The organism is Streptomyces sp. NPDC002888 (assembly GCF_042888465.1).
Lineage (GTDB): Bacteria > Actinomycetota > Actinomycetes > Streptomycetales > Streptomycetaceae > Streptomyces.
In genome coordinates, this window is sequence record NZ_JBIAPU010000008.1 from 1 (window position 1) to 56991 (window position 56991).

Genomic DNA, 56991 nt, shown 5'->3' on the forward strand with positions numbered 1-56991 from the left:
CCGCGCCTCCGCGATCAGGGCGGGCAGGTCCGGTTCGGTGGCCTCCTCCGGCGCCGGAGCCGAGGGGGCGGCCCCCCCCCCCCCCGCCCGCCGCCCCCCCCCCCCCCCCCCCCCCCCCCCCCCCCCCCCCCGCCGCCCCCGCCGTACGGGCGAGGCCGGGCGTCAGAGCCGTTCGAGGAGGAGATCCGCGAGGCGGTCCGGCTGCGTCATGAACGGGGAGTGCCCGCTGCGCAGTTCGACGACCTCACAGCCCGCCATGGCGGCCATCCGGCGCTGCCCGTCCGGCGCGATGGCACGGTCCTCGGTGCACACGATGTACGTGGAGGGCAGTTGCTGCCAGGCGGTCGCCCGCACCTCCTGCTGGAACGAGACGGCGGACTGCGGCGCGAGCTGGCTCTCGGCCTTGGCCGCGAGGTCCGGGGGGCAGTCGCTGTAGAACAGCTTCTCGCCCCAGCCCGCGGCGATGGTCATCAGCCCGTCGGCACGGTGGATCCACGGGGCGTTCCCACCCCCGGTCATCTTGACCATCGAGTCGCCGGGGCCGGGCAGGAAGGCGGAGAGGTAGATCAACCGAGTGACGTTGTCGAGTCCCTCGGCGCCCTCGGTGACCACCAGTCCGCCGTACGAGTGGCCCAGCAGCACCACGGGCCCGTCCACCTCCCGTACCGTGCGGCGCAGCAGCTCCACGTCGGAGCGCAGGTCGCCCACGGCGGCTCCCTGCGCGCCGTGGCTGGTCAGTTCGAGGGCGTGGGCGGGCACCCCGCGAGCGCGCAGCTCGGACTCGAACGCCGACCAGCACCAGGCGCCGTGCCACGCTCCGTGGACGAGGATGAGGGTGGGGGTGGGGGTGTGGGGACTGGGCACAGAACCTCCTGTTGCTCGGTACGGGTGATCGGTACGGGGGCCGAACACGCGGGACGGTACGGACGGGGAAGCCGTACTCAGCCGTAGAACCTGGTGACCGCGGCCTCGGCCCTGCGGACGTCCTCCGTGGTCAGCCGAGGGGCCGGGGTGGCGGCCTGGGCCGGCCGGCTGATCTCGATGAAGAACCGCTCGTGGCCGCCGGGGGTGTAGACGCGGATCATGCGGGCGGTCTCCGTGCCCCGGTTCTTCCAGATGTGCTTCGTGCCGCGCGGCACGAACGCGTAGTCGCCCGGCCCCAGGACGAACGACTTGCCGCCGGCCCGCACCTCGAACTCGCCGTCGAGCACGTAGAAGGACTCGTCCGCGTCGTGGTGCATGTGCTCCGGCGGGCCGTTCCCCGGCGGCACGACGGTGTCGACGACGGCCAGCGCGCCATCGGTGTTGTCCGCGGTCGCCAGGAACGTGTACGTGGACATCTCCGGGCCCTCCCCGTCGACCAGGTCGGCCGGCGGTTCCTCGGGCACCCACAGCGCGATTCCCTCCCCCTTCGGTACGTAGAGCACCTCCGGTTCGGTCTTCGGCCGGGAGTCGTTTTCGGAATTCATCGTCACCACCTCTGAAAGCAGCCGGGAGCGTCTTGGCCAGGGAATGTGTCGGCCTCCCCGCAGCCCCAAGCCTCGCGTGGCCCCGCGGCGCGGCACATCCCCGGTTCACGCGATATTCGTCGGCCCGCTCGGGCCGTCCGCCCGCCCATCACGTGAAGACGTGATGTCGCGTGACATCGGACACCGACACCCTTGAACGATCGTCGGACTGTGCGGTTGGACGGGGCTGCGAACAGCGCGTCCCGCGCGAACGGGGGGAGCTTGCGCGATGACACAAACCGAGTTCGATCGGGCGGGGACGGACCCCGCTGGGCACAGCAGGTGGGCGATCTTCTCGCTGCTGGTGGTGGCGCAGTTCATGGTCGTGCTCGACACCAGCGTCGTGTACGTGGCCCTGCCGTCGATCCAGAGCGACCTGGGTTTCTCGGCGGCGGGGCTGGCCTGGGTGATGGACGCCTACATGCTGGCCTTCGGCGGGCTCATGCTGCTGGGCGGCCGGGCGGCCGACCTGCTGGGCCGACGCCAGGTGCTGATCGCGGGACTGCTGCTGTTCGCGGTGGCCTCGCTCGCGTGCGGGCTGTCCCTCGACGCCTGGCAGCTCGTCGCCGCCCGCTCCGCCCAGGGACTCGGCGCCGCCGTGGTCTCCCCGGCGGCGATGGCCCTGGTCACCGACATCTTCGAAGAGGGCCCCGACCGGTTCAAGGCCCTCGGGATCTTCGGCGGCATCGGCGGCCTGGCGGGGGCCACCGGTGTGATGCTCGGCGGACTGCTGACCGCGGTCGCCTGGCAGCTGGCGTTCCTGATCAACGTACCGATCGTGCTGGCGCTGCTGATCGTCGGCCGGCGCATGCTGCCCGCGGGAGCTCCGACCGCCCAGGGCGGTGTCGACGTGCCGGGGGCGCTGGTGGGCACGGGGGGACTGTGCGCGCTGGTCTACGCGGTCGTGCACGGCGGCAGCGTCGGCTGGACGTCGGGCGGCACCCTCATGGCGTTCGCCTTCTCGGCGGTCCTGCTCGCCGTGTTCGTGGTCCGGCAGCTCAAGGCCGCGGCGCCGCTCGTGCCCCGGCTGCTGTTCCGGGCCCGCAACGTGGTGCTCGGCAACGCCGCCAACGCCGCGACCGGCGCGCTGATGTTCGGCATCTTCTTCCTGATCACCCTCTACCTCCAGCAGGTGCGCGACTACAGCCCCGTTCAGGCGGCGGTCCGCACGGTGCCGATCAGCGTGGCGATCTTCGCCGGCTCGCAGATCACCTTCCGGCTCTTCGGCCGGATCGGCCCGGTGAGCGCCCTGGCCGGTGCCGGGGGCGTCCAGGCCGCCGCGCTGGCCTGGTGGGCCGCGGCCCATGACGCCCAGGGCGGCATCCTGGTCACGTTCGTCCTGCCCGGCACCCTCTGGGGGCTCGGCATGGGCGGCGCGATCGTGGCGGCCTACGTGGTGTGCACGAGCGGCCTGCACGGCGCCGTCCAGGGAGCGGCCTCCGGCCTGGTCAACACCACCCTGCAGATCGGCGGCGCCGTCGGAGTGGCGGTGCTGGGGACGGTCGCCGACAGCCGCTCGGCCACCGCCGTCGCGGAGCACGCCGGGGACCCGGCGGGGGCCATGGCGTCCGGGCAGGCGTACGCGCTGGCCGTCGCGGCGGCGCTGGCCCTGGTGACGGTGCCCCTGATGCTGTGGCTGCGCGCCTCGTGGCGACCCGGCGCGGACCACTGAGCCCGGTTGCGTCATTCCACTACCAATTCGAGTAGTCCCCCCGTGACGGTCACTCAACTACGTTTGGGTGCGAAGGCAAAAGCGATATGCGCGCTCCTTCGGAGCTTGCCGTTCAACGGGGGGAATGACGGTGTTCAGTAAAACCGAACAGGAGACCGGACGTGAAAGCGCCAGGCGATTCGAATCCCGTATTTCGCGGAGTGAACTCGCCTACTGGAAGGCGATTCCGGCCGGACAACAGCCCGACTGGGGAGACGAATGGCTGATCGGCAACGTGCGTGCCGATCTCGCCGGACTGCCGCCGCTCGTGCGCTGGGACGAGGTCCAGGCACTGAGGACCGTGCTGGCCCGGGCGGCCGCGGGCGAACTGCACCTCGTCCAGGCGGGCGACTGCGCCGAGGACCCGGCCGAGTGCGTCCCGGACGCCCTGGACCGCAAGGTCGCCCTGCTCGCCCGGCTGGCCGACGCGATGCGCCTCGGCACGGGGAAGCCGGTGGCCACGGTCGGGCGCATCGCCGGCCAGTTCGCCAAACCGAGGTCACGGCCCACGGAACGGCACGGCGACATCGAACTCCCGGCGTTCCGAGGTCTGTTGGTGAACGGTCCGGAGCCCGACGCGGACAGCCGCCGTCCCGACCCGCTGCGGCTCCTGGCCTGCTACCGGGCCGCGCAGACGGCGACGGCCCACCTGCGCGACACCGCCGCGGCGGCGTCACCGGACGGGCCGGCCGTCTGGACCAGCCACGAGGCGCTGGTGCTCGACTACGAGGTGCCGTTGACGCGCCGCGACGGCCACGGGCGACTGCTGCTCACCTCCACCCACTGGCCGTGGATCGGTGAGCGCACCCGCGACCCCTACCAGGCCCACGTCAGCCTGCTCGCCGCCGTGAGCAACCCGGTGGCCTGCAAGGTGGGGCCCACGATCAGCGCGGACGAACTGCTGGCGCTGTGCGCGAGGCTGGACCCCGAGCGGGAGCCCGGCCGGCTCACACTCATCGCCCGCATCGGCGCGAACCTGACGGCCGAACGGCTTCCCCGTCTGGTGGCCGCCGTCCGGTCCGCCGGGCACCCGGTGCTGTGGATGTGCGACCCCATGCACGCCAACACCGAGACCACGGCGGACGGCCGCAAGACCCGGCTGCTGCGCACCGTCCTGCGGGAGGTACGCGACTTCCGGGCGGCCGTGACGGCGGAGGGCGGCGTGGCCGCGGGGCTGCATCTGGAGACGACACCGGACCCGGTCACCGAATGCGTGACCGACGAGTCCGAGTACGCGAGGGTCGGGGAGAACGGCTACACCACGCTGTGCGACCCGAGGCTCAACGCCGACCAGGCGCTGGCCGTGGCGGCCGCGTGGGGACGGTGACCCTCCGTCAGAAAACCCACCCGGTTGGCTTGTCGGCCACGCCCCCGCGAGCGCCGACCGGCGGTAGTCTCGGGGCCCGCCCCGACACCGCTTCGTCGGCCCAGGGGGCGGACCGCGGGAACACGGGGGAGCACAGGGAGTTGCCGTGCGGCTGACCGGCACCGAGTTGGTGGGCAGGGAGAGAAACCTGGCCACGCTGTCCGAGCTGCTCGACGTCACCGCCGAGGGCAGCGGAGCCTGCGCGGTCGTCGAGGGGCCGGCCGGGATCGGCAAGAGCCGGCTGCTGGCGGCGGTCGCCGAGGAGGCCCGGGCGCGCGCCATGGCCGTCGTGTCGGCGCGCCCCGCGGAACTCGACCGGATCGCCCCGCTCAGCGCCCTGCTGCGCGCGTTACGGGCGGGCGACCCGCCGGTCCTCGACGAGGCCGCCGTCGCCGAACTGGCCCGCCAGGAGAGCAGCCGGTTCTGGCTGCTGGACCGGCTGGGCGAGCTGATCGAGGCGTACGCCACCCGGCGACCGCTGGTGATCTCCCTCGACGACACCCAGTGGGCCGACGAACTCACCGCGCTCGCCCTGCGCACCCTGGTGCCCGCCCTGAGCGGTTCACCCGTGCTGTGGCTCATCGCCCGCCGCCCGGCGGCGTCCGCGACGCCCGCCCAGAACGCGGTCGACTGGCTCCTCGCGGAGGGCGCGCGACCCGTCCTCGTCGAGCCGCTGTCCGAGCCGGACGTCCGGCGGTTCTGCCGCACGGCGCTCGCCGCCTCGCCCGACGCGGCGGTGCTCGCGCTCGCCGAGCGCAGCGGGGGCAACCCGTTCCTCCTCGAACAACTGCTCACCACCCTGGTGGCGGAGGGGCGCGTGGTCGTGGAGGACGACACGGCCAGCGTCGTCGAGGGCGACCTGCCCGACCGTCTGCTGAACGCCGTCAACCGGCGGCTGCGCGACGTCACCCCCACCGCCCGCCGCCTGCTCGACGTCGCGTCGGTGTTCGTCCGCCCCTTCACCCTGCACGAGGCGGCCGGCGTGGCAGGGGTACCGGCGGTGCAACTCCTCGCCGCGGCCGACGAGATGGTACGGGCCGGTGTGCTCGTGGACTCCGGATCCGAGCTGGCCTTCGGCCACGACATCACCCGGGAAGCCGTCTACCAGGCGCTCTCCGGACCCGTACGGCACGCCCTGCACCGGGAGGCCGCGATCGTGCTCCAGCGCGAGGGCCGCCCGGCGGTGGACATCGCCGAGCATGTGCTGCGCAGCGCCCGCAAAGGCGACCAGCGAGCCGTGCAGGTGTTGCGCGAGGCGGCCGCGGCCATCGCGCAGAAGGCCCCGGACACCGCCGCGGACCTGCTGCTGCGCACCCTCGACCTGCTGCCCGACGAGGACCCGCAGCGCCCCCGGGTCCTCGCCGACGCGGTACGCCTGCTCGCGTCCGTGGGCCGCCTGGTCCAGGCCCGGGAGCTCGGTGACGCCGCCCTGCGGGACGGACTGGACGCCGAGACCGAGGCGGCGATCCTGCTCGGCCTGGCGGAGGCGCTGAAACACGCCGGTGAGGACTCGGCGGTGGTGGAGTCGACGGCGCGAGCGCTGGGCCGTCCCGGTGTCCCCGACGCCCGGCGCGCGCACCTGCTGGCGATCCGCGCGCACGGCCTGCTGTTCGTCGACGACATGGACGGCGCGGACCGGGCGGGCGAGGAGGCCGCCCGGCTGGGCGCCGCGGCCGGCGAGGACGCCGCCGTCGTCTTCGGCGACGTCGCCCGGAGCGTGGTGGCCCGCTCCCGCGGACAGCTGAGCCAGGCGGTCCGGCTGTGCCGGGAGGCCGTCCGCAGGGCCGAGGCGGCGGGCGGCGAGGCCCGCAGCCGCCACCCGGCGCTCTGGCTCGGACGGGCCCTCGTCGCGGCCGACCGGTTCACCGAGGCGGACGCCGTGTACGAGATCGGCGAGCGGGAGGCGGAGGACCTGGGCACCGCATGGTCGCAGCCGCTGTGGCACTACTACCGGGCGGAGCTCAGACTCGCCGCGGGTCGCCTGGACGACGCCGAGGCCGAGGCGGAGGCCGGTCTGTCGGTCACCGAGCGGCTCGCGGCACGGGCACTCGCCGTACCGCTGCTCGGCAAGGCCGCCGAGGTGGCGCTGTACCGCGACGACCTCCCCGGGGCCGTGGCCCACCTCGACCGGGCACGCGCCCTGCTGGCCGAGGGGATCGGCGCCATGCCGGAGGACCTCGACTGGGCGGCCGCCCTCGTGCACGACGCGGGCGGGGACGGCGAGGCCGCGCTCCGGGTGCTCAAAGGGCACTTCACCGCGCTGCCCGAGCGGATGGCGCTGCTGGTCCAGGAGCCCGCCGCCGCACCGCAGATGGTGCGCCTGGCCCTGCGGGGCGGCGCCCGGCACTGGGCGCGGGCCGCTGCCGGGGCGAGCGGGCTGCTGGCGGAGCGCAACTCCGGGGTGGCGTCGCTCGCCGGTGCCGCCGCGCACGCCGAAGGCCTCCTGAACGGCGACCGCGGCGCCCTGCGGCGAGCCGTGGACGCCTACCGCGCCGGCCCGCGACCACTGGCCCGGGCGTCGGCCCTGGAGGACACGGCACAGGCGGAGAAGGCCGCCGGACGGCGCAGTGACGCCGTGGCCCTCCTGGAGGAGGCACTGGAGGTCTACGAGCGGTGCGCGGCCCCACGCGACCGTGCCCGCGTGCTGCGCGCCCTGCGCGGCCTAGGGGTCCGCCGCCGGTCCCTGTCGCAGCAGACCCCGGCGAGGACCGGCTGGGAGAGCCTGACCGAGGCGGAGCTGAGGGTCGTGCGCCTGGTCGCCGAGGGCCTCACCAACCGCGCCACGGCCGCCCGACTGTTCCTCTCACCCCACACCGTCGACACCCACCTCCGGCACGCCTTCGCCAAGCTCGGGGTGTCCAGCAGGGTGGAACTCACCCGACGCGTACTGCGCGAGGGCGCGTAGCGCTCCGCGGGTGAGCCGGAAACGACGGCACGGCACCGGAAACGACGGCACGGCACGGGAAACGACGGCACGGCACGGGGAACGCGCAGCGCGAGGGCGGGGCACGGCTCAGTGGTGCGGCACGGCTCAGTGGTGGGGCACGCGGTGGGTGGTTGGGCGTGCGTTCAGGCTTCTGTGCGATCGGCTCGGTGGCTCGGCGTTCGGCTGGGCGGGGCGCGTTCGGCTCCGTGCGCGAACGCGGAGGCCCACCGGGCCGTTGTCGGCCGCGCTGACGCTGATGCGGGGCGCGGCCCGAGTGCCTCTCCCGGCGTCGCCCGCAGTATCACGCGAAGACGTGATGTCCGGGCACGGTGCGGGCTGACACGCTGCTGAGCGGACGGGTCACCGCCGGGCCCTGCGGGGCGGGCGGGTGGCCGGGGGCCGCGAGGGAGCGGGGGAACCCGCACGGGGGGCCGTAGATGAGTATCGAGACAGTGGACCGGGGTGGGTCCGAGGCGCCGGTGCTGGTGGTGGGGGCGGGGCCGGTGGGCTCCACCCTGGCCCTGGAACTGGCGCACCACGGCGTGGCGAGCATCGTCGTCGAACGCTCCCCGCGGGCGTCGCGCCACCCCAAGATGGACTTCGTCAACGCCCGCAGCATGGAACTGCTGCGCCGGCTCGGCCTCGCCGACGCCATCCGCGAGCTGGGCGTCCCGTCGGACCACGCCTTCAACTTCCTGTGGACGCAAGGCTTCGACGAGGCACCCGTCGCCGAGTGGACCTACCCCTCGGTCGACGAGCTGCGCGACCTGATGGCGCGGGTCAACGACGGCTCCATGCCCCGCGAGCCCTATCAGCGGGTGCTCGGCTCGCTGCTGGAGGAACTGGGACGCCGACGCTGCCGGGAACACGAACGCGTCGACCTGCGCGAGGGCTGGTCCTTCGAGTCACTCACGCAGGACGAGGCCGGGGTGAGCGCCCAGGTGGTGGAGACGGCCACCGGTCGTCGGGAACACGTCCGCGCCCGGTACCTGGTCGGCTGTGACGGCGCCGGCAGCGCGGTCGGCCGGGCCGCGGGCATCCCGGTGGACGAACTGGGGCCGCGGGCACAGCACTGCGACGTCTACTTCCGCAGCACCGACCCGGCGCTGCACCGGCACGGCCGGTTCTTCCTGGCCGTCTCCGCGCGGGGCCTGACCCTGGTGTCCCGGGACGGCTCCCGCACCTGGACCGGTACGTTCCCGCTCACCGGGGACGAGGGGCCGGACCTGGACCCGGTGGCGGTGATCCGCGAGCGGCTCGGGCTCGACTTCGAGGTCGACGAGGTCCTCACCGTCGCCCACTGGGAAGGCCGCCTCGCCGTCGCCCGCCGCTACGCCGAGGGCTCGGTGTTCCTCGCCGGCGACGCGGCGCACCAGTTCTTCCCGACGGGCGGGCACGGCGCCAACACGGGGCTCGGTGACGCCGTCGACCTCGGCTGGAAGCTCGCCGCCGTCCTCAACGGCTGGGGCGGCCCCGGTCTGCCGGCCAGCTACGAGGCCGAACGCAGGCCCGTCGCCCTGTTCAACCGGGAGATGTGCTTCAACCTGCTGGAGGTGTGGCGGCGCTTCCCGGCACTGCACGCCGGGGGCGCGGGCCGGGCCCAGCTGGCCGGCTTCCTGGAGCACGAGCGCTACCAGATCAGCAACATCGGGATCCACTTCGGCCACCGGTACGACGCCTCGCCGGTGGTCTGCCACGAGGACGGCCCACAACCCGCCTGGGAGTGGCGGCGGATCGTCCCGACCACCTGGCCGGGGGGCCGGCTGCCCAGCGTCCGCCTCGGGGACGGGACCGAACTCTTCGACCTGCTGGGACGCGAACTGACCCTGCTGGACGCCTCCGGCGCAGGCGCCGGCAAGCCGCTGGCCGACGAGGCGGCGAAGCGGGGCCTCCCGCTCACGCTGGTCAGCGTCGACGACGCCGACGTCCGGGCCGTCCTGGAGCGCGACCTCGTCCTCGTACGCCCCGACCACCACGTGGCGTGGCGCGGCGACAGCGCGCCGTCGGACTGCGCCTCGGTGCTCGGCCGGATCAGCGGACACCGGCCGGCGGTTGCACCGCACGCGACGACACCTCTCGGATGACGAACCTCTCGGACCACAAACCTCTCGCACGACAACCTCAGGAAGGGAACCCCCTATGACCACCGACCACCTGGTGATCGACAAGAACGCGCAGGACGTGCTGTTCCGTGAGGCACGCACCGCCAACGCCTTCACCGACGAGCCGGTGACCGACGAGCAGGTCCGCGCTCTGCACGACCTCGTCAAGTGGGGGCCGACCGCGTTCAACCAGCAGCCGCTGCGCGTGGTGCTGGTGCGCTCGGAGGAGGCACGAGGCCGCCTGGTGCCGCTGATGTGGGAGAACAACCAGGAGAAGACGCGCAACGCCCCGCTGGTGGCGATACTCGCCGCGGACACCGCGTTCCACGAGAACCTGCCCACCCTGTTCCCGGCGTTCCCGCAGGCCAAGGACGTCTTCTACGCGGACCCGGCGGTCCGGGAGGAGTCGGCCAGGCTCAACGCGGCCCTGCAGACCGCCTACTTCATCATCGGTGTGCGCGCCCTCGGCCTGGCCGCGGGCCCGATGAACGGATTCCGCACCGACGCCGTCGACAAGGAGTTCTTCCCCGGCGGCACCCACCGTTCCCTGGTCGTGGTGAACATCGGCAAGCCGGCGCCCGGCGCCTGGTGGGACCGGCTTCCGCGGCTCGAAATGGAGCAGGTGTTCACGACCGTCTGAACACCGCTCGGAAAATCATGGGGGAGCGCCCCGGCACACAGCCGGGGCGCATTTCTTGCTGGCATTTCACCACCCGCAGGACGGTTCCCGGAAAACGCCGCTCGAATGAGTAGTTGTTACCGGCGGAAAGACCCCCGATGATTATGGGAGAGGGCTTTCGATTCAAGCCCGACAGCTCATTCGTGGATCGGGGGAACCACATGAGTGTCGCATTGCTCGACCGTATCCTGGGGCCCGAGACCCCACCGTTCGCCCTGCTGCACCGGCCGGAGTCCGGCGCGGCCGGACGGGTGGAAGTGCTGCTGTGCGAGGCGACGGCGGTGGACCGCCTCGCCGACCTGCCGGTGAGCGCCACCCCGGCCACGGGGCGGCCACAGCCGGGGCACGAACTGCTCGTGGCCGTTCCGTACCGGCAGATCGCCGAACGGGGCTTCGACTGCCCCGACGACAAGACCCCGTTGGTCGCCCTGCGCGTGACCGAGCAGGCGCAGCTCGCGCTCGACGACTTCGTCCGCGCCGTTCCCGACGTGAGTGTCGCGCTGCGCGAGCCCGGCTTCGACATCGACGCCGAGGAGTACGCCGAACTCGTCCGCCGCGTACTGGCCGACGAGATCGGCAGCGGACAGGGCGCCAACTTCGTCCTCAAGCGTTCCTTCCTGGCGACCGTCGAGGGCTACACGACAGCCACCGCCCTGGCCGTGTTCCGCCGCCTGCTGCAGGAGGAACTCGGCGCCTACTGGACCTTCGTGGTCCACACCGGCGACCGTACGCTCGTCGGCGCCTCGCCCGAGCGCCACATCAGCGTGGCCGGCGGCACGGCGACGATGAACCCCATCAGCGGCACGTACCGCTACCCGGCGGAGGGCGTCTCGATCGACGGCGTGCTGGGCTTCCTCGGGGACCGCAAGGAGTCCGACGAGCTGTACATGGTGCTCGACGAGGAACTCAAGATGATGGGCCGGGTCTGCGAGCGGGGCGGGCGGGTCATCGGACCGAGGCTCAAGGCGATGTCCCGGCTCGCGCACACCGAGTACCTCATCGAGGGCCGCACCCGGCTCGACGCCCGCAGCATCCTGCGCGAGACCATGTTCGCGCCGACCGTGACCGGCAGCCCGCTGGAGAGCGCCTGCCGGGTGATCGCCCGCTACGAGCCCGCCGGCCGCGGCTACTACAGCGGCGCCCTCGCGCTCATCGGCCGGGACGCCGCGGGACGACAGACGCTCGACTCGGCCATCGTGATCAGGACCGCCGACATCGACCCCTCGGGACGGCTGAGGATCGACGTCGGCGCGACCCTGGTGCGCCACTCCGACCCCCGCTCGGAGGCCGAGGAGACCCGGGCCAAGGCGGAGGGTATGCTCGCGGCGTTCGGCTTCCGGCCGGCCGGCGAACGCGGCCGCGTCGCGACGCCGGCCGCCCGCACCGGCGAGGAGTGGGCAGCCGTCCCCGCCGTCCGCGACGCGCTCCACGCGCGCAACCACAAACTCGCCCGCTTCTGGCTGGACCCCGGGCGCGACCCCGCGGCCGGACCGGAAGCGGCCGCCGGCCGCCGGGCGCTCGTCATCGACTGCGAGGACACCTTCACCTCGATGCTCGCCCACCAACTCGGCTCACTCGGGCTCGAGGTGGAGGTCGTGCGCTTCGACGAGCAGCCCCGCACCCGCGGCCACGACCTGGTGGTGCTGGGCCCCGGACCGGGAGACCCCCAGGACCACGGGCACCCCAAGATCCGGGCGATGCGCCGACTGGCGGCGCGCGTACGGGAGGAAGGCACGGCGCTGCTGGCCGTGTGCCTCGGCCACCAGGTGCTGGCCTCCGTCCTGGGCATGGACGTCGTCCGGCGGCCGGTGCCCCACCAGGGCGTGCGGCTGCCGGTCGACCTGTTCGGGCGTACCGAGTGGTGCGGGTTCTACAACACCTTCGCCGCGAGGAGCGACCACGACCGGTGGGACGCCGGGGGCGGGTGGGGCACCGCGGAGGTCTCCCGCGACCCGCTGACGGGAGAGGTCCACGCGTTACGGGGCCGTGGATTCGCCTCGCTCCAGTTCCACCCCGAGTCGGTCCTCACCGAGAACGGCGTGCGGATCCTCGGGGAACTCGTCGACGCGCTGACGACCGCATCGTCGACCGATTCGGCGCTCCCGGTGTGAGGGACGGCCGTCGCAGGAAGGGCACCACGCGCGCAGTACACCAACGGGGGGAAACAGCAATGGAGTTCATGGATTCCGGAGGGACCGGAACGGACACGGGGACGGACGCCCTGCTGAACGCGGACGGGCGGACGGTGACGGTGTGGTCGGACCTGGGCTGCCCGTGGGCGACCCTGGCGCTGCACACCCTGCGGGAGCGTGCCCGGGAACGCGGGCGACGCGTGACGATCGACCACCGGGCCTTCCCGCTGGAGCTGTTCAACCGGATGCCCACACCCAAGGGCATCCTCGACGCCGAGATCGTCACCATCGCCGGACACCGCCCCGAACTCGGCTGGCGGCTGTGGCCCGGACCGGACTCGCACTACCCGGTCACCATGCTGCCGCCGATGGAGGCCGTCCAGGCCGCCAAGTCCCCCGACGTCGGAGGACTCATCGCCTCCGACGAGCTGGACGAGGCGCTGCGCAGGGCGTTCTACGTGGAAGGCCGGTGCGTCAGCATCCACGCGGTGATCCTCGACGTCGCCGAGCAGTGCGCGCACGTGGACACGGAGCAGCTCGCGGCGGCGCTCGCCCGAGGGGACGGACGAGCCGAGGTCTACCGGCAGTGGAAGGTCGCCGAGGGACCCGAGGTCCAGGGCAGCCCCCACCTCTTCGCGGCCGGCGGCTTCGCCGTGCACAACCCCGGCGCGACCTACCACTGGACGGCGGCACCCCCGTCCGGCTTCCCGCGGCTCGACGCCTACGACCCGAAGTGGGCGGACGACCTGCTGGACCTGCTCGACCGCTGACCCGTCCGCGCACGGGAATGCGCACACCGCCTCGCCACGGCTGTCGCAGCCATTCCCGTCGACCGTTTCCCTTTGACATTTCCGCGTTGGCATTTTCGCGCTGACATTCCAGTCGAGGAAAAGCAGATGCACATTCTGGTTCGCAAGTACGGGGGCACGTCGGTGGCCGACACCGACCGGGTCCGTGACGTCGCGCGGTCCCTGGCCGAGGTGTGCCGGGACCGGCCCACCGTCGTGGTGGTGTCCGCGCAGGGCGGCACCACCGACGAACTGCTGCGCAAGGCGGCCGACGTCGGCGGGAGCGCCGCGGGCCGCGAGATCGACCAACTGCTCGCCACCGGGGAGAGCGCCTCGGCCGCACTGCTGGCCCTGGCCCTGACGGCACTGGGCGTACCCGCGGTGTCCCTCACCGGCGGCCAGGCCGGCATCTCGGCGATCGGCCCCGCGGGGGAGGGCCGCATCGCCGAGGTGGCCACCGACCGCATCCGCCGGCTGCTGGAGCGGGGACAGGTCGTGGTGGTCGCGGGCTTCCAGGGCACCGACGCCGACGGCGACGTGCTCACCCTCGGCCGGGGCGGCTCGGACACCACCGCCGTCGCCCTGGCCGCCGCCCTCGGCGCGCCCGCCTGCGAGATCTACACCGACGTGGACGGCGTCTACAGCGCCGACCCCCGCATCGTCCCGACCGCGCGGCCCCTGCCGGAGGTCGCCATCGACGTGATGGTCGAGATGGCCTTCGCCGGCGCCACGGTCCTGCACTCGCGGGCGGTGGAGCTCGCCGCCGCCCGGGCCATCGAGGTGCGGGTGCGCAGCTCGTTCCACGACGGTCCCGAAACGGTCATCCCGAAAGGAAGTGGTTCACCCATGCTGGAGTCATGCGGCGTCCTCGCCGTCGCCCACGATCTCGACGTCACCAGGGTGCTGATCCGCTGCGACCGCACCCCGCAGGACCCCGCGGTCGCCGTGCTCGACGTCTTCGCCCGGCACCACGCCCCCGTCGACCTCGTGGCCCGGTCGGGCCCCTACGAGGACGAGTTCCGGATGGGCTTCACCATGCGCCGCAGTGACGTGGCGCGCGTCGCCGCCGACCTGCACCAGGTGGTCTCCGCGGCGGGCGGAACGGTCCGGCTCGACGAGGAGGTCGCCAAGGTCTCCCTGATCGGCACCGGCCTGCTCAACCGCCCGCAGTACACCGCGCAGATGCTCTCCGCCCTCGCCGACGCCGGGATCGCCACCAGCTGGGTCTCCACCTCCCAGCTGCGCACCTCGGTCACCGTGCCCGGACACCGCGCACAGGACGCCGTGCTCCTGCTGCACAAGGAGTTCGAACTCGACGGCGAGCGGCTCGCCGCCGACTCCATGACCCACGTCTGATCCTCACCACGGAAGGAGCACCCGGTGCAGGTCAACGGATCGTTCGCCCGCCAGGTGCGGCTGGGCCGGCTCTTCCGGCACAGCGACCAACGGCTCTTCGTCGTACCCCTCGACCACTCGGTCACCGACGGCCCGGTCACCGGCGGCCGTCGCGTCAACCAACTCATCGGACGCCTCGCCGGCAACGGCGTGGACGCGGTGGTGCTGCACAAGGGCAGCCTCCGCTACGTCGAACCACGCTGGTTCGCCGCCACGTCGCTGATCGTCCACCTCAGCGCGAGCACGGTGCACGCCCCCGACCCGGACGCCAAGTACCTGGTGGCCAGTGTCGAGGAGGCACTGCGGCTCGGCGCCGACGCGGTGAGCGTGCACGTGAACCTCGGCTCCCTCGACGAGGCCCGGCAGATCGCCGACCTGGCCAGGACCGCCGACGCCTGCGACCGCTGGAACATGCCGCTGCTGGCCATGGTGTATCCGCGAGGCCCGCGGATCGACAACCCGCGCCGGCCCGAACTGGTCGCCCACGCGGTCACCCTGGCGGCCGACCTGGGCGCCGACATCGTCAAGACGGTCTTCCTCGGCTCGGCCGACGAGATGGCCGCCGTCACCCGGGACTGCCCCGTGCCGCTCATCGTCGCCGGCGGTCCCCGCCGGGCCGGCACCGCCGACGTGCTCGCCCACGTCGACGAGGCCCTGCGGGGCGGCGCCGCGGGTGTCGCCATGGGCCGCAACATCTTCGAGGCGGACGACCCGGGCGGCCTGGCCCGACGGGTGTCCGAACTCATCCACGGCGACAGCGCGCTCGCCCCGGCGACGGCCCACCGGCTGGATTCGCTGGAGATCGCCGCGCTCTGAACGCCACACCAGGCACCCCACCCACACCACAGCGAAGAGAACAGGGAGAACACCATGAAGCTCTGCTGGCTGGACGTCCGGTCCACCGCCGCCGGTCTGCGTGAGGCCGTCGTCGAGGAGGCCGTGCACCAGCGCATCGACGGGATCGTGGCCGCCGACCCGGCGCAGCTGGAGGGACTGCCGCCCACCGTGCGCAAGGTCCTCCTGCCCCAGGGCGGCGACCTGCCCGGCGACTTCGGAGCGGCCGACATCGTCGTCGTCGACACCGCGCTGCACGGCAGCACCGCCGAGCTGAGCGCGCGTCACCCCGGCACCGAGTTCGGCCGGTTCGTCGAGATCGTCGACGCCGAGACCCTGGAAGCGGCCTGCGAGGCGGCCCGTACCGAGCGGTGGAGCGTCCTGCTGTTCCGCGACCCCACCAAGATCCCGCTGGAGATAGTGATCGCCGCCGCCGCCCGGGCGGAGGGCAACATCGTCACCATCGCCGGGGACGTGGAGGAGGCCGAGATCATCTTCGGCGTGCTGGAGCACGGCTCGGACGGCGTGATGCTCGCGCCGCGCTCGGTCGGGGACGCCACCGCGCTCAGGACGGCCGCCGAGGACAGGCCCGCCCCCCTCGAACTGGTCGAGCTGCGGGTCACCGGGACCAGTCACGTCGGCATGGGGGAGCGGGCCTGCGTGGACACCTGCACCTACTTCCGCGAGGACGAGGGCATCCTGGTCGGCTCCCACTCCAAGGGCATGATCCTCTGCGTCAGCGAGACCCACCCGCTGCCCTACATGCCCACCAGGCCGTTCCGGGTCAACGCCGGGGCGATCATGTCGTACACGATGTCCAAGAACGGACGCACCAACTACCTGAGCGAGCTCAGGGCGGGCAGCAAGGTCCTGGCCGTGGACGTCAAGGGACAGACCCGGGTGGCCACCGTCGGCCGCGTGAAGATCGAGACCCGTCCGCTGATCTCCGTCGACGCCGTCGCGCCCGACGGCAGGACGGTCAACCTGATCCTTCAGGACGACTGGCACGTACGGGTGCTCGGCCCCGGCGGCGCCGTGCTCAACAGCACGGAGCTCAAGCCCGGGGACACCGTCCTCGGCTACCTCCCCGTCGAGGACCGGCATGTCGGCTACCCCATCGACGAGTTCTGCCGGGAACAGTGAGCGGCCACGGCGGGGCGAGCCCGCACCCCGTGTTCGACTTCCACGCCCGACTGGTGCCGCGGCCGGGAGCAGCCGAACGGCTCATCGAGGTCCTGGACGCGTCCCGGATCGAGCGGGCCGTGGTCTGCGCCGGCGGTGTCATCGAGTTGATGCGGCTCTCCCGCCAGCTCGTCCTCGGCGGCCACGTCGAGACCGACGCCGACAACGACGCGCTGCTGCGCGCGGCCGGGGCGTCCAGGGGGCGGCTGATCCCGTTCTGGTTCGCCAACCCGCACCGGGACGCCTCGCACTACCGGGCGCGGGCGGCGGAGTTCCGCGGTCTGGAGATCTCGCCCGCCGTGCACGGAGTGGACCTCACCGACCCACGCATCGCCGAACTCGTCGCCGTCGCCGGTGAGTTCGGGCACCCGGTCTACACGGTCTGCCTGGAACGCGCCGGCAGCGCCGTCGCCGACCTGGCGGACCTGGCCCGCCGCTTCCCGGACGTCACCTTCGTACTGGGCCACAGCGGCGTCGGAAACATCGACTACTACGGCGTCGAAGTCATCGCGCCCGTCGCGAACGTCCTGCTCGAGACGTCCGGCGGCTACACCACCGTGCTGCGCGCGGCGATCGAGCGGCTCGGCGCGGACCGGGTGCTGTTCGGGACGGAGTTCCCGCTCCAGCACCCCGACGCCGAACTCGCCAAGTACGCGGCACTCGACCTGCCCGCCGGGCAGTGGCGCCGCATCGCCTGGGACAACGCCGTACGACTTCTAGGGGGGAGCAACAACCATGACGCAGACCATCAGCCGGCTGCCGCAGCTCGGTGACTGGGAGGACCTGGACCAGCTGGCCGACGTGCAGGACGCCCAGCTCCGGCAGACCCTGACCTGGGCGGCCCGGTCGCCGTTCTACCGGGCCAGGTTCGCCCAGGCGGCTGCTCCGGCGGACCGCGACGACCTGTCGTCGCTGCCCCTGACCACCAAGCAGGACCTGCGCGACAACTACCCGTTCGGCATGCTGGCCGTGGACCGCGAGCGACTGGCGACCTACCACGAGTCCAGCGGCACCGCGGGCAGCCCGACCCCCTCGTACTACACCGAGCAGGACTGGATCGACCTGGCGGAGCGGTACGCCCGCAAGTGGGTCGGCATCTCGGCGGCGGACACCTTCCTGGTGCGCACGCCCTACGCGCTGATGATCACCGGGCACCTCGCGCACGCCGCGGCCCGGCTGCGGGGCGCCACCGTGGTGCCCGGGGACAACCGCTCGCTCGCGATGCCGTACTCACGGGTCATCCGGGTACTGCACGACCTCGGCGTCACGCTCACCTGGTCCATGCCCACCGAGACCCTGCTGTGGGCTGCGGCCGCGAAGGCGGCCGGCTGGGACCCGGCCGTCGACTTCCCGGCGCTGCGGGCCCTGTTCGTCGGCGGGGAACCGCTCAGTGCCGCCCGCCGACGCCGGATCAGCGAGATCTGGGGGGTGCCCGTGGTGGAGGAGTACGGCTCCACCGAGACCGGCAGCCTGGCCGGCGAGTGCCCCGAGGGAAGGCTCCACCTGTGGGCCGACCGGGCCCTGTTCGAGGTGTACGACCCGGACACGGGCAAGGTCACGCGCGACGGCGCCGGGCAGCTCGTCGTCACCCCGCTGTTCCGGGAGGCCATGCCGCTGCTGCGGTACAACCTCGAGGACGACGTCGAGGTGTCGTACGACGACTGCCCCTGCGGTTGGAAGCTGCCCACCGCCCGGGTGCTGGGCCGGGCGGCCTTCGGATACCCGGTGGCCGGCCAAAAGGTCACCCAGAACAGGATCGAGGAGCTGGTCTTCGGCCTTCCCGCCGCCCACGGGGTGATGTTCTGGCGGGCCAGGGCCGACGCCGGACTGCTGCGGATCCAGATGGAGGTGCGGGGGGACGCGCGGGCCGCGGCCTGCGCGGAACTGACCCGGGCGGTGGGGGACGCCTACGGGATCCCCTGCGAGGTCACCGCTCTCGACGAGGGCACCCTCGTCCCGCACCGGGCCCTCACCGCGGTGCACGACGTCGTCAAGCCGCGCAGTCTCTTCGGCGCGGACGAGGACTGGGACAAGGCCCTTCTCTACTACTGACCCACCTGTTGACCCACCGGCCCAGCGCGAGGACGCCGAAGACTTCGAGGACTTCTCATGAGGACGAACGAACCGCGGATAGCCGTGGTGGGCGCCGGGATCGCCGGCCTGACCCTGGCGGCGGCGCTCTCCCGAGCCGGAGTGCGCTGCGAGGTGTTCGAGCAGGCTTCCCTGCTCTCCGAGGTCGGGGCCGGCGTCCAGGTCGCCCCGAACGCCGCCCGGTTGCTGAACCGCCTCGGCCTGGGGGGCCACCTGGCGGCGGTGGGGGTGCGGCCGCGCGCCATCCGGATGAGCCGCTGGGACGACGGGCGGACCATCATGCGCACACCGCTCGGCGCCGAGTGCGAGCAGCGCTTCGGGGCCCCGTACTACACCGTGCACCGGGCGGACCTCCACGGAGGCCTGCTGGAACTGCTTCCGCAGGGAATCCTCCGCCTCGGACTGCGCTGCGTCCGGGTGACCGAACGGGCCGAGGACGTGGAACTGGAGTTCGCGGACGGCCGCGTCTTCACCGCCGACGTGGTGGTCGGCGCCGACGGCATCCGCTCGGTGATCCGGCAACGGCTGGTCGGCGACGCGCCCAGGTTCTCCGGCCAGACGATCTACCGGGGCCTGGTCCCCGCCGAACGGGTGCCCTTCCTGGCCGCGGACCCCCGGGTGCAGCTCTGGCTCGGGCCCGGACAGCACTGCGTGGCCTACCCGGTCTCCCGCGGACGCCGGATCAGCTTCGGCGCCACCACCCCGGCACCGGCCGACGGCGGCCACGCCGAGTCCTGGTCGGCGCGGGGGAGGGCCGCCGACGTGCTGGCCGCGTACCACGGCTGGCACCCGCAGGTCCGGGCGCTGCTCGCCGCGGCCGACTCGGTGGGCCAGTGGTCGCTGTACGACCGGGACGCCGTCCCGCGGTGGAGCACCGCACGCATCACCCTGCTCGGGGACGCGGCCCATCCGATGCTGCCGTTCCTGGCGCAGGGCGCCAACCAGGCGATCGAGGACGCCGTGGTGCTGGCGGCCTGCCTGCGCCGGACCGGCAGCGACGGCGTCGCGGGCGCCCTGCGCAGGTACCAGGAGCTGCGCCGGCCGCGGACCGAGGAGATCCAACGCAGGTCACGGGCGAACGTCCGGAACCTGCACGTCGCCGAGGGCGACCACCAGCGCCGCCGGGACGAGGACCTGGCGGACGGCGCGGACCTGAGCAGCCAGCAGTGGCTCTACGGCTACGACGCCGAGCTCGCCGCGCTCTGAAGTGCACGACAAGTACGGAGAAACGGGGGATCCGGGTATGCCCGGTACAGCAGTCAGGGGGAGCCGCGACGCGGTCGCGGAGGACATCGGAATCGACGGCAGGGTGGCCCTGGTCACCGGTGCCGCGCAGGGCATCGGCGAGGCCGTCGCCAGGGCGCTCGCCGAGCGTGGCGCGCGGATCGCGGCCCTGGACCGGCACGACGAGGCACTGGTGAAGACCGTCGCACGGCTGCGCGACGACGGCTTCGACGCGAGCGCCTTCGCCACCGACGTACGGGACAGCGCAGCGGTGGAGGACACCGTCCATCGCGTCGAGGAGGAACTCGGGCCGGTCGACATCCTGGTCAACGTGGCCGGTGTGCTGCGTCTGGGCGCGGTGGTCGACCTGACCGACGAGGACTGGTCGACGGTGTTCGAGGTGAACACCCAGGGCGTCTTCTACACGTCGCGGGCGGTGGCCCGCCGCATGGTGCCGCGCGGCCGGGGCTGTGTCGTCACCGTCGGCTCCAACGCCGGGTCCGTGCCCCGGGCCCGGATGGCCGCCTACGGGGCGTCCAAGGCCGCCACGGCCTCGTTCACCAAGTGCCTCGGCCTGGAACTGGCCGGTCACGGCATCCGCTGCAACGTGGTGTCGCCCGGGTCCACCGAGACGCCCATGCTGCGCGCCATGTGGACGGACGAGTCGAGCGTACGGGCCACCCTGGACGGCTCCGCGGGCGAGTACCGGGTGGGTATCCCGCTGCGCAAGCTGGCCACACCCTGGGACATCGCCGAGGCGGTCGTCTTCCTGGCCTCGGACCGGGCCGGACACATCACCATGCACGACCTGTGCGTCGACGGCGGAGCGGCGCTCGGGGCCTGACGGCGGCAGCGGCGCAGGAGAGGAGACCAGAGATGGCGATACCCACGATCAGCCCGTACCCGCTGCCCGCCGAGGGGGACCTGCCGGTCAACCGGACCGGCTGGCGGGTCGACCCGGACCGCGCGGTGCTGCTCGTCCACGACATGCAGCAGTACTTCGTGGACTTCTTCCCGGCGGGGCAGGCGCCGATGGCCGACGTGGTGCGGAACATCGACGCGTTGCGCCGGGCAGCGGCCGAGCAGGGGGTCCCCGTGGCCTACACGGCGCAGCCGGGCGGCATGACACCGCTGGAGCGGGGGCTCCTGCGGGATTTCTGGGGCCCGGGGATGGACGCCGACCCCGAGCGGCGGCGCATCGTCGCGCCGCTCGCGCCGGGGCCGGACGACATCGTGCTGACGAAATGGCGCTACAGCGCCTTCGCCCGGACCGAGTTGCACGAGGTGATGACCGCGCGCGGCCGTGACCAGCTCGTGGTCTGCGGGATCTACGCGCACATCGGCTGCCTCATGACCGCCTGCGACGCCTTCACCCGGGACGTGCAGCCGTTCATGGTGGCCGACGCGGTCGCCGACTTCAGTCTGGAGGACCATCTGATGGCGCTGGACTGGGCGGCCGGGAAGTGCGCGGTGACCCTCTCCACCGGTGCCGTGGTCGCCGCCCTCCTGGGGCGGCCGGACTGAACCGGGGCGACACGAGCCGGCCGGCGGATGACGCCGGTCGGCTCGTGCCGGGTGGCGGGTGCCTCCCCTCAGATCGGTCCGGCCGTCCGGCTGCGGCCGGCACCGTCCGGGGCGGTGCGCTGCTCACTGGCCAGCGTGGCCAGCTCCACCCGGGAGGCGATGCCCAGCTTCCGGAAGATCCGCCGCAGGTAGTAGTTGATGGTGTGCGGCGACAGGAAGACCCGGGTGGCGATCTGCCGGTTCGTCAGTCCGTCGCTCACCAGGAGGGCGATGGTGCGCTCGACACCGCTGAGACCGCCCCAGCCGGACTGGTCCTGGTCCGGTTCGGCCTTGTCCGGCGGGACGGACGCCGCGACGGGCGTACGAGCCACCTCTTCGAGCACGGCGGAGCGGACCGACTCGGGCACCGTCTGCTCGACGACATCGCGGACGAGGGAGCTCTGGAAGGCCAGTTCGTCGTCGCCGGCGACCAACAGGCAGGCGGCGACGGCCTCTTCGAGTACCGGCAGGATGGCGACCGTGCTCTCCCGCAGGGCGGCCGCCAGCCGCGACGGGCACAGCCCCGAACCGTCGTCCACCAGGGCGGCGACCTGGAGCAACTGCCGGCAGGGCGCGGAGAGCCGACTGAGCCGGTTGCGCACCAGGGCCTCCACCCGTCGGGGCACGCCCCGGGCCGCGTCCGACAGACAGGCCTGCCCCCCGGCCGCGCGCAGCCGCCCCTCCTCGCGCAGACCGGTGATCAGCTCCCTGATCAGCAGGGGGTTGCCCCTGGCGCGGGAGACCAGCGCGGTCAGCTCGGCGCCGGGCGGTGCGCCGACCAGGTCGGCGACCATGTCGTGCGCCGCGTCCTGCCCGATCCGGTCGAGCTCTATCGTGGTGTGCGCGTCCAATCCGGATGAATTCGCGCACAGCCAGTCAGCTGTTTTCCCATCCGACCCCGGCCGCCCCGCGAACACCCAGACAATACGTTGAATCCGGCTGCTCCTCGCTGAATTCATAATGAATTCAAGCCGCTCGCGTGCGGCATGATGAGCGTCGTCCACCGCCATCAGCCGCCAGGAAGCGGAGGCGTTTTTCGAAGTGCCGTCCGTGAGAAGATCGCGTAAACCAGCCGCTTTGAGCGGGCATCCCGTGCCGTCCGACAGGCTCCTGCCGTCGATCGAAGATCCCAGGTGGAACCCCATGCGCTGGGCCGTGCTCACGGTTTCTCGCAACAAGTGGGTCTTGCCGACGCCCTCCGCTCCGATGATGACGACGGCGCAGCGCCCCCCGCGCGAGGGAGCACTTGTGGTTGATGCAATCGTCGATGTGATGCGCGCCAATTCGCGCTCGCGCCCATGTAAACGCGACCAGCTTGACAGTTGCGAATTCATTTTACCCCCGTTGTGTCCTGCTGTCATATATGGTACGCGGGCGCGGTCTCTCCGTGTCAATCCTCAGGAAGGGCGAGCAAGCCCTTTCACGCGGGGTAAACGTGCGACCGGCGGATGGATTTATGCAAATTCACCAGCCCGGCCGGGCCCGCCTGCCGAACAGCAGGCCGCGCGGCTCCGGCGGCGGGGGAGTGCCCGGGCGCAGCGGCCAGGCGAGCAGCATGCCCGCCAGGAAGCCGACGATGTGCGCCGCGTACGCCACGGTGCCGGCGGCGGAGACGCCCTCGCCGGAGGAGTACACGGCCTGGAGCACGAACCAGAAGCCCAGCACCAGCCAGGCCGGCAGCCGCAGCGGCAGGAAGATCAGGAAGGGCACCAGGACCCACACCCTGGCCTTCGGGTACAGCACGAGGTAGGCGCCCAGCACCCCGGCGATCGCCCCGGACGCGCCGATCAGCGGGGCCGTCGAGTCGTCGTTGAAGAGCGCGAAGCCGTACGTCGCCGCGTAGCCGCAGACGGCGTAGAACAGCGCGAAGCGGACGTGCCCCATGCGGTCCTCGATGTTGTTGCCGAAGATCAGCAGGAACAGCATGTTGCCCAGCAGGTGCAGCCAGCCGCCGTGCAGGAACATCGCCGTCAGGACGCTCAGGGCCGGGGACTTGTCGTAGTCCGGAGCGCCGACCACGCAGCCGGGGCCCTGTGAGCCGACCCCCACCTCGCCCGTGGGCACCACCCTCGGCAGCTGATGGTGGATCAGCTCCTGCGGCACCGCCGCGTAGTGGTCCAGGAACGCCTGGAGATGACACAGCTGGGCCAGGCTGCTGTCGCCGGCCGCGGAACCGGCGAGGCCGGGCATGGTCAGGAAGACCAACACGTTCGCGGCGATCAGCGCGTACGTCACCAACGGGGTGCGCCGCACCGGGTTCACGTCATGGACGGGGATGACCACAAGGAACTTGTGCCCGGGATACGGGGGCCGAACCGGTGAACACCGCCGTCCGGACGCGCGTATGAGTCGGCAACCGCCTGCGACGCGGGGAAGGCGTGTCGCGGGGACGACGTGAGGACAGGCGATGAACGACCGAGTTACTCCTCCGATGCACGCTCTGCCGGACGGTGAGGCGGAGATCTCCCTCGTGGTGCGGCTGCCGTGGGAGGACGTCGCGCGGCTCGGCCAGGAGGCGGGGCGGCTTGCTTCGCAGATGCAGCGGCCGGTGACGTTGGATGAGGCAGTCAGTCACCGGCTGAGGTCGGCTCGGCCGGCTGCGGCTCATGCGCGGCCGGGGACGGGGGCGGAGCAGCCTGCTGCCGCGCCGGCTGCCACCAGTAGTCCGTCGGTGACTTCTTTGCCGAGGCTCACTGGGACGGCTTAATCCGGTGCGGGGTGCGGGTTGGCTGTGGCTTGTCGCGCCCACGCGGCGGAGCCGCACAATGTCACAGTCCCGCGCCCCTTCAGGTCAGCTGCCCGGCCGCCCGCTTACATGGCACGCACCTTTGCGGACGCCTTTCTTGCTGCTACCAGGACCGGGTCCCATACCGGGGAGAACGGTGGGGCGTAGCCCAGGTCCAGGGCTGTCATCTGCTCCACCGTCATGCCTGCTGTCAGGGCCACCGCGGCGATGTCCACGCGTTTGCCCGCGCCCTCGCGGCCGACGATCTGGACGCCGAGGAGGCGGCCGGTCCTGCGCTCGGCGAGCATCTTGACCGTCATGGGGGAGGCGCCGGGGTAGTAGCCGGCACGGCTGGTGGACTGGATGGTGACTGCTTCGAACTGGAGGCCGGCCCGGCGGGCGTCCTTCTCGCGCAGGCCGGTGCGGGCGATCTCGAGGTCGCAGACCTTGCTCACGGCGGTGCCCACGACGCCGGGGAAGGTGGCGTAGCCGCCGCCGACGTTGGTGCCGATGACCTGGCCGTGCTTGTTGGCGTGCGTGCCGAGGGGGATGTGGCGCTGCTGGCCGGAGACCAGGTCGAGGACCTCGACGCAGTCGCCGCCCGCCCAGATGTCCTCATGGCCCCGTACCCGCATCGACAGGTCGGTGAGGAGCCCGCCGTGCGTGCCGAGCGGCAGGCCCGCGGCCTTGGCGAGCGTGGTCTCGGGGTGGACGCCGATGCCGAGCACCACGACGTCGGCCGGGTACTCGGCGTCCTCGGTGGCCACCGCGCGCACCCGGCCGTCCTCGCCGGTGAGCAGCTTGGTGACCGCGGAGTCGTCGACCATGGTGATGCCCAGGCCCTCCATGGCCTCGTGGACGAGGCGGCCCATGTCCGGGTCGAGGGTGGACATCGGCTCGCTGCCCCGGTTGACGACCGTCACCTCGTAGCCGCGGTTGATCAGAGCCTCGGCCATCTCCACGCCGATGTAGCCCGCGCCCACGACGACCGCCCGTCGGCCACGCGCGCGTGCCAGCGTGTCGATCAGCGCCTGGCCGTCGTCGAGGGTCTGCACCCCGTGCACACCGTCCGCGTCCATGCCCGGCAGGTCCGGCCGGATCGGGCGGGCGCCCGTCGCGATGACCAGCTTGTCGTACGACGTCCAGGACTCGGCCCCGGAATCGACGTCACGCGCGCGTACCCGCCGCCCGGCCACGTCGATCTCCACGACCTCCGTACGCATGCGCAGGTCGATGTCGCGTGCCCGGTGCTCCTCGGGGGTGCGGGCGATCAGCCGGTCCCGCTCGGTGACGTCGCCGCCCACCCAGTACGGGATGCCGCAGGCGGAGAACGAGGAGAAGTGGCCGCGTTCGAAGGCCACGATCTCCAGCTCGTCGGGCCCCTTCATGCGGCGGGCCTGCGACGCCGCGGACATGCCCGCGGCGTCGCCGCCGATCACGACCAGTCGTTCCACCCCGGCGTCCACACGGTTCACACGACTCATGCTCATGCGAACACGCTACGGGCCTGGGGCATTTCAGTCCCGCTCGCCTCCCTGCTCCGCCTCCGCCTCCGCCTCCGCGCGCGCGGGCTGCGGCGCGGCGGCCGGCCGCCGGGGCCGTACCAGGCGCAGCCACAGCACGAAGATCAGTGCCGCGAGTGCGGCGAACGGCAGGACCGCGCCGAGCGTCATCGCGATCCAGCGCAGCATCGTGACGAACGCGTCCCAGCCGCCCGCCAGGGCGTCCACGAACCCCGGGTCGTCGTCCTCGGCGGCCTTCTCCACCGGAGTCGCGGTCAGGGAGAGGGTGATGGTGGCCATGCCCGTGCGGTCCTTCAGGGAGGCCTGCTGGGCGAGCAGGGCCTCCAGGTCGGACTGACGGCGGCTCAACTCGCCCTCCAGCTCGACGATGTCGCTGAGCCGGGTGGCCCGGTCCATCAGCTCACGCACCCGGGTCACGCTGGCTCGCTGCGAGGTGATGCGGCTCTCCACGTCGACGACCTGGTCGGTGACGTCCTGCGCCTTCGCGGTGCGGTCGAGGAGCTTGCCCGCGCCCTGGAGATCGGCGAGGACCTCGTCGTACTTCTCGGTGGGCACGCGCAGGACCACGCGCGTGTGCTCGTCGCCCTCCTCGTCGCGGGTGGTGGTCTCGTCGCCGATGTAGCCGCCCGCGTTCTCGGTGGCGGCGCGGGCCCGGTCGAGGGCCTTCGGCACGTCCTTGACCTGCACGGTCAGCGAGGCGGTGCGGATGATCCGGTTGGCGGTGAGCTTGGGCGGCGTGGTGGCGGCAGCGTCGCCCGGCTTGCCGTCCGCGGCACCGCTCCCGGCGCCCTCCGGAGCGGCGGCCTTGGCGGCGCCTCCCGCCCGGTCGTCGGCGGCGGTGCTCGCGGAGCCGGAGTCGTCCGCCCCACTGCATCCGGTGAGGGCGAGGGCGGCGGCGAGCAGCAGCCCGGCCAGGGCCTGGCCGGACCGTACGGAACGTCGTGTGCGCATGGGCGTACCCCCGAGGGTCGTGACGACTGACGCTCCTTCGACGCCGGGGCGGCCCGGGACGTTGGCGGGAAACGGTCCCGATGCGGTCACGGTCGGGACTCGTGCGGGACTCGTGCGGAAGTCCGGGGCGCCGAGGGGCTGTCAGTGGGGTCTGAGACAGTGGGGGCATGAGCGCAACGGGTACGAGCACGGGGCATGTCGTCGTCATCGGAGCCGGTGTCGCGGGCCTGTCCGCCGCCCACCGCCTGCTGGGGCACGGCGCGCGCGTGACCGTTCTCGAGGCGTCCGACCGGATCGGCGGCAAGCTGCTGCCCGGCGAGATCGCGGGCGCCCGTGTCGACCTGGGCGCCGAGTCGATGCTGGCCCGCCGCCCCGAGGCGGTCGCCCTCGCGCGCGAGGTGGGCCTCGACGGCAGTCTCCAGCCGCCGGCCACCGCCACCGCCTCGATCTGGACCCGCGGCGCCCTGCGCCCCATGCCCAAGGGCCACGTCATGGGCGTCCCCGGCACCGCCGCCGCCCTGACCGGCGTCCTGTCCGACGAGGGCCTCGCCCGTATCGAGCGCGACGCCGACCTGCCCCGCACGGAGGTCGGCGACGACGTGGCGGTGGGGGAGTACGTGGCCGCGCGCCTCGGCCGCGAGGTCGTCGACCGTCTCGTCGAGCCCCTGCTCGGCGGTGTCTACGCGGGCGACGCGTACCGCATCTCGATGCGCTCGGCCGTCCCCCAGCTCTACCAGGCCGCCCGCACGCACACCTCCCTCACGGAGGCGGTCCGCGAGATCCAGGCCAAGGCCGCGGCCAACCAGCAGACCGGCCCCGTGTTCATGGGCATCGAGGGCGGGGTGGGCCGGCTGCCGCTCGCGGTGGCGGAGTCGGTCCGCGCGCGGGGCGGCGAGATCCTCACGGGCACCCCGGTGACCGAGCTGCGCCGGGAGCCCTCCACCGCCTGGCGGGTCGTCGCCGGGGACCGCGTCCTGCACGCCGACGCCGTCGTGGTCGCCGTACCGGCTCCGGCCGCCGCCGCCCTGCTGCGCACCGAGGCTCCGGCCGCCGCCGCCGAGCTGTCCGCCGTCGAGTACGCCTCGATGGCCCTGGTCACCCTCGCCTACCGGCGCGCGGACGTCCGCCTCCCCGAGGGCAGCGGCTTCCTCGTCCCGCCCGTCGACGGCCGCACCATCAAGGCGTCGACCTTCGCCTCCCAGAAGTGGGGCTGGATCGCCGACGAGAACCCGGACGTGCTGGTGCTGCGCACGTCCGTCGGGCGCTACGGCGAGACGGAGATCCTCCAGCGCGAGGACGCCGACCTCGTCGCCGTCTCCCGGCACGACCTGCGCGAGGCGACCGGCCTGGACGCCGCTCCCCTGGAGACCCGCGTCGTCCGCTGGACCGACGGCCTGCCCCAGTACCCGGTCGGCCACCACGCGCGCGTGGCCCGCGTCCGCGAGCACGTCGGCAAGCTTCCGGGCCTCGCGGTGTGCGGCGCCCAGTACGACGGCGTCGGCATCCCGGCCTGCATCGCGAGCGCGTACGCGGCGGTCGACCAGATCCACGGCGACCTGCGCGCTGTGCAGGAGCTCACCGCCAACCCGGTGCAAAGCCTTCACGGCGGAGCGGGAGAATGAGAACCATGAGTGACGACGCCCCCACCACCGAGTCCGGCAGGGTCCCGAACAAGGGCAAGCTGGCCAAGGACCTCAACGAGGTCATCCGCTACACGCTGTGGTCCGTCTTCCAGCTGAAGGACGTGCTGCCCGAGGACCGCGCCGGTTACGCCGACGAGGTCCAGGAGCTGTTCGACCAGCTCGCCGCCAAGGACGTGACGATCCGCGGCACCTACGACGTGTCCGGTCTGCGCGCCGACGCCGACCTCATGATCTGGTGGCACGCCGAGACCAGCGACCAGCTCCAGGAGGCGTACAACCTCTTCCGCCGCACGAAGCTGGGCCGCGCACTCACGCCCGTCTGGTCGAACATGGCGCTGCACCGCCCCGCCGAGTTCAACCGCTCGCACATCCCGGCGTTCCTCGCCGACGAGACGCCCCGCAACTACGTCAGCGTCTACCCCTTCGTGCGCTCCTACGACTGGTACCTCCTGCCCGACGAGGACCGCCGCCGCATGCTCGCCGACCACGGCAAGATGGCCCGCGGCTACCCCGACGTACGCGCCAACACGGTCGCCTCCTTCTCCCTCGGCGACTACGAGTGGCTCCTCGCCTTCGAGGCCGACGAGCTCTACCGCATCGTCGACCTCATGCGCCACCTGCGCGCCTCGGAGGCCCGCATGCACGTCCGAGAAGAGGTCCCGTTCTTCACGGGCCGCCGCAAGGACATCACCGAGCTGGTGGCAGGCCTGGCGTAACTTCTCAACTCCGGGCAGGGGACCGCGCCCCTCAGGGGCGCGGGGCCGTGTCCATGTGCGGCTCCGCCGCGTGGGCGCGATCAGCCACAGACGACCCGCAGCCCGTCACCCGGCGTTACTGCGAAACGGCCGGTTCGGCGCGTGGCTCACACGCCGCGTGCCGCCCCGGAAGCCGCCCTTCAAGCAGGTACGCCTCAAGGTGCCCGTTGACGCACGCATTCGGTCCCCCAACAACCCCATGCGTCCCAGCGTCCCGCTCCGTCACCAGCACCGCCCCCGCCAGCCGCCGCTGCAACTCCACCGCCCCGGTGTACGGAGCCGCCGCATCCCGCTCGGCCGCCAGAATCAGCGTGGGCGGCACCTCACCCGGCCCGGTCCGCACGTCGAGCGGCTTCTGCCGGGGCGCCGGCCAGTACGCGCAGGGCAGGTTCGTCCACACGTTCTCCCACGTCTCGAAGGGCGCCACCCGGGCGAGCCGCGTGTTGTCGCGGTCCCAGACCTTGAACTCCGTCGGCCAGGGCGCGTCGTTGCACTCGACGGCCGTGTAGACCGCGTTCGCGTTCTCCGCCTCGGCCGCCGCCTCCGTGACCGGTCCCGCCTGCTCGATCAGCGGCTTCGGGTCGCCCTGCAGATACGCCGACAGCGCCTGCGCGCGGTGCGGCCAGTAGTCGTCGTAGTACCCGGCCTGGAGGAGCGCGCCCTGCAACTGCCGGGGCCCGACCTTCCCGCCCGCCGGCTTCTCGGCGAGCCGTGCCCGCGCCCGCTCGTAGCTGAGCTGCACCTCCTCGGGGGTGGCGCCCAGCCCGTACACGGCGTCGTGCCGGGCGACCCACTCCCGGAAGTCCGCCCAGCGGCCCTCGAACGCGGCCGACTGGTCGAGGTTGTTGCGGTACCAGATCTGCGCGGGGTCCGGGTTCACCGCCGAGTCGAACACCATCCGGCGTACGTGCGAGGGGAACAGCGCCGCGTACAGCGCCCCGAAGTAGGTGCCGTACGACGCTCCCATGAACGTCAGCCGGTCCTCCCCGAGCGCGGCACGCAGCACATCGAGGTCGCGGGCGTTGTTGAGGGAGTTGTAGTGCCGCAGCGCGCTGCCCGTCCGTTCCGCGCAGCCGCGCGCGTACGCCTTCGCCTGCGCGACACGCTCCCGCTTGAACGACTCCGAGGGGTACGTGGGCGCCTGCGAGGGGCCCTTGAAGAACTGCCGGGGCTCCTGGCAGGACAGGGGCGCGGAGCGGCCCACCCCGCGCGGGGCGTAGCCGACCAGGTCGTACGCGGCCGCGACGCGCTCCCACTGCGGCAGCAGGCCGATCAGGGGGAAGTACATGCCGGAGGCGCCGGGCCCGCCCGGATTGTACACGAGGGCGCCCTGCCGGGGCACCCGGCGCTTGCTGTTGTGCGGGTCGCGGTGGGTTGCCCCGACCCGGCTGACGGTGAGCTTGATCTGCCGGCCGTCCGGGCGCGCGTAGTCCAGCGGGACGGTCACCGTGCCGCACTCCATGGCGCCCGGCGTGTCCTGCTCCTCGGCGCACTTCCCGAAGTCGATCCCCTCCTCCTCGGCGCGCGCGGCGGCGACCGCCGTGCCGCGCCGCTCGGCCGCCGCGTCGGGCACGCCGGGGGTGCCGGGCGCGCCGCCCGCCGGGGCGGCGGTGAGGGTGGTCAGGAGCAAGGATCCGGCGGCCGAGTAGAGGACGGCAGCTCTCATCGCGTATCCCTTCGGTGCACTACGGCGACAAAAGGGATGTTTGGTCCGACCGTTGGGGAAGGCAAGCACCGCCCGCGGGTGTCGGCTTCAATGCCCCCGTGCGCCCCCGGGGCACGCCGTGCGTCAGTCGCGCGGCTCGTGGTACTCGCGGTGCGCGAAGGCCGCGCGCAGGTTCGGCTCACCGATCGCGCGGACACCCCGTACGGCGACGGAGGTCAGGAACGTACGGTCGTCCCCGGCGATCTTGGTGCGCCGCGTCAGGGCGCCCAGGAGCCGCTGCCCGGCCGGGGAGGCCCAGCGCGAGTACGGGTGGACCTCGACCCTCGCGATCGCCAGACAGCTCAGGGTGAGCGCGAGGGGCAGCGCGAACCAGACGGCGACCAGGCTGCGCGGCATGGCCGACGGAACGGGCGCCAACAGGGCGGCCGCGCCCAGCGCGAGGACGACCACCGCCGCGAGCCGCACCTGGCGCACCCCGGTCGCGACCGTCGTACGCGCCCCGTCGGGCACCGCGAGGCCCGCGCTGACGAGCCGGTCGGCGATGCCGCGCACGGCGTCGGCGGCGGCCGCGGCGGCCCGCACCGGAGCGATGCGGGACTGCCCCTCCGGGCCGATGGCCCCTAGGACGGACCGCTCCATGTCGTCCCGCCCGCGCGGGTCCACGACGGTCGCCCACCCGGTGTGGGCGAGCAGCAGCCTGCGCTGCCGCGCCATGGACACCAGCGTCAGGTCGGCGACCCGCGCGGGGCCGCCGGACAGGAACGCCGCCTCGTACAGCGTCAGATCGTGTGCCCGGTCCGTGTCCTCGTCGACGGCCGCCGCGCGTACGGCGGCCAGGCACAGTCGTGTACACGCCGTGCCCGCGACGGTCCAGGCGAGCAGCAGGAGAAGGACCCAGAACATGCCGCGTTTCTATGCCAACGGGCACGCGAACGCCATGCCTTGCTCACCATCCGGACGCAGTGTTGTCGGTATGTGACGTTCCGCTTGGTGGTCAGCTCAGTGACGGGCCCGCCGCGGCCGGCGGAAGCGTGTAGGTGGGCGACGTGGACCCCATCGGCGTCGGCGTGACCGGAACCACCTCGCCCGGGTTCGTGCCGAAGTCGAGACCCGTCGGAGTGGGGGAGCCGGTGGCCGTCGGCGCGCTCGTCGAGGCCAGGTCCCGGGCGAGGGCGTCGAAGTCGACGTAGCCGGTGGCCTCCAGGACCTTGATGTGGTCCAGGACGGTCGTGTTGGCGTCGTCGGCGAGGTCGCGCACCAGCGAGTTCTGAGTGCCGGCCCGCACCTGGGCGACGACCGAGAACACCCGGCCGTGAGCCAGCCGAAGGATGTTGGCGAACCTGCGGTCGTAGTCCGCGCCCTGTGCCGTGTCGAGCTCCCGCAGCCAGCCCCGCTGCTGCTCGTTGGGCTCGTTGGGCAGCGTCAGCCCGAGTCGCGAGGTGACGTTGCGCACCCGCTCGTCCAGGAAGGTGTGCCCCTCGACGAGGTGCTGCCCCGCGGTGCGTACGGCCTCGGTCGTGCCCTTCTGCTGTGCCTGCTGGCCGGCGGGCAGCTCCCACAGCCCGGCCAGCCGGACCTTGGTGATGAAGTCCCGGTCGAGCGCGGACAGGGGCCCGTACTGCGTCGCCACGGTCTCCGCGTTCAGTACGTCCACATCCGTGCCGGGCTGGTCGCTGTACGTCCAGAGGGGGAAGGCGAGCGCGGCGAGGGTCGCCGCCATCCCGGCGATGATGAGTCCGGTGCCACTGAATATGCCTCGGCCCTTGACGGGGGGTCGCGGTCGCATGGTGCCTCCTGCTTGCGACACCGCACGCTGGTGCGCTTCGGGTGCGGGGTTGGCATATTACTGCGGGGTTTACGCCAACTTCCGTACGGGGGCGAAGCGTTGGATCGGGGGTCATTCAGGGGCGAATGGGGGAGCGGGGCTGGGTGGCATACAGGGGTCAATGTGACCGAACCGGGCGCCGGGTGTGCGTGAGGTGGCCGTTGTGTTAACCCGAGCACACTCGACGGTGACGGACGCGTGGATGCGACGCGACCGTTCACCGGTCACCTCCGCAGCAGGACCCGCCGGGTGGCCCGGGCGAGACGGGCCGCCGGTCGGGGCGCGTGCGGCGACGGCCCGGACCGCTCCAGCCACCACTCCCGCAGTTCCCGCCGGGCCCTGCCCTCCGGCAGCCGCTCGTCGCCCAACGTGCGCTCGGCGAAATCCAGGGCGTCCTGCCGGTAGCCGCCGGTCATCGGGTGCCGGTGGGCATACGAGAGGAAAGCCGGCCGGTACCTCTCGCCCAGGATCTCCGGCAGCTCCGGCGCCACCTTCGCCACGACGTCCGCCCGCTTCCCCGCCAACGCCCGCGCCTGCACCCCCACCCGCACCCGGTCGAACCCCTCCGGCACGGGCGTCCCGGCCACCAGCGCCGACAACAGCGCGGCCTGCGCGAGGGCGAGCCGCTGGCGGGCGGGGTCGGTGACGGAGGTGGTGTGCGACGCGGCCGACGCCCGGTCGTCGGCCTCCGCGAGCCGTGGAGTCGGCTGGAGGTCGGCTTCCGCCTCCGCCCGGCCCGTGGCCACGGCCTCCCGAATGGACGCCAGCTCCCGCTCCAGTTCCGTCGGCTCGGGGAAGTTCTCGTCGCGTTCCAGGAGGACGCCCGGTGGCAGGACGCGGGAGGCGAGGTCGGTCAGGATGTCCAGGACGGGCCGGGGGACCGGGTGGGCGTGGCTGTCGTGCCAGACGCCGTCGCGTTCGAAGCCGCCGGCGACGTGGACGTAGGCGAGGGCCTCCAGGGGAAGCTCGGCGAGTGCCTTGGCGGGGTCCTCGGCGCGGTTGACGTGGTTGGTGTGCAGGTTCGCCACGTCGATCAGCAGCCGCACCCCCGTCCGGTCGGCCAGCTCGTACAGGAACTGTCCCTCGGTCATCTCCTCGCCCGGCCAGGAGATCAGCGCGGCGATGTTCTCGACGGCGAGCGGCACGGGCAGCGCGTCCTGCGCGATCCGCACGTTCTCGCACAGCACGTCGAGGGCGTCCCGGGTGCGCGGCACGGGCAGCAGGTGGCCGGCCTCCAGGCGCGGGGAGGCGGTCAGCGGGCCGCCCGCCCGGACGAACGCGATGTGCTCGGTGACCAGCGGCGAGCCCAGCGCCTGCACCCGCTCGGCGAGGGCGGTCAGCCGCCCCTCGTCGGGCCGGTCCGCGCCGCCGAGACCGAGCGAGACACCGTGCGGGACCACGGTCACCCCGCGCTCGCGCAGCCGCAGCAGCGAGTTGGGGAGGTGCCCGGGACAGACGTTCTCCGCGACGACCTCGACCCAGTCGATACCCGGCATCCGCTCCACGGCGTCCGCGATCTCCGGCCGCCAGCCGATTCCCGTCCCCAGTCGCTTCATGGTCCCCTCCCTCTGTGACGGGGGTATGGCCCCGCCCACCGGGACCGAACCGCCTGCCGGGCACCTTCAGAGCAACATTTGAGGTTCGGCCGGCGGCTTCAGCAGCTGCCCGCAGATACGCGCGGGAGGCCCCCGGTGTTCAAAGGGAACGCAAATGTCAGGCCTGGATGTCAGGCTCTGATGGTCAGGCCTTGAAGGCGACCCCGCCGAAGCTGTCCACGTCCCGCCGCCCGCCGGAGGCGGCCGGGTCGGCACGCCAGTCGGCGACCGGAGCCAGGCCCGGCTCCAGCAGCTCGAACCCGTCGAAGAACCGGGTCAGCTGCTCGGGGGTGCGGTTGACGCGCGGGTTGTCGCTCGCCTCGTTCCAGCGCTCCACCATCGCGCGCATCTCCGCCGGGTGGAACACCTCCGTGCTGTCGCAGAACACGAGGTAACTCCCCGCGGGCAGGGCGTCCTTGAGGTGTCCGACGGCCTCGTACGCGATCTCGTCGGGCACATGGGCGGCGATGCCGAGCAGCATCAGCGCCACGGGCCGGCCGAAGTCCAGGGTGTCCTCGGCGCCGCGCAGGATCGTCTCCGGTTGGCGCAGGTCGGCGTCGATGTAGGCGGTGGCGCCCTCGGAGGTGCTGGTGAGCAGGGTGTGCGCGTGCTGGAGCACCACCGGGTCGTGGTCCACGTACACGATCCGTGCCTCCGGAGCGATGCTCTGGGCGACCTCGTGCGTGTTGTCGAGCGTGGGCAGGCCGGTGCCCACGTCGAGGAACTGCCGGATCCCGGCCTCCGTCGCCAGATGCGTGACGGCGCGCTTCAGGAACGCCCGCTGGGCGCGCGCGATGTCGACGATCTCCGGGTTCAACTCCCGGATCTGGTCGCCGACCTGACGGTCGATCTCGTAGCAGTCCTTCCCGCCCAGCCAGTAGTTCCAGATGCGCGCGGAATGCGGCACATGGCTGTTGATCAGCGGACGGTCCAGTGACATGACGACTCCCGGGAAGCGGAACGGCCCTGCGTGGTCAGTGCGTTGCCGCTCTCACCGTAGCCCCATGATCCCCGTGCGAGCCCTGTGACCCCCACCTCAACCACCTCAGCTACCTCAACCACCTCAGCTACCTCAACTACCGCAGCTACCTCAACGCCGGATGATCCGCGACCACCGTGCAGCTGCCCGGCGCGATCTCGGTGAACCCGGCGTCCCGCACCAACGGCAGCCCGCTGCCCGTGAGTTCATCCCATCGGCTCGGGTCGGCGGTACGCACCGCGAGCGGGAACCCCGCGTCCCGCCAGGCCACCCGCTGCTCGTCCGACAGCTCCCACCAGGCCAGTTGGGCACCGTGCCCCGCCTGCGCCATCGCCTTCCCGGCCGACATGTCGAGGTCCGGGCTCATCCACAGCACCGGCGCACTGGGATCCGCCTCCACGGGCGGCTCCGGATCGTCGAGATCGGTCCCGGACACCTGAAGCCGAGCCAGCTCCTTCGGCCACCCGTCCAACGGCACGGGCGGAAACACCCGCACCTCCGCGGCCTTGCCGGTGACCGTGATGCCCGGCAACGCCCCGGCCCGCCGCCACTCGGCGCCCCGAGCCCGCCGCACGACCTTCCGAATCCGGGCGTCCTGCCAGTCCCGCACGACCTGCGCCCACTCGCCGTCCCCGGCCGACCGCTCGTCACTGAGCATGACGAGCACCGCACGGGCAGCGGTCTCCAGGGCGTCGGTACGGGCGGGCGGTGCATCCCGCTCGATGCGGACGACGAGGGGCAACACGAACTGGGGTGCCTGGTCGCGTGCGCTGGGCTCGGACCGGAAGGGACTCTCACTCACGCGCGCAGGCTACTTGACCCACGCGCAGGCCTAGGCTCCGGTCCGCTTCTCCAGGCGGCTGCCACGCGGCAGGGTGAGGGACATGATGTCGCTGGGGGCGTCCAAGGCGATGCGGTGCCATCGCCCCTGCGGCACGACGACCGCGGTTCCGGGCGTCAGCTCGAACTGCTCCTCCTCTTCTCCCGGCCGCTGCGGACGTAGGCACAGGCGTATCCCACCGGTGAGGCAGGACACGACTTCGTCCGCCTCGGGGTGGAGTTCCCAGTGGCCGGCGTGGACGTCGGCGTCGGTCTCCACATGGAAGGTCATCAGCTGCCAGCCGTCCCGGTCGGTGTCGAAGACCGGCTGCTCGGCCAGCACCCGGCCGCCTGGGCGAAGGTGGATGAAGGAGGCGAAGAGATCGATCGGCGTGACGGTCATGCGGGGAGCCTTACTTGGTGAGGGCACGGCGCAGGGTGGCGCCGAGTGCGGCGAGTTGCCGCTGCGAGACATCGGCGGACTGGATCGCCAGCGACCCGTGGAAGGTGCCGGGCCACTGGCGCAGCTCGACCGATACGCCCGCCTGGAGCAGGCGCAGCGCGTAGTCGATGCCTTCGTCGCGGTTCGGGTCGAATTCCGCGGTGGCGACGTAGGCCGGCGGGAGGCCGGACAGGTCGTCGGCGCGCGCCGGTGCGGCGTACGGCGTGGCGGGCCGGTCGCCCAGATAGTGTCCCCACGCCGCGGCGCGTACGGCGCGCGTGTTCCAGGGGGTGTCGGTGAAGTTCCGCGCCGACCAGGTGTGCGAGGCGTCGTCGAGGATGGCCTCGTTGAGCAGTTGGAAGCGGATCGGCGGGCCCTGCTCGTCACGTGCCCGCAGGGCCACCGCGGCCGCGAGGTTCGCGCCGGCGCTGTGGCCTCCGACCGCGATCCGGTCCGGGTCGATACCGAGTTCGGCCGCGTGGTCGTGCGTCCACTTCAGTACGGCGTAGACGTCGTCGAGGGCGGCCGGGAACCGGTGCTCGGGCGACAGACGGAAGTCGACGGTGATCACGACCGCGCCGGAGGTGTCCGCGATCGGAGCGGCCCACAGGTGCTCGGTGTTCAGGGAGCCGACGACCCATCCGCCGCCGTGCAGCCAGATGACGGCACCCTGGGACTGATGCGGGCGGTAGATCCGCACCGGCACGTCCGGATCGGCGGGCACCGTACGGTCCTCGATCTCCAGGCCCGAAGTGTCCGGTGCGGGCCTCGACGTGGCCAGGTCGGCGTAGATCTTGCGGTAGGCGACCAGGTCGGTCAGGTCGGTGCGGGGGAGCAAGGGGATGAATGCTTCGAGTTCGGGATCCATGCCGGTCATCCTCACCGGCAGCCGCTCCGGGATCATCCGCCAACTGTCGGGTGTCGCACGTGAATTGCGCACCGATCGGCGCTTCTTCTCCTCGCCACGGGGGCCTATCCTCCTGCCATGGAGGCGCTGGCCGTACGGCTGTCGGGACTGGACTCGTACGTCGAGGGCGCGATCCGCGTCGTCGCGTTCTACGACACGCTGATGCGCCGACGGGTGGATCTCCCGGCGCTCGCGCGGGCCTCGGCGGGCCTGGCCGAGTGCGTGGCCGGGATCCGGCTCCACGGCACGGGGCGGGCGATCCGGATCTCGCCCGACGGCAGGGAAGCGTCCTCCGCGCCGGCGCCCGCGTCCACCACGGTGCCGATCACCCTCGACGAGGAGGAGATCGGCACGGTGTGGCTGGAACGCCCCGGCCCGCCGAATCCTCTCGACGAAGTGCTGCTGGACCGGCTCGCCATCGCCGCCGCGGGGACCGTCGAACGGTACGGCCCGGCCCGTACCACCATGGCCGACCCCGCCCTCGTCGAACTGGTGATCAGCGCCGACAGCGACGAGACGGCCAGAGCACGGGCGCTACGGCTCCTGGGCTTCACCGCCGACCTGCCGGTCCACGTCGTCGCCGTACGCTCGCGGCTTCCGCTCGACCGGATCGGCTCCCTGCTCTGCCCCGCCCGCCCCGTGAAGGCGGCGTCCCTCGCAGACGTGGGCGTCATCCTGGCCACCACCGTCGACCCCGCCCGGATTCCGGCGGGCGTGAGCGCGGGCATCGGCGCCGCCGAAAGCCCCGACCGCTCCTGGCAGCAGGCCCGCACCGCCCTGCGCTTCACCACCCCACGCCGACCGGTCGTCCACTACGACGAACTGGGGGCGTTGGCGCTGCTCGCCCAGGTGCCCCCAGACGCCGCGCGGGACAACGCCGACGTGAGTGCGCTCGCCCGCATCGCCGGCCACCCCGAAGACCTGGAGACTCTGGACGTCTACTGCGCCACCGGCTCCCTGCGCCGGGCCGCCGACGTTCTCCACCTGCACCACAGCAGCGTCGCCCGCCGACTCGAACAGATCGGAAAGACCCTGGGCATCGAACTCACCGAGCCCACCGGCCTGATACGGGCCAAGCTCGCCCTCACCACGTGGTGGCTGCTCAACGAGTCCTGAGTGCACGCGCGCCACGAGATGATGACCCCATGCATCGCGATCTCCGGCTGGACAACGTGGGCCGCCGATATGCCCTCCGCGGCCCCTGGGTGTTACGCGGCATCGACCTGACGATCCCCCCGGGCACCCTCACCCGCGTGGACGGACACAACGGCACCGGCAAATCCACCCTCCTCCGTCTGCTCGCCCGCATCGACGCGCCCACGGAGGGCCGCGTCACCGGCCACCCCCGCACGGCATACGTCCCCGAGCGCTTCCCCTCCGCCCTCCCCTTCACCCCCCTCGGCTACCTCACCCACCTCGGCACCGTCCACGGCCTCTCCCGCCCCTCGGCGGCCCGCGCCGCAGGCGACTGGCTGGAGCGCTTCGGCGCGACCGCCTACGCCCGCACGCCCATGGCCCAGCTCTCGAAGGGCAGCAGCCAGAAGGTCGCCGTCGCCCAGGCCCTCCTCGCCGAACCGGAGTTGCTGATCCTGGACGAGGCCTGGACCGGCCTGGACGAGGACGCCCGCGCCGAACTGGAACGGGCGGTCGCGGAACGCACCGCGGCCGGCGGCGCGGTCGTGTTCGTCGACCACGACCCGCGCCGCCTCGCGGGCGCCCCCGACGCGACGTACGCCGTGCACGAGGGCACCCTCGCCCGCCGCACCGAACAGCAACAGCGGACCGCGCCGACAGGCCCCCAGGTGCTCGTCGACGTGCGGGCGCCGGCCGGCGGACCGCCCCCCGCCGAGGCCGCCCGGTGGATCACCACCGCCGAGGAGACCGCACCCGGCACCCACCGCCTCACCGTCCCCGCGTCCCACTCCGACGTCCTGCTCCGCACCCTGCTGACCGCCCGCCCTGCGTGGCACGTGATGAGCGTCGGCCCGGCCCCCGTCCCCGCCCCCGACGGGAGCACCCGATGACCGCCTTCGTGGTGCGGCGCACCGCCCCCCTCCCCGCCCCCGACCGGAGCCGCAGATGACCGCCCTCCTCCGCTACCAGGCCGCCCTGCTCATGCGCTCGCAGCGCTGGTTGCCGCCGGTCATCCTGTACGCGGCGTTCCTGGCCGTCGGCGTGCAGAGCGGTCAGCCGGTGCTCGACTCGCTGGGGTACACGGCCGCCGCTCTCCTGCCGGTCGCGGCCTGGCTGGTGCGGATCTGTGTCACGGGTGAGCCGCCCGCCGCCCGCGCCCTGGTCGCCGCCGCGGCCGGACCGGGGCGGGCACACCTGGCGAGTCTGTTGACGGCGGCGGGCGTGGCGGCGGTGCTGGGCGTGGCCGCGACGCTCGTGGTGACGTTGATCAGCGATCCGGTCAGCGCGGACCACCAGCGGCGCGTCCCGCCCCTCGAGGCCTGCGGCGCCGGTCTGCTCGCCGCCCTGACCTGCGCGCTGCTCGGCACGGCCGTCGGCGCGCTCACCGCGTGGCCCGTGCTGCGCTCGCCCGGCCGGGCGGTCCCGACGCTGCTGCTCGCGGCCCTGCTGACGCTGGTCGTGACGGGTTCACCGGCGCAGGCGGCGGTCAGCGGCCTGGTCACCGGATCGCGCTCCGGCACGGTCCCGCTGCCCCTGCTGCCGACGGCCGCGGCCGCCCTCCTCGCGACGGCGTCCTGCGCCGCGGCCTGCGCGCTCACCTCGCGCAGGTCGGCCTGAGCAGGTCAGCCCGAGCAAGCAGTGCGCTGCGCCTCCTGCCACTCACACACCGGGCAGAGCGTGATCCCCTTGTACGACTCCGGGTACTCCGTCGGCTTCCGGCACATCACGCACTCCGCGTACAGCGGTCCGTCGGCCCTGGGCGGCCGGGTCGCGTCGATCAGGCAGTACGAGTTGTCGCTGTCGTCGCTCATGCCTCCAGCGTACGAGCCTCAGCGCCGCCCGTACGTGGCCCCGATCAGCTCGGACACCTTCACGAACCGGAAACCCCGCGCCCGCAGCTCGGGCACGACCGCGCGCACGGCCCGCTCGGTCGTCGGGGCGGCGCTGCGGGTGCAGTGCAGGACGACGACGGACCCCGGCCGCACCCCGTCCAGCACCTGCCGGGCCACCGCGTCGGCGTCCGTCGCGAAGGCGTCACCGCCGACCACGTCCCACTGCACCGCGGTCACACCGGTACCGGTCAGCGCGCGCAGCGCCCGGACGTCGTAACACCCGCCGGGGAAGCGGAAGTACGGCATGGCGTGCGGCACGCCCGCCTTGCGGAAGGCGGTGTACGCCCGTTCCACGTCGGTCCGCATCCGGTCCTCGGGGACGGTGGGCAGTCCGTAGCAGTCGCCGGTGAAGGCGTAGTGACTGTAGGAGTGGTTGGCGACCTCGAAGAGCGGGTCCCGGCCGATGGACCGGGCCTGGACGGGATACTGCTCCGCCCACCGGCCCGTCATGAACACGGTGGACGGCACCCTCAGTTCCCGCAGCGCGACGATCAGCTCCGGGTTGTCGAAGTGCTCGCCCGCCGCCGCTCTGGGCCCCTGCCCGGCGGTCATGTCGGCGTCGAAGGTGAGGGCGACGACCTTGTCCTGTGTCCGGGGCCCGTTGCTGAAGACGGGGATCAGGCCGGCGGGCCCGGGCGCGAGGGTGGGAGGCCGGGTGACGGTGGCCGTGGGGGCCGGGCGCGGGGCGCGGGGTGCCTCGGGGGCGGTGGCCGTGCCGCAGGAGGTGAGAACGGCGGCCCCGAGGGCGCAGACGGTGGTGACACGTCGTACAAGAGGGATCACTGTACGAAAGTATGGCGATGTGTCTTATATACCCGGCATCCGTGGCCGCCAGGTCACCCGCTCGGAGTCACCACGCGAGCCGCCGCACTGAATGATCCGCTCACCACTCCCGCCGCTCCAGCGGCCGCGTCGCCGGACCCTGCACCACCTTGCCGTCCGTGTCGAAGCGGGAGCCGTGGCAGGGGCACTCCCAGGCGCGTTCGGCGGTGTTGAAGGCGACGAGACAGCCGAGGTGGGTGCAGCGGGCGGACAGGGCGTGCACCTCGCCCTCCTCGTCGCGGTAGATCGCGGCGTGCTTGCCGTGGACGCGGACCACGGCGCCCTCGCCGGGCGGGACGGCGTCCACCTCCGGTGTCGTCCGCAGCCGGTCGCCGACGAAGTGGCGGGCCACCTGCGCCTGGTGCTTGAGGAACGCGGGAGCCTCCCGTACGGCGGACAGGACGCGGCGCGGGTCGTACAACTCGCTCCACGCGCACTTCTCGCCGGTGATCAGCGCGGTCAGCAGCCGGCCCGCCATCACCCCGCCGCTCAGGCCCCAGCCGCCGAAGCCGGTGGCGACGTAGGCGTGCCGGGCGCCCGGGTGCAGCGGGCCCACCAGCGGCACGGTGTCGGTGGAGTCGTTGTCCTGGGTGGCCCAGGCGTGGGTGAGGCCGACGCCGGGGAAGTGCTCGCCGGCCCAGTCCGCGAGCCGCTCGAAGCGGGCCGGGGTGTCGCCCGTGCCGGGTGTGAAGTGCTCCCCGGTGACGACGAGCAGCCGCCGCCGGCCGTCCTCCCCGTACGGCGCCGTCCGTACCGAGCGGGTGCCCTGCTCGGGCGTGATGTACATGCCGTCCGGGTCGTACTCCGTGTCCAGGGCGCCGGCGACGACCAGCTCGCGGCGCGGGGAGAGCCGGGTGAACAGCAGGGCCCGGTCGAAGATCGGGTAGTGCGTGGCCACGACCACGTCCCGGGCGGTCACCGTCGCCCCGCTGTCCGTCGCCAGACGGCACGGCTCGCCCTCGTCCAGTCCCACCACGGTGGTGTCCTCGTACAGCCGCGCGCCCCGCGCCGCCAGGCCGTCGGCGAGGGCCAGCAGGTACTTGCGCGGATGGAACTGCGCCTGACCGGTCACCCGCACCGCGCCCGCCACCGGGAACGGCAGCCCGGTCTCCGTCACGAACGACGCCGGCAGCCCCGCCTCCCGCGCGGCCTCGGCCTCCGCCCGCACCTGAGCGACCCGGCTCGGGTCGCGGACGTACGTGTAGGCGCTCCTGCGCTCCCACTCGCAGTCGACGCCCAGCTCGTCCGCCACCTCGGCGACGTGCTCGACCGCCTCCGTCTGGGAGCGGGCGTACAGCCGCGCCCCCTCCGCGCCGCGGGTGCGCCGCAGCCGGTCGTAGATCAGCGTGTGCAGCGCGGTGAGCTTGGCGGTGGTGTGCCCGGTGACCCCGGCGGCGATCCGCCCGGCCTCCAGCACGGCCACGGACCGCCCCGCCCGCGCCAGCTCCCACGCCGTGCTCAGCCCCGCGATCCCGGCGCCGATCACGGCCACGTCCACGCTCAGGTCCTCCGACAGCGGCGGACGCGCGAGCCCCGGGGCAGTCTCCAGCCAGTACGAACCCTTGACGTGCCGGTAGTCGGTCATGCCGGCCGAGTACCCCCTCAGCTGCCCTTCAGCAGCCGTCCCCGGCACCGCGCCGCGTCGAAGTCCGTCTCGGTGGGGGTCCAGCAACGCTCCACGGCGATCTCGTGGGCCTCAGCCGCCGGGGGTGCCTCCGGCGTCGTACGCCGACAGGTCGGGCCGGTTCGCCCACGGGCAGCCGCAACAGCTCCCGCAGGCCGGCCGTCCCGTGCGGCGCGTCCTTGTCGGTCACGGGGGCACCCCCTGTCGCTCCTGTGGGTGTCGCTACCCCCGCCACGGCCCCCGGACCGCGAATGTCGTGCCCGGGGTGTAGCAGTTGACGTACATCGTCTCGCCGTCGGGGGAGAAGGTGACGCCTGCGAACTCGCCCCACTCCGGTTCGCCCGGCGTTCCGATGTTCTGGCGGCCGCGGGCCATCGCGTACACCTCGCCGCGCCTGGTGACGCCGAAGACGTGCTGGGCGCCGTTGCCGTCCTCGCAGACCATGAGGCCGCCGCCGGGGGCGAGACAGATGTTGTCCGGCGACTCGCCGGGGAGCTGGACGTCGGTGTCCGGGCCGAAGACGACCACCAGCGTCAGACGGCGGCGCGCCGGGTCGTAGCGCCACACCTGGCCGAAGTGGTCGGCGGCCGAGCCGGCCTCGGCGACGGCGAACGACGACACGAAGTACACACTGCCGCCGCCCCAGTAGCACCCCTCCAGCTTCTGCGCGTGGGTGATGCCCTTCGGGCCGTAGTCCTGGAGGCGGGTGGGGGTCTGGGCGGCCAGCGGATCCGGTACGTCCACCCACTCGATGCCGTCGAAGGTGGCGCCCGTCTCCTGGATCGAGGACAGGTCGGGCACGCCCGGCACGCGCATCGCCTGGAGTCTGCCGCCCGCGCGCAGCGAACCGACGCCGCCGAGCGGCCTGTTCGGCAGGAAGCGGTAGAAGAGGCCGAACGGCTTGAGGAACGCGTCCTCCGTCTCGTACACCACGCCCCGGTACGGATCGATCGCGATCGCCTCGTGCTGGAAGCGGCCCATCGCGGTCAGCGGCACGGCACCGGTGCGCCGGGGGTGCGCCGGATCGACCTCGAAGATGAAGCCGTGGTCCTTGGTGTAGCCGTTGGTGCCGGCCTTGTCCTCGGTCTCCTCGCAGGTCAGCCACGTGCCCCAGGGGCTGGGCCCGCCGGCGCAGTTGACGGCCGTACCGGCGATCGCGACCCGCTCGGAGAGCACGTCGCCGTCGGCGTCCAGCGTCAGGGCCGTACAGCCGCCCTTGCCGGCCGGATCGTAGGTCAGGCCGTCGACGGTCGGGACGGGGAACTTCGCCGTCGGGCGGTTCTCGTGGTTGCGGACCAGATGGACGCGACCGTGCCGACCGGCAAGCGCGGTCATGCCGTCGTGGTTGGACGGCACCGGCCCCTCGCCGGAGCGCAGCGGGTCGCCCTCGCGGGACAGCACCCGATAGCGGAATCCTTTCGGCAGGTCGAGCAGGCCGTCGGGGTCGGGCACGAGGGCGCCGTAACCGGTGTGGCCCAGGGTCTGTGCGGCGGCGCTGTTCGCGAAGAGGTCGGAGAGGCTTCCGGCGAAGGCGATCGAGACGCCCAACGCACCGGTGCGGGCGAACAGCTGACGCCGTGTGGATCCACTGCGGGTGGACATGGAGCAACCTTCCTGCTGGCGGACAGGACTGTGACCCCGCTGTGTGTATCACGCGCCGTCGATCACCGGTACCACGCGCGTAGCACGTGTCACGGGCCGAGGCTCTGTTGCCCCGGCGTCTGCGGTGGCGTCTCCTGCGGTGCCTGAGGCGGTGTCTCGTGTGGCGCCTGTGGTGATGTCTCGGGTGGCGCTTGCTGTGATGTCTGGGGCGCCCGCTCCAGGAACCGCAGCAGCTCCACCGGGAACGGCAGCACCAGCGTCGAGTTCTTCTCGGCGGCGACCGCCACCACGGTCTGCAGCAGCCGCAGCTGGAGCGCGGCGGGCTGGTCCGACATCGCCTGCGCCGCCTCGGCCAGCTTCTTCGACGCCTGGAGTTCGGCGTCGGCGTTGATGATCCGGGCCCGCCGTTCGCGGTCGGCCTCGGCCTGCCGGGCCATGGACCGCTTCATCGTGTCCGGCAGCGACACGTCCTTGATCTCGACGCGGTCGATCTGCACGCCCCAGCCGACGGCCGGGCTGTCGATCATCAGCTCCAGTCCCTCGTTGAGCTTCTCCCGGTTCGACAACAGGTCGTCCAGTTCGCTCTTGCCGATGATGGAGCGCAGCGAGGTCTGTGCCATCTGCGAGACGGCGAAGCGGTAGTCCTCGACGTTGACGATCGCGGCCGACGCGTCCACGACGCGGAAGTACACGACCGCGTCGACCCGCACGGTCACGTTGTCGCGGGTGATGCCCTCCTGGGCGGGAATGGGCATCGTCACGATCTGAAGGTTGACCTTGTGCAGCCGGTCCACGGCGGGGATGACGAGGGTGAATCCCGGTGCGCGCGCCTCGGCGCGCACCCGTCCCAGCCGGAAGACCACGCCGCGCTCGTACTGCTTCACGACCCGCGCGGCGGCCGCGAGATACACCAGACCCGCGGCACCGACCGCCGCGGCCGCTCCCAGCAGCTCCTGGAGCATGACGACCTCCTCGTCGAGGCCCTTTATGTCTGCTCCTGACACGATATGCCCGGCTCGAGATCCTGGTCGAGCCAGAATCCCGGGCCGGGCTTCGGTGGGTGCCTAGGCCGGCTCGGTCACCTTGACCGGTTCCGTACCGACCGAGCTGTGCCGCTCGGCCCAGCTCTCCAGCGCCGTACGGCAGGCGTGGTCCAGGTGGTGCAGGCCGGACAGGTCCAGCTCGACCGGCCGGTCCTGGGGCAGCGACTCCAGGCTGTCGAGGATCTTCGGAAGCCTGAGGAAGGTCGCGTTGCCCGACAGGTACGCCTGGACGGGTCCGGCGCCCTTGTCGACGATCTCCAGCCGGATGTGCGAGGCCTCCCAGGCCGTCTTGACGACGGCCAGCGCGAGACCGATGAGCACGCCCTCGAACATGCTGACCGCGACGATCGACACGGCCGTCACGACGAGTATCAGCGCCTCGCCGCGGTGCTCGCGCCACAGCCCGACGATCTGCCGGACGGGGATGAGCTTGGCGCCGGCGTGCACCAGGATGCCCGCCAGGGCCGGGATCGGGATGTACGCCAGCACGTCGGGCAGCAGCGCCGCGAACAGCAGCAGCCACACGCCGTGCATCACCCGGGACGCCTTCGTCCGCGCGCCCGCCTGGACGTTGGCCGCGCTGCGCACGATCACCGCGGTCATCGGCAGTGCGCCGAGCACACCGCACACCGCGTTGCCCGTGCCCTGGGCCACCAGCTCCTTGTCGTACTCGGTGCGCGGACCGTCGTGCAGCCGGTCCACGGCCGCCGCGCTGAACAGCGACTCGGCGGACGCGATCAGCGTGAAGGCGATGACGGTGCCGATCAGGCCGACGTTCGCGAGCTCACCGAACTCGCCCAGTGACGGCGGCTGGACGGAGCTCAGCAGGCCCTGCACCTCGACGGTGGCCACCGGCAGGCTGAACACCAGGACGGCCAGCGTCGCGAGGCCCACCGCGGCGAGCGGACCGGGGACCGTACGCAGCTGCTTCGGCATGCGCTTCCACAGCACCAGCACGGCTATGGTGCCCGCGCCGACCGCCAGAGAGGTGAGCGCTTCGGTGTTGCCGAGGGCGTCCACGAGTGCCCCCGGCAGTCCGGCGATCTTCCCCAGGCCGGATTCCGGGGCCTTGACGTCGACCATCGAGTACAGCTGTCCGGCGATCAGCACGAGGCCGATTCCGGCCAGCATGCCCTCGACGACGGAGACCGAGATGGCCCGGAAGTAGCGCCCCAGCTTCAGGAGGCCCATGAGGATCTGCAGGGCGCCGGTGAGGAGCACGATCACACCGAGAACGGGCAGCCCGAACTCCTGCACCGCTTCGTAGACCAGCACGGTCAGACCCGCGGCCGGTCCGGACACCTGCAGGCTGCTGCCGCGCATGAGCCCGGTGACGATGCCGCCCACGATGCCCGTGATGAGCCCGAGCTCGGCCGGCACACCGGAGGCGACGGCCACGCCGACGCACAGCGGCAGCGCGACCAGGAACACCACGAGGGAGGACGCGAAATCCTGCTTGAGATGGGGGAACTTGCTCTGCTTGGTTGCTTGCTGGGTTTCTTGCTGAATCGTCTGGTCGCTCATCGGGGCGCTCACAGACCCTCGAAGGCGTCGGTGTCCGCGCTGTGTTCGCGGACCGCTCCGGTGTGCACCTCGTAGTACCAGCCGCGTACCCGCAACTGGTCGTTCGCCAGCCGCTTCTCCACGCACGGGTAGGAACGCAGTCGCAGCAGCTGGGCGAGCACGTGGTTCTGCACGGCCGCGGCGACGGTCGGGTCGGCCGCGTCCACCGCTCCCGGCTCGTCGGCGGCGTGCGCGAGCCAGTCACGGACGGCGGGCACGGCGTCGAGGTCGTCGCCGCGCACGAGAGCGCCGACGGCACCGCAGTGCGAGTGACCGCAGACGACGATGTCCTGGACGCCGAGGACCTCCACGGCGTACTCGATGGTGGCTGCCTCGCCGCTGGGGCGGTCGGAGCCGTAGGGGGGAACGATGTTGCCGGCGGTGCGCAGTTCGAAGAGCTCTCCGGGACGGGCGCCCGTGATCAGGGCGGGGACGACCCGGGAGTCGGAGCAGGTGATGAACAGCACCTGCGGAGACTGGCCTTGGGCGAGCTGGGCGAACTCCTCAGGGCGCTGTCCGAACGTGCGGGCGTTGTCGATGAGGGGCTGCATGACGTGGTGACTCCTCCTGGCGCGCCGTGGGGGCGCGTCGGATGTGCAGGACAGGGTGGGGGGAACTGCTCTGCTGTCAGCAGCGGAAGACCTGGAGCGCTGCCGGAGTGTGGGCTGTCGAGGATCTCGACGATCTGTGGAGCAGGACGCCGGGCACCGCCTGTCGGCGGTCGGGCGCGGGGTCCTGTGCCCGCAGGGGGCGCTCGGGCGCCTGGGCCGCCGAGTCGGCCGTGGCCCGGAAACGGTCGCGGGTGCGGGCCGGGCTCGTCGTGCCGCCCGAGTGGGCGCAGTTGCCGGATGTCACCCGCTCGTCGCGCAGCGTCTTGGCCTTGGGTTTGATTCCGGGCTGAGCTTTGGCCTCGACCTGACGGGGCGTGTGCGCGGGTGCGAAGGAGGGCGTGACGGTGAAGAAGGGGAGCGCGAGCAGGGCGGCGGCGAGGATCGAAATCAGGGTCCGGGCCGTCGTACCTCGGAACATGCGCCTCCCTTCCGGCCATTCACGCCTCTAGTCCAGACCAACGATTGGTCAATGACTGGTCAAGAAGCACGTTAACCCTGCGAAGTTGTTTGCAGGGTTAACTCGGTGTTTCGAGTTCAAGAGAGCGTGAAAAGCACAGGTTTTCTGGCGTGATCTTACCCTTGACCCGGAGGGAGTCTTCAGTTATTGGCTCGTGCGGACGTTCGATCAGGCGGGCTCGACGAGCCGCTTGGCGTCCCGGGCCAGCGCGGTGAGCCGGGAGATCGCCCGGAAGTACTTCTTGCGGTAGCCGCCGTTCAGCATCTCCTCGCTGAACAACTGGTCGAAGGGCAGCCCCGAGGCCAGGACGGGCACCTCACGGTCGTAGAGCCGGTCCGCGAGGACGACGAGCCTGAGGGCCGTCGACTGGTCGGGCACCGGCCGCACGTCGGTGAGGCAGACGCCCTTCAGGCCGTCCGTCAGCGCGCCGTATCTGCTGGGGTGGACGCGGGCGAGGTGCTCCAGCAGGTGCGGGAAGTCGTCGAGGGAGGCGCCCTCGGTGGCGTACGCCGCCTTGGTCACCTCCTCGTCGGAGTACGGCGCCGGTGCCTCGGGCAGCCCACGGTGGCGGTAGTCCTCGCCGTCGATGCGCAGCGCGCGGAAGTGCGCGGACAGGCCCTGGATCTCGCGCAGGAAGTCGGCGGACGCGAACCGGCCCTCGCCGAGCTTGCCCGGCAGGGTGTTGGAGGTGGCGGCGAGCGCGACGCCCGCGTTCACCAGCTTGCCCAGCAGGGTCGAGACCAGGACGGTGTCCCCGGGGTCGTCCAGCTCGAACTCGTCGATGCACAGCAGCCGGTGCCCCGAGAGGGTCTGCACCGTCTGCTGGAAGCCGAGGGCGCCGACGAGGTTGGTGAGCTCGACGAACGTGCCGAACGCCTTCAGCGCCGGCTCGGCCGGGGTGGCGTGCCACAGGGAGGCCAGCAGGTGGGTCTTGCCGACGCCGTAGCCGCCGTCCAGGTAGACGCCGCGCGGCCCGGCGGGGACCTTGGGCGTCCTGGCCTTCCCGAAGCCGAACAACCCGCGCCTTCCGGCACCGCTGGCGTGCGCGCCGCCGAGCCCGCCCGCGAAGCCCTCCAGGACCTTGACGGCCTCGGTCTGGCTGGGCTGCTTCGGGTCCGGGATGTACGTGCTGAAGCGCACCGAGTCGAACCGCGGGGGCGGCACCATCTCGGCGACCAGCCGGTCGGCGGGGACGTACGGCTCACGGGTGCACAGGGACACGGGGGCCGCGTCGGCAATCGGGCTGAGACCGGAGGACGCCTGGGCGGAGGTGGAGGAGGACACGCTTACCCATGCTAGAGGGCGTGCCACACTGCACGGATGCGACGCCTGTTCCCTGTGACCGACCAGACAGCGACGAAGACCGCCTCCGGCGGGGGCGGCAGGGGAGAGAGGGATGCGGCTGAGGCTGGGGCTGCTCGGGCCTCGGGGGCTGCTGGGGTTCGTGAGGCTGATGCGGTTTCTGAAGCTCTGGACGCCGGTGGGGTCTTCGGTGCTGGAGGCTCCGGGGAGACCTCGGAGGCCGGCAAGGCCTCCCGGGCCGGTATTTCCGGGGAGGCCCCGGGGGTCGATTCCGGCCACGGTGGTGTCCCCGCGGGTGACGGATTTCCCGGGGGTGATCTCGTCGACCGGGAGTGGAGTCTCGACGAGCTCGCCGCCGCCTACGCCTATCCCGAGGCCGGGCCCGGCGGGCGGGAGCCGTGGCTGCGGGCCAACATGGTGTCCACGCTCGACGGCGCCGCCCAGCACGACGGCCGCTCGCACCTCATCTCCAGCACGGCCGACATGCGGATCTTCGGTACCCTGCGCGGCCTCGCGGACGTGGTGGTCGCCGGCGCGGAAACGGTACGCCAGGAGGGGTACCGGCCGGCACGCGTGCGTGCGGAGTTCGCCGAGCTGCGGGAGGCGGCGGGGCAGGCCCCGGCCCCGGCGATCGCGGTGGTCTCAGCCAGTCTGGAGCTCGACTTCACCCTCCCCCTGTTCACCTCGCCGGTGACCCCCACCCTCGTCCTGACGGGCGCCGCGGCCTCCCCGGACCGGATCGCGACCGCGGAGAAGGCCGGCGCCCGCGTGGTGATCGCCGGTGACGGCGTCGGCGTGGAACCCGCCCGCGCCGTACGGGCCCTCGCCGACCTCGGACACACCCGGCTGCTCACCGAGGGCGGTCCGCGGCTGCTGGGCCAGTTCGTGGCGGCCGGCGTGCTCGACGAGCTCTGCCTGACCATCGCCCCGCTGCTCAGCGCCGGTGACGCGCAACGCATCGCGGGCGGGCCGTCGGTGGCGGTACCGCGACACTTCGAGCTGGTGTCCCTGCTGGAAGAGGCCGGGTTCCTGTTCAGCCGCTACCGTCGGTCCTGAAAACTGGCGGAATCATCCCTTCCGCCTGGATTCCGGCGGGCACACTGGAGGCCTGGTACGGCTCACGGAGGGAAGAGGGTCCACGGGATCCCATAGGAGAAGGGGCGCTGGTGTTCACAAGCGTTTTGATGATCGAGAAGGCCCTGACGTCCGCCGACGTGGAGTTCGTCACCACCTTGCACGGGGAGGAGCAGGTCTACTTCCACGTGCTGCTCCAGCCACGCGGCGACCAGGCGGACCGGCTGCTGAGAGCCATCGACGACGTCGCGCTCGGCGAGCTCGACGAGGCGAAGCGGGAGCGGGAGACGCCCGAAGGGGAGGAGGCGAAGGGGTTCGGTGAGAGGGCCCTGGAAGTGTCCCTCCAGGCGCTGCATGCCTCCGGCAGTGAGGCGGAAGGGCGGCTGGTCGAGGATCATCCGTTGGATGCGCTGAAGTCCCTGGCGGGGGAGGTCGAGGCGGACGAGGTGATCGTGCTGACCGACCCCCACTACGTGGAGGAGTTCTTCCACCGGGACTGGGCGTCGCGGGCGCGGCACAAGGTCGGCGTACCGGTTCTGAAGCTGTTCTCGCACAGCAAGGCGTGAGGCGTTCCGTACGGCCACGGCGTGTGCCATAGGGTTCGGGATGACTGAACGTTCGCCGTACCACCCAGGAGACACACATGGCACCCGGCCTTCCCACCGCCATGGACCGACCGCACTTCATCGGCATCGGCGGCGCCGGGATGTCGGGGATCGCGAAGATCCTCGCCCAGCGCGGGGCGAAGGTGGCGGGCAGTGACGCCAAGGAGTCGGAGACCGTCGCGGCGCTGCGGGCGCTGGGTGCCACCGTGCACATCGGGCACGCGGCGGAGCACCTCGCGGACGACGCCGGCTGTGTCGTCGTGTCGTCGGCGATCCGGGCGGACAACCCGGAGCTGGCCCGGGCGGCGGAGCTGGGGATTCCGGTGGTGCACCGGTCGGACGCCCTCGCGCGGCTGATGGACGGGCTGCGTCCGATCGCGGTCGCCGGTACGCACGGCAAGACCACGACGACGTCCATGCTGGCGGTGTCGCTGTCCGAGCTGGGCCTGAACCCCTCGTACGCGATCGGCGGCGACCTGGACGCGCCCGGCTCCAACGCGCTGCACGGCGACGGGGAGATCTTCGTCGCCGAGGCGGACGAGTCGGACCGCAGCTTCCACAAATACGCGCCCGAGGTCGCGATCGTCCTCAACGTCGAGCTGGACCACCACGCCAACTACGCCTCGATGGACGAGATCTACGAGTCCTTCGAGACCTTCGCGGGCCGGATCGTGCCCGGCGGCACGCTGGTGATCTCGGCGGACCACGAGGGCGCGCGGGAGCTGACGCGGCGGCTGGCAGGCTCGGTGCGGACGGTGACGTACGGCGAGGCGGAGGACGCCGACGTGCGGGTCCTGTCCGTGGTCGCGCAGGGCCTGAAGAGCGAGGTCACCGTCCTGCTGGACGGGCGGGAGCTCACCTTCGCGGTCTCCGTCCCGGGCCGGCACTACGCGCACAACGCCGTCGCCGCGCTGGCCGCCGGTGCCGCGCTGGGCGTCCCGGCCGAGGAACTGGCGCCCGCGCTGGCCGCGTACACGGGCGTCAAGCGGCGCCTCCAGCTGAAGGGCGAGGCCGCGGGCGTCCAGGTCATCGACTCCTACGCCCACCACCCGACCGAGATGACGGCCGACCTGGAGGCGATGCGGGCGGCGGCCGGTGAGGCGCGCATCCTGGTGGTCTTCCAGCCGCACCTCTTCTCGCGTACCCAGGAGCTGGGCAAGGAGATGGGCCAGTCGCTGTCCCTCGCGGACGCGTCGGTCGTGCTGGACATCTACCCGGCCCGCGAGGACCCGATCCCCGGGGTGACCAGCGAGCTGATCATCGAGGCGGCGCGGGCGGCGGGCGCCGATGTGACGGCGGTGCACGACAAGGCCGAGGTGCCGGCGGTGATCGCGGGAATGGCGCGGGCGGGTGATCTCGTTCTCACCATGGGCGCGGGCGATGTCACCGACCTCGGCCCGCGGATCCTGGACCGTCTCGCAGCGCAGTAACAGAAGTAAGGGGTTGGCCCTCATGTCGTACGACGTCGAAAAGCCCGACGAAGAGTGGCGGGCGGAGCTGACCCCGGCCGAGTACGCGGTGCTGCGGCAGGCCGGCACGGAACCCGCCTTCATCGGTGAGTACACCGACACGAAGACGCAGGGCGTGTACGCCTGCCGGGCCTGCGGCGCCGAACTGTTCACCTCGGACACCAAGTTCGAGTCCCACTGCGGCTGGCCGTCCTTCTTCGACCCGAAGGACAGCGACGCGGTCGAACTCATCCAGGACCGCTCCCACGGCATGCTCCGCACGGAGGTCCGCTGCGCCCGCTGCGGCTCGCATCTCGGGCACGTGTTCGAAGGCGAGGGCTATCCGACGCCGACGGATCAGCGGTACTGCATCAACAGCATCTCGCTGAGGCTGACGGCGGACGAGGGCTGACGCAGGTTCCCGCACTTTCGGGGCATTCCCGCTTCGCGCGCACTATCGTCCAGGCAGGCGGCACGACGAGGGGGGCGCCGAGCGATGCGGTTTCTGTTCGTCCATGGCACGGGGGTGCGGCGCGAAGGGCATGACCAGCTCCTCGGCCGGGTCCGCCGCCGTCTCCTGGAGCGGTTTCCCGAAGCCTCGGTCGCTTCCTGCTTCTGGGGGGAGGAGTTCGGGGTGCCCCTCGGCGCGGGAGGGCGTTCGGTCCCCGCGCACCGCCGGACCCGCGCCGTGGGCGACGTGGCGGTCGCTCCGCCGGACCAGGAGGCGGCCGAGTGGGCGCTGCTGCTGGCCGACCCGCTGTGCGAAGTGCGGGTGCTCGCCGACACGGAGGGCGACACGGACGGTGGCTTCGGCCTGCCGGGGGTGCGGGCGCCGGGCTCCGAGGTGATGGAGCTGCTGGCCAAGTTCCCCACGGACCCGGAGGAGGGCGACGAACTCGGCGGGCTGCTGCGCGGCACCGGCCTGGCCCGCTCCTACCCGGCCGCGCTGGAGACCGTCCTCGCCTCGGACGAGGCGACCCGTGCCGCTGCGAACGCCCTTGAGGAACCGGCCGCCCGGGAGCTGGCCGTCGCGGTCGCCAGAGGGGTCGTGGCCGACGCCCTGGCCCGGGCCGGTGCCGACGCGGAGTGCACCGGTGCCGAGCGGGACCGGATGGTCGAGTTGATCACGGCCCGGCTCGGGGGCGACGCGCGATGGCCCGGCGGCCGGGCGGCGGCGCTGCTCGGCAGGCTCGCCCTGCGCGTCACGGCCCAGCCCGCCCTCAACCTGTGGCGGGGGTCGATCACCGAAGGAGCCACCCCGTTCCTCGGGGACATCCTCCGCTACCAGGCCAGAGGGCAGGCCCTGCGCGACCACCTGCACCGCACGATCACCGCCCATGACGGGCCGACCGTGCTGATCGGACACAGCCTGGGCGGTGTCGCGCTGGTCGACCTGCTCGCGCAGAGCGCCGCGCGCGGAGAACCCGTTCGGGGTCCGCAGCTCGTGGTGACCGTGGGCTCCCAGGCCCCCTTCCTGCACGACCTGGGCGCACTGGCCGGCCTGGAGCCGGGCGACCCGCTGCCGGAGGGGTTCCCCCGCTGGCTGAACATCTACGACCGGCAGGACCTGCTGGCCTTCCTCGCGGAACCGGTCTTCCCGCGCGACCCCAGGGTCACTGACCACGAGGTGAGCAGCCGGCAGCCGTTCCCCCCGTGCCACAGCGCGTACTGGAAGATCGACGGCGTCTACGACGGGATCGCGCGAGCCGTGGCGGAGACCGGGTGACCGACCGGAACGGCCTCCTCCCCCCGACCCTCAGCCCGGAGCGGACGTTCGCGCTGGTCGTCGGCGTCGAGCAGTACGCGATCACCTCGCGCTGGAACCTGCGGGGCGCGGCGCGTGACGCGCTGCGGTTCGCCGAGTGGCTCACCGGTCCTGGACAGGTGCCGCCTGACAACGTCCGGCTGTTGCTGTCTCCACTGGACCCGCAGTGCCTGGACTGGTCGGCCACCGCGCAGCTCGCCGCCCTGCGGGACCGATACCGGCCGGCGACCGAGGAGAACGTGCGGAACGCGCTGTTCCGTGAACTCGCCAAGTGCGACGGCGACATGCTGTGGATCTACTGGGCCGGGCACGGCTTCCTCGGGAAGCGCAACATGATCCTTCCGTGCGCCGACGCCTACGACGGGGAGATCCGGCACCTCAACCTGGACTCCGCGTTGTACTGGTGGCACACCGACCGCGTGAAGAGAGGCTGCTTCTCGCTCCAGGCGGCCCTGATCGACGCATGCCGCGTCGAGGTGCCGCGAGCGATGAACCTCGGCAGTGTCGACTACGGGGGCGGTGCCTTCCAGAACGAACGGTGCCAGTTCGAGCTGTACGCCTCCCGCAAGGGGGAGACCGCGAGGAACGACGCGGAACGCGCGGCGGGCCAGTTCACCGAGGTCCTGCTCGGCGAACTCGCGGACCGGACCATGCTCGACTGCATAGCCGACCTCAAGGAGATCGGCCGCCGGGTCCAGCGGCGCTGTGCGGAACTGCGCGACAACAACGAGGGCTGGCAACTCCCGCAGTTCATCTGGGGCCGCGACTGGGAGGAGAACTCGTTCCTCGACGACGGTCCGCAGCCTTGTCCACCGGCCGCAGCCCGGCTCGACCAGCCCGCATGGGACGGCCTCGGAACGCTGTTCGCGGACCGGTCCCTGCCCCGACACACCTACGACGCCTATACCTGGGCGTTCGAGGTCACGGGCTGCGCGCCTCCCGTCCACATGGGGCTGCCCGGCGAGAGCCTGACCGGCATCGCCGTCGACCTCGACAGAAGGCAGGGACACCAGCCGGACACCCCGCTGACCCTGCCGTTCGTGCGCTTCCTGGCCGACCGCGCCCGGACGACCGACCCGGACTGGGCGGACCGGCTGAACGACTGGGTGGAGCGCACCCGGCAGCGGCTGGACGCACCGCCCCTGCCGCCGCCTCCGTCCCGGGTCCGCAGCGCCGTGCTGCACCTGCGGCTGGAGCCCGCCCCCGACGGCGAGGACCTCTACCTGGCCCGCATGTGGCTGCGCCGGGACACCACGACGGCGATCTGGGAGTCGGAGCACCACCCGCTCACCCTCGACCAGGTGCGGGAGGAGCTGGTCCGCCAACTGAAAGGCGCGGTGCACGCGTTCGGCGCCGCCTCGGACCCGGACCCGCACGCCTGTGTCGAACGCGTCGAGTTCGATGTGCCGTTCGAGCTGCTGGACGTCCCCTTCGACCAGTGGGCCGTGCCGGTCCGGCGCGGCCGGACGCGCCCCCTCGGTGTGCTGCACCAGGTCGTCGTCCGCTGCCCGGAGGAACGGGACGACGCGCGCGCGGCCTGGGTGCGCAAGTGGAACTGGCTGCAGGCGCAGGGTGGCAGGTTCCCGGACGCCGTAAGCGTGGTGACGGACCATCAGATGACCGACGCCCTCGGCGTGGACCTGGGGGTCGGACAGGCACCCGCCTGTGTGGTGGCCTCGGGCAACCGCACGCTGGACGTGCTCGACGCGGTGCTGGAGGGCGGCGTACCGGTGACCGTGTGGTGGCGCGACGGCGGCCCGTCGGCGGGCGGTGCCGAGGCGGCGGAGCTGGCCGAACTGCTCGCTGCCGACGAAGACGGCATACCGACGACGAACGTGCTGACCCTGCCCAGTCAGGTCCAGGACCTGCGCCGTGGCCGGGTCGCGGACCCGGCGGCAGGCGGCACCGACAGCCGGCTGGCGCTGCTGTGGGACGATCCCGACCACACGATGGACGTCCGGTCCCTGCGCGGCCCGGCGGCAGCGGACCCGTCCCGACCATGAAGGATCCAGGGGGTGCCCCGATGGCGGGGACGGAGCAGGACTGGTGGCTCTACCAGGGAACCGGCTGCACCGAGGAGCGCCGCGAGCGGCTGAGGACCACGCCCGCGCCGCCGTGGCGCGAGTTCGCCGACACGCCCGGTCCGTCCTGCACGCCACCGGCCTGCGAGGGCGCGGCGTGGGAGCGGACCGTGAAGCGCGGCGAGGGCTACGTCCCCGGCAGGGACGAGAGCGATGTCGTCAACACCGCCCTGTATCTGCGCAGGCCGCTCCTCGTCACGGGCAAGCCGGGCGTCGGCAAGTCGACCCTGGCCCACAGCATCGCGGCGGACCTGGGGCTCGGACCCGTGCTGCACTGGCCCATCACCAGCCGCACGGTCCGGCGCGACGGCCTCTACCTCTACGACGCCATCGGTCGCCTCCAGGAGGCCAACCTGGACCGGGCGCTCACCACACCGGCCGGCCCCGTGGGCCCTCCCGTGCCGGACGGGGAATCGGCGGGCGGGGAAGCGCCGGACGCCGAAGGGCAGGAGCCCTCGTCGATTGCCCGGTTCCTGCGGCTGGGCCCCCTCGGCACCGCCCTGCTGCCCCAGGACCAGCCCAGGGTGCTGCTGATCGACGAGATCGACAAGAGCGACATCGACCTCCCCGGAGACCTGCTCACCCTGTTCGAGGACGGTGGATTCGAGATCCCCGAACTGGCGCGTCTGGCCGCCGA

The 56991-nt window shown here is 72.4% G+C and carries 51 protein-coding genes (1 of these 51 only partly in view); 28 read left to right on the top strand and 23 right to left on the bottom strand.

From position 1 onward, the window contains the following. Positions 1-162 precede the first annotated feature (162 nt). Positions 163-864 carry an alpha/beta hydrolase gene (locus ACFYWX_RS14910; RefSeq protein ID WP_389424411.1) on the bottom strand — a complete coding sequence of 234 codons (702 nt, stop codon included), beginning with the start codon at positions 862-864 and terminating at the stop codon, positions 163-165. 77 nt (positions 865-941) lie between these two features. After that, positions 942-1469, bottom strand: a complete 528-nt coding sequence (locus ACFYWX_RS14915; RefSeq protein ID WP_389424412.1) for a quercetin 2,3-dioxygenase — start codon at positions 1467-1469, stop codon at positions 942-944. 268 nt (positions 1470-1737) lie between these two features. On the opposite strand from ACFYWX_RS14915, the gene ACFYWX_RS14920 reads away from it, so the two are divergent. The 15 genes from ACFYWX_RS14920 (at position 1738) to ACFYWX_RS14990 (ending at position 21462) form a co-directional block, all read left to right on the top strand. Beyond that, complete coding sequence (locus ACFYWX_RS14920) at positions 1738-3180, top strand: MFS transporter (RefSeq protein ID WP_389424413.1); 1443 nt, start codon at positions 1738-1740, stop codon at positions 3178-3180. 124 nt (positions 3181-3304) lie between these two features. Continuing rightward, complete coding sequence (locus tag ACFYWX_RS14925) at positions 3305-4546, top strand: 3-deoxy-7-phosphoheptulonate synthase (RefSeq protein ID WP_389424414.1); 1242 nt, start codon at positions 3305-3307, stop codon at positions 4544-4546. 145 nt (positions 4547-4691) lie between these two features. Next, the gene (locus ACFYWX_RS14930; protein ID WP_389424415.1) at positions 4692-7490 is read left to right on the top strand and encodes a helix-turn-helix transcriptional regulator; all 2799 of its coding nucleotides are present in this window, start codon (positions 4692-4694) and stop codon (positions 7488-7490) included. A 458-nt stretch (positions 7491-7948) separates the two neighbouring features. Next, a complete protein-coding gene (locus tag ACFYWX_RS14935) occupies positions 7949-9595 on the top strand; it encodes an FAD-dependent monooxygenase (RefSeq protein ID WP_389424416.1) in 1647 nt (548 codons plus the stop codon). 55 nt (positions 9596-9650) lie between these two features. Next, a complete protein-coding gene (locus ACFYWX_RS14940) occupies positions 9651-10253 on the top strand; it encodes a malonic semialdehyde reductase (protein ID WP_389424417.1) in 603 nt (200 codons plus the stop codon). Positions 10254-10453: 200 nt separating this feature from the next. After that, a complete protein-coding gene (locus tag ACFYWX_RS14945) occupies positions 10454-12403 on the top strand; it encodes an anthranilate synthase family protein (RefSeq protein ID WP_389424418.1) in 1950 nt (649 codons plus the stop codon). A gap of 68 nt (positions 12404-12471) precedes the next feature. Continuing rightward, complete coding sequence (locus tag ACFYWX_RS14950) at positions 12472-13194, top strand: DsbA family protein (protein ID WP_389424419.1); 723 nt, start codon at positions 12472-12474, stop codon at positions 13192-13194. A gap of 126 nt (positions 13195-13320) precedes the next feature. Then, positions 13321-14568, top strand: a complete 1248-nt coding sequence (locus ACFYWX_RS14955; protein WP_389424420.1) for an aspartate kinase — start codon at positions 13321-13323, stop codon at positions 14566-14568. Positions 14569-14592: 24 nt separating this feature from the next. Beyond that, positions 14593-15423 carry a 2-amino-3,7-dideoxy-D-threo-hept-6-ulosonate synthase gene (locus tag ACFYWX_RS14960; protein WP_389424421.1) on the top strand — a complete coding sequence of 277 codons (831 nt, stop codon included), beginning with the start codon at positions 14593-14595 and terminating at the stop codon, positions 15421-15423. Between the two features lie 54 nt (positions 15424-15477). Beyond that, positions 15478-16584: a 3-dehydroquinate synthase II family protein gene (locus ACFYWX_RS14965; protein WP_389424422.1), complete on the top strand. Its 1107-nt coding sequence runs from the start codon at positions 15478-15480 to the stop codon at positions 16582-16584. Then, positions 16581-17396 (top strand): amidohydrolase family protein, encoded by an 816-nt coding sequence (locus tag ACFYWX_RS14970; protein WP_389424423.1) that lies wholly within the window; start codon positions 16581-16583, stop codon positions 17394-17396. The genes ACFYWX_RS14965 and ACFYWX_RS14970 overlap by 4 nt, the downstream gene beginning before the upstream one ends. Further along, positions 17359-18675 carry an AMP-binding protein gene (locus tag ACFYWX_RS14975; RefSeq protein ID WP_389424424.1) on the top strand — a complete coding sequence of 439 codons (1317 nt, stop codon included), beginning with the start codon at positions 17359-17361 and terminating at the stop codon, positions 18673-18675. Before ACFYWX_RS14970 ends, ACFYWX_RS14975 begins: the two co-directional genes overlap by 38 nt. 57 nt (positions 18676-18732) lie before the next feature. Continuing rightward, positions 18733-19920: an FAD-dependent monooxygenase gene (locus ACFYWX_RS14980; RefSeq protein WP_389424425.1), complete on the top strand. Its 1188-nt coding sequence runs from the start codon at positions 18733-18735 to the stop codon at positions 19918-19920. 37 nt (positions 19921-19957) lie between these two features. Further along, positions 19958-20782, top strand: a complete 825-nt coding sequence (locus ACFYWX_RS14985) for a 2,3-dihydro-2,3-dihydroxybenzoate dehydrogenase (RefSeq protein WP_389424426.1) — start codon at positions 19958-19960, stop codon at positions 20780-20782. 32 nt (positions 20783-20814) lie between these two features. Further along, a complete protein-coding gene (locus ACFYWX_RS14990; RefSeq protein ID WP_389424427.1) occupies positions 20815-21462 on the top strand; it encodes an isochorismatase family protein in 648 nt (215 codons plus the stop codon). Positions 21463-21530: 68 nt separating this feature from the next. On the opposite strand, the gene ACFYWX_RS14995 is transcribed toward ACFYWX_RS14990, so the two are convergent. Beyond that, a complete protein-coding gene (locus ACFYWX_RS14995) occupies positions 21531-22352 on the bottom strand; it encodes a LuxR C-terminal-related transcriptional regulator (protein ID WP_389424428.1) in 822 nt (273 codons plus the stop codon). Between the two features lie 613 nt (positions 22353-22965). Beyond that, the gene (locus tag ACFYWX_RS15000; protein ID WP_389424429.1) at positions 22966-23784 is read right to left on the bottom strand and encodes a rhomboid family intramembrane serine protease; all 819 of its coding nucleotides are present in this window, start codon (positions 23782-23784) and stop codon (positions 22966-22968) included. Positions 23785-23908: 124 nt separating this feature from the next. Here ACFYWX_RS15000 and ACFYWX_RS15005 point away from each other — a divergent pair, with 124 nt between their 5' ends. Then, positions 23909-24208 (top strand): hypothetical protein, encoded by a 300-nt coding sequence (locus tag ACFYWX_RS15005; RefSeq protein WP_389424430.1) that lies wholly within the window; start codon positions 23909-23911, stop codon positions 24206-24208. Between the two features lie 104 nt (positions 24209-24312). On the opposite strand, the gene ACFYWX_RS15010 is transcribed toward ACFYWX_RS15005, so the two are convergent. Continuing rightward, positions 24313-25716 carry an FAD-dependent oxidoreductase gene (locus ACFYWX_RS15010; protein WP_389424431.1) on the bottom strand — a complete coding sequence of 468 codons (1404 nt, stop codon included), beginning with the start codon at positions 25714-25716 and terminating at the stop codon, positions 24313-24315. Between the two features lie 27 nt (positions 25717-25743). Continuing rightward, positions 25744-26700, bottom strand: a complete 957-nt coding sequence (locus ACFYWX_RS15015; protein WP_389424432.1) for a DUF4349 domain-containing protein — start codon at positions 26698-26700, stop codon at positions 25744-25746. Between the two features lie 167 nt (positions 26701-26867). On the opposite strand from ACFYWX_RS15015, the gene hemG reads away from it, so the two are divergent. Further along, positions 26868-28322, top strand: coding sequence for a protoporphyrinogen oxidase (gene hemG, locus ACFYWX_RS15020; protein WP_389424433.1), 1455 nt, complete (start codon positions 26868-26870; stop codon positions 28320-28322). Between the two features lie 5 nt (positions 28323-28327). Next, positions 28328-29059, top strand: a complete 732-nt coding sequence (gene hemQ, locus ACFYWX_RS15025; RefSeq protein ID WP_389424434.1) for a hydrogen peroxide-dependent heme synthase — start codon at positions 28328-28330, stop codon at positions 29057-29059. A gap of 115 nt (positions 29060-29174) precedes the next feature. Here the strand turns inward: hemQ and ACFYWX_RS15030 are convergent, their stop codons facing one another. The 8 genes from ACFYWX_RS15030 to ACFYWX_RS15065 form a co-directional block, all read right to left on the bottom strand. Beyond that, positions 29175-30764, bottom strand: a complete 1590-nt coding sequence (locus ACFYWX_RS15030; protein ID WP_389424435.1) for an alpha/beta hydrolase — start codon at positions 30762-30764, stop codon at positions 29175-29177. A gap of 123 nt (positions 30765-30887) precedes the next feature. Then, positions 30888-31667, bottom strand: a complete 780-nt coding sequence (locus ACFYWX_RS15035; protein WP_389424436.1) for a TIGR04222 domain-containing membrane protein — start codon at positions 31665-31667, stop codon at positions 30888-30890. A 91-nt stretch (positions 31668-31758) separates the two neighbouring features. Next, a complete protein-coding gene (locus tag ACFYWX_RS15040; RefSeq protein WP_389424437.1) occupies positions 31759-32550 on the bottom strand; it encodes a DUF4142 domain-containing protein in 792 nt (263 codons plus the stop codon). Positions 32551-32813: 263 nt separating this feature from the next. Next, a complete protein-coding gene (locus tag ACFYWX_RS15045) occupies positions 32814-34145 on the bottom strand; it encodes a DUF692 domain-containing protein (RefSeq protein ID WP_389424438.1) in 1332 nt (443 codons plus the stop codon). Positions 34146-34329: 184 nt separating this feature from the next. Continuing rightward, complete coding sequence (locus ACFYWX_RS15050; protein WP_389424439.1) at positions 34330-35124, bottom strand: SAM-dependent methyltransferase; 795 nt, start codon at positions 35122-35124, stop codon at positions 34330-34332. Positions 35125-35269: 145 nt separating this feature from the next. Then, the gene (locus ACFYWX_RS15055; protein WP_389424440.1) at positions 35270-35965 is read right to left on the bottom strand and encodes a peptidyl-tRNA hydrolase; all 696 of its coding nucleotides are present in this window, start codon (positions 35963-35965) and stop codon (positions 35270-35272) included. A 30-nt stretch (positions 35966-35995) separates the two neighbouring features. Next, positions 35996-36385 (bottom strand): cupin, encoded by a 390-nt coding sequence (locus tag ACFYWX_RS15060; RefSeq protein ID WP_389424441.1) that lies wholly within the window; start codon positions 36383-36385, stop codon positions 35996-35998. Positions 36386-36395: 10 nt separating this feature from the next. Continuing rightward, positions 36396-37292 carry an alpha/beta hydrolase gene (locus tag ACFYWX_RS15065; RefSeq protein ID WP_389424665.1) on the bottom strand — a complete coding sequence of 299 codons (897 nt, stop codon included), beginning with the start codon at positions 37290-37292 and terminating at the stop codon, positions 36396-36398. Between the two features lie 117 nt (positions 37293-37409). Here ACFYWX_RS15065 and ACFYWX_RS15070 point away from each other — a divergent pair, with 117 nt between their 5' ends. The 3 genes from ACFYWX_RS15070 to ACFYWX_RS15080 are packed head-to-tail and all read left to right on the top strand — an operon-like array spanning position 37410 to position 40082. Beyond that, positions 37410-38447 carry a PucR family transcriptional regulator gene (locus ACFYWX_RS15070; RefSeq protein WP_389424442.1) on the top strand — a complete coding sequence of 346 codons (1038 nt, stop codon included), beginning with the start codon at positions 37410-37412 and terminating at the stop codon, positions 38445-38447. Between the two features lie 29 nt (positions 38448-38476). Then, positions 38477-39355 (top strand): ATP-binding cassette domain-containing protein, encoded by an 879-nt coding sequence (locus ACFYWX_RS15075; RefSeq protein ID WP_389424443.1) that lies wholly within the window; start codon positions 38477-38479, stop codon positions 39353-39355. Positions 39356-39410: 55 nt separating this feature from the next. Then, the gene (locus ACFYWX_RS15080; RefSeq protein WP_389424444.1) at positions 39411-40082 is read left to right on the top strand and encodes an ABC transporter; all 672 of its coding nucleotides are present in this window, start codon (positions 39411-39413) and stop codon (positions 40080-40082) included. 5 nt (positions 40083-40087) lie between these two features. Here the strand turns inward: ACFYWX_RS15080 and ACFYWX_RS15085 are convergent, their stop codons facing one another. From ACFYWX_RS15085 to zapE, 9 genes are all read right to left on the bottom strand, one after another. Further along, on the bottom strand, positions 40088-40276 hold the full coding sequence (locus ACFYWX_RS15085) for a hypothetical protein (protein WP_389424445.1): 189 nt from the start codon (positions 40274-40276) through the stop codon (positions 40088-40090). A gap of 18 nt (positions 40277-40294) precedes the next feature. After that, positions 40295-41140 carry a polysaccharide deacetylase family protein gene (locus ACFYWX_RS15090; protein ID WP_389424446.1) on the bottom strand — a complete coding sequence of 282 codons (846 nt, stop codon included), beginning with the start codon at positions 41138-41140 and terminating at the stop codon, positions 40295-40297. Positions 41141-41240: 100 nt separating this feature from the next. After that, positions 41241-42764: an FAD-dependent oxidoreductase gene (locus ACFYWX_RS15095; RefSeq protein ID WP_389424447.1), complete on the bottom strand. Its 1524-nt coding sequence runs from the start codon at positions 42762-42764 to the stop codon at positions 41241-41243. Positions 42765-43025: 261 nt separating this feature from the next. Continuing rightward, positions 43026-44405: an alkaline phosphatase PhoX gene (locus ACFYWX_RS15100; RefSeq protein ID WP_389424448.1), complete on the bottom strand. Its 1380-nt coding sequence runs from the start codon at positions 44403-44405 to the stop codon at positions 43026-43028. Between the two features lie 89 nt (positions 44406-44494). Beyond that, positions 44495-45367, bottom strand: a complete 873-nt coding sequence (locus ACFYWX_RS15105) for an SPFH domain-containing protein (RefSeq protein WP_389424666.1) — start codon at positions 45365-45367, stop codon at positions 44495-44497. A gap of 102 nt (positions 45368-45469) precedes the next feature. Then, positions 45470-46972, bottom strand: a complete 1503-nt coding sequence (locus ACFYWX_RS15110; RefSeq protein WP_389424449.1) for a SulP family inorganic anion transporter — start codon at positions 46970-46972, stop codon at positions 45470-45472. An 8-nt stretch (positions 46973-46980) separates the two neighbouring features. Further along, on the bottom strand, positions 46981-47562 hold the full coding sequence (locus tag ACFYWX_RS15115) for a carbonic anhydrase (RefSeq protein WP_389424450.1): 582 nt from the start codon (positions 47560-47562) through the stop codon (positions 46981-46983). Positions 47563-47638: 76 nt separating this feature from the next. Beyond that, positions 47639-48040 carry a hypothetical protein gene (locus tag ACFYWX_RS15120; RefSeq protein WP_389424451.1) on the bottom strand — a complete coding sequence of 134 codons (402 nt, stop codon included), beginning with the start codon at positions 48038-48040 and terminating at the stop codon, positions 47639-47641. Between the two features lie 207 nt (positions 48041-48247). After that, the gene (gene zapE, locus ACFYWX_RS15125; RefSeq protein ID WP_389424452.1) at positions 48248-49363 is read right to left on the bottom strand and encodes a cell division protein ZapE; all 1116 of its coding nucleotides are present in this window, start codon (positions 49361-49363) and stop codon (positions 48248-48250) included. Positions 49364-49624: 261 nt separating this feature from the next. On the opposite strand from zapE, the gene ACFYWX_RS15130 reads away from it, so the two are divergent. The 7 genes from ACFYWX_RS15130 to ACFYWX_RS15160 form a co-directional block, all read left to right on the top strand. Then, on the top strand, positions 49625-50437 hold the full coding sequence (locus tag ACFYWX_RS15130) for a pyrimidine reductase family protein (protein WP_389424667.1): 813 nt from the start codon (positions 49625-49627) through the stop codon (positions 50435-50437). A 128-nt stretch (positions 50438-50565) separates the two neighbouring features. Further along, positions 50566-51021, top strand: a complete 456-nt coding sequence (locus tag ACFYWX_RS15135) for an indole-3-glycerol phosphate synthase (protein ID WP_389424453.1) — start codon at positions 50566-50568, stop codon at positions 51019-51021. 77 nt (positions 51022-51098) lie between these two features. Continuing rightward, the gene (murC, locus tag ACFYWX_RS15140) at positions 51099-52490 is read left to right on the top strand and encodes a UDP-N-acetylmuramate--L-alanine ligase (RefSeq protein ID WP_389424454.1); all 1392 of its coding nucleotides are present in this window, start codon (positions 51099-51101) and stop codon (positions 52488-52490) included. Positions 52491-52512: 22 nt separating this feature from the next. Beyond that, positions 52513-52920, top strand: coding sequence for a peptide-methionine (R)-S-oxide reductase MsrB (msrB, locus tag ACFYWX_RS15145; protein ID WP_389424455.1), 408 nt, complete (start codon positions 52513-52515; stop codon positions 52918-52920). Positions 52921-53004: 84 nt separating this feature from the next. Continuing rightward, entirely contained in the window at positions 53005-54234 is a 1230-nt protein-coding gene (locus ACFYWX_RS15150) for a hypothetical protein (RefSeq protein ID WP_389424456.1), read from the top strand. Next, a complete protein-coding gene (locus ACFYWX_RS15155; protein WP_389424457.1) occupies positions 54231-56276 on the top strand; it encodes a hypothetical protein in 2046 nt (681 codons plus the stop codon). Before ACFYWX_RS15150 ends, ACFYWX_RS15155 begins: the two co-directional genes overlap by 4 nt. 20 nt (positions 56277-56296) lie before the next feature. Further along, positions 56297-56991 carry the 5' portion of an AAA family ATPase gene (locus ACFYWX_RS15160; protein WP_389424458.1) on the top strand. Its footprint extends 409 nt past the window's final position, so only the first 695 of its 1104 coding nucleotides appear in the window; the start codon lies at positions 56297-56299; the stop codon falls past the right edge of the window.

Excerpts from the sequence above, each read along its gene's own strand:
- ACFYWX_RS14950 (WP_389424419.1), top strand. The coding sequence starts at position 12,472 with ATGGATTCCGGAGGGACCGGAACGGACACGGGGACGGACGCCCTGCTG.
- ACFYWX_RS15150 (WP_389424456.1), top strand. The coding sequence starts at position 53,005 with ATGCGGTTTCTGTTCGTCCATGGCACGGGGGTGCGGCGCGAAGGGCAT.
- ACFYWX_RS14955 (WP_389424420.1), top strand. The coding sequence starts at position 13,321 with ATGCACATTCTGGTTCGCAAGTACGGGGGCACGTCGGTGGCCGACACC.
- ACFYWX_RS14985 (WP_389424426.1), top strand. The coding sequence starts at position 19,958 with ATGCCCGGTACAGCAGTCAGGGGGAGCCGCGACGCGGTCGCGGAGGAC.
- ACFYWX_RS14975 (WP_389424424.1), top strand. The coding sequence starts at position 17,359 with ATGACGCAGACCATCAGCCGGCTGCCGCAGCTCGGTGACTGGGAGGAC.
- ACFYWX_RS14980 (WP_389424425.1), top strand. The coding sequence starts at position 18,733 with ATGAGGACGAACGAACCGCGGATAGCCGTGGTGGGCGCCGGGATCGCC.
- ACFYWX_RS15120 (WP_389424451.1), bottom strand. The coding sequence starts at position 48,040 with ATGTTCCGAGGTACGACGGCCCGGACCCTGATTTCGATCCTCGCCGCC.
- ACFYWX_RS14915 (WP_389424412.1), bottom strand. The coding sequence starts at position 1,469 with ATGAATTCCGAAAACGACTCCCGGCCGAAGACCGAACCGGAGGTGCTC.
- ACFYWX_RS14920 (WP_389424413.1), top strand. The coding sequence starts at position 1,738 with ATGACACAAACCGAGTTCGATCGGGCGGGGACGGACCCCGCTGGGCAC.
- ACFYWX_RS15085 (WP_389424445.1), bottom strand. The coding sequence starts at position 40,276 with ATGAGCGACGACAGCGACAACTCGTACTGCCTGATCGACGCGACCCGG.
- ACFYWX_RS15105 (WP_389424666.1), bottom strand. The coding sequence starts at position 45,367 with ATGCTCCAGGAGCTGCTGGGAGCGGCCGCGGCGGTCGGTGCCGCGGGT.
- hemG (WP_389424433.1), top strand. The coding sequence starts at position 26,868 with ATGAGCGCAACGGGTACGAGCACGGGGCATGTCGTCGTCATCGGAGCC.
- ACFYWX_RS15005 (WP_389424430.1), top strand. The coding sequence starts at position 23,909 with ATGAACGACCGAGTTACTCCTCCGATGCACGCTCTGCCGGACGGTGAG.
- ACFYWX_RS15095 (WP_389424447.1), bottom strand. The coding sequence starts at position 42,764 with ATGACCGACTACCGGCACGTCAAGGGTTCGTACTGGCTGGAGACTGCC.
- ACFYWX_RS15035 (WP_389424436.1), bottom strand. The coding sequence starts at position 31,667 with ATGTTCTGGGTCCTTCTCCTGCTGCTCGCCTGGACCGTCGCGGGCACG.
- ACFYWX_RS14925 (WP_389424414.1), top strand. The coding sequence starts at position 3,305 with ATGACGGTGTTCAGTAAAACCGAACAGGAGACCGGACGTGAAAGCGCC.
- ACFYWX_RS15050 (WP_389424439.1), bottom strand. The coding sequence starts at position 35,124 with ATGTCACTGGACCGTCCGCTGATCAACAGCCATGTGCCGCATTCCGCG.
- ACFYWX_RS15075 (WP_389424443.1), top strand. The coding sequence starts at position 38,477 with ATGCATCGCGATCTCCGGCTGGACAACGTGGGCCGCCGATATGCCCTC.
- ACFYWX_RS14990 (WP_389424427.1), top strand. The coding sequence starts at position 20,815 with ATGGCGATACCCACGATCAGCCCGTACCCGCTGCCCGCCGAGGGGGAC.
- ACFYWX_RS14940 (WP_389424417.1), top strand. The coding sequence starts at position 9,651 with ATGACCACCGACCACCTGGTGATCGACAAGAACGCGCAGGACGTGCTG.
- ACFYWX_RS15080 (WP_389424444.1), top strand. The coding sequence starts at position 39,411 with ATGACCGCCCTCCTCCGCTACCAGGCCGCCCTGCTCATGCGCTCGCAG.
- murC (WP_389424454.1), top strand. The coding sequence starts at position 51,099 with ATGGCACCCGGCCTTCCCACCGCCATGGACCGACCGCACTTCATCGGC.
- ACFYWX_RS15100 (WP_389424448.1), bottom strand. The coding sequence starts at position 44,405 with ATGTCCACCCGCAGTGGATCCACACGGCGTCAGCTGTTCGCCCGCACC.
- msrB (WP_389424455.1), top strand. The coding sequence starts at position 52,513 with ATGTCGTACGACGTCGAAAAGCCCGACGAAGAGTGGCGGGCGGAGCTG.
- ACFYWX_RS15135 (WP_389424453.1), top strand. The coding sequence starts at position 50,566 with ATGATCGAGAAGGCCCTGACGTCCGCCGACGTGGAGTTCGTCACCACC.
- ACFYWX_RS15115 (WP_389424450.1), bottom strand. The coding sequence starts at position 47,562 with ATGCAGCCCCTCATCGACAACGCCCGCACGTTCGGACAGCGCCCTGAG.
- ACFYWX_RS14965 (WP_389424422.1), top strand. The coding sequence starts at position 15,478 with ATGAAGCTCTGCTGGCTGGACGTCCGGTCCACCGCCGCCGGTCTGCGT.
- ACFYWX_RS15110 (WP_389424449.1), bottom strand. The coding sequence starts at position 46,972 with ATGAGCGACCAGACGATTCAGCAAGAAACCCAGCAAGCAACCAAGCAG.
- ACFYWX_RS14935 (WP_389424416.1), top strand. The coding sequence starts at position 7,949 with ATGAGTATCGAGACAGTGGACCGGGGTGGGTCCGAGGCGCCGGTGCTG.
- ACFYWX_RS14945 (WP_389424418.1), top strand. The coding sequence starts at position 10,454 with ATGAGTGTCGCATTGCTCGACCGTATCCTGGGGCCCGAGACCCCACCG.
- ACFYWX_RS15040 (WP_389424437.1), bottom strand. The coding sequence starts at position 32,550 with ATGCGACCGCGACCCCCCGTCAAGGGCCGAGGCATATTCAGTGGCACC.
- ACFYWX_RS15015 (WP_389424432.1), bottom strand. The coding sequence starts at position 26,700 with ATGCGCACACGACGTTCCGTACGGTCCGGCCAGGCCCTGGCCGGGCTG.
- hemQ (WP_389424434.1), top strand. The coding sequence starts at position 28,328 with ATGAGTGACGACGCCCCCACCACCGAGTCCGGCAGGGTCCCGAACAAG.
- ACFYWX_RS15060 (WP_389424441.1), bottom strand. The coding sequence starts at position 36,385 with ATGACCGTCACGCCGATCGATCTCTTCGCCTCCTTCATCCACCTTCGC.
- ACFYWX_RS15030 (WP_389424435.1), bottom strand. The coding sequence starts at position 30,764 with ATGAGAGCTGCCGTCCTCTACTCGGCCGCCGGATCCTTGCTCCTGACC.
- ACFYWX_RS15010 (WP_389424431.1), bottom strand. The coding sequence starts at position 25,716 with ATGAGCATGAGTCGTGTGAACCGTGTGGACGCCGGGGTGGAACGACTG.
- ACFYWX_RS15070 (WP_389424442.1), top strand. The coding sequence starts at position 37,410 with ATGGAGGCGCTGGCCGTACGGCTGTCGGGACTGGACTCGTACGTCGAG.
- ACFYWX_RS15045 (WP_389424438.1), bottom strand. The coding sequence starts at position 34,145 with ATGAAGCGACTGGGGACGGGAATCGGCTGGCGGCCGGAGATCGCGGAC.
- ACFYWX_RS15065 (WP_389424665.1), bottom strand. The coding sequence starts at position 37,292 with ATGGATCCCGAACTCGAAGCATTCATCCCCTTGCTCCCCCGCACCGAC.